Genomic DNA, 53882 nt, shown 5'->3' on the forward strand with positions numbered 1-53882 from the left:
AGCGAATGGATCCGACTCACGGTCGTTGATATTGAAACGCCTGATGGTCAGAGATTCGATCACCACGTTGTACATATGAAGCCAATCGCTATCGCCGTACTGGTCGACGGATCGGGCTCGGTCCTGATGCTTCGACGGCATCGGTGGGTGGTTGACAAGACTGGCTATGAGCTGCTCGGGGGCCTTGTCGAACCGGGCGAGGAACCAAGTGTGGCTGCGGCACGTGAAGCGGTCGAGGAGAGCGGTTGGAAGCCCGAGGGCGATCCGCAGCATCTCGCGAGCTTCCAACCCATACCGGGCATGGTTCTGTCTCAAACGGACATCTACCTGTGGCGCAAGTTCGCGCAGGTCGGAGAGCCCACCGACGCCGAGGAAGCCGGCGAGCTTGTCTGGGTCCCTCGGGATGAACTCCCCCGACTCATCGCCACAGGCCAAGCCCTCGGCGCTGGAACGCTCATCGCCCTGCTGCAATTGTTGGCGCTAGATAGTGGTGTCGACGCTACGCCAATCGTCGACTGACCGTCTCAATCCGTCGTAGCTGACGGATCGAACCAGTCTGGCGTGCCAGCGTTCGCGCTTTCGTGACATGTCGCATCGAGAGTACGTTTTCGCCCCTGGCGGCGTAGGACTGGGCAATGTCGCAGTGCAATGACGAAGCCGCTCGAACAAATGCCGCTGGGGTGGACTCGACAGCCGTCAGCAAGGATTCAAGTGCGGCGCTGTCACCCAACTTCGACAATACGTTTCCGCGCCATCGATCGAGATGCCACCGGTTCAGCGAGATGTATGGGGTTTCCTCAACGTCGGGGTCGTCGGGTAACACGGACTCGGCGAGTTCCAATTGCTTCCGGCATGCGTGATCGTCGCCTACGTTGGCGTAGGCCTCCGCCTCAACAGCGTGCAGCCAGGCGCGAAGGACAGGGCTCACCTTCGTTCCACCCTCAGCACGTGCCGCCTGTGCAAGCGTAAGGGCGTCCGCAGTCCGATCGATGTCGATCAAGTCGTAGACCTGCTCGCCGATCGCGTGGGTCAGTAGGTTGATCTCGCCAGACTCCATACCGGCAGTGCGTGCAAGGGCGTGGAGACGCCACGCTTTCTGGGGCTCACCGCCGTTGAGTAGCTGCCACGCGTTCAACGCTGCGGCATCTGACAGCACGGCCGCCAATGCTGAACGGGTCCGTCCGTCGATCACATGGACCATCAGGTCGTTGATAGTCGTGACCAGCTGGGACGTTGGATCGACGACGGTAGGGGAGCCCAACTGCCTGTCGAGCAGGCGGAAGGCGTCGACCTGTTGCTGGAAGGCAGCGACGGACGTGAGATCCACCGATGTCGCCCGACCGATGAGGGTGTCCAGCTCAGGCAACGGCTCTGCTGACGTCGTTGGCGCCGGGTCCTCGATCCCGAGCTCTGCTGCCGTCTTGCCGTACAGGTCGCACAGCCACGGCCGGTAGTGCCCCGGCTTGCGCTTGCCGCGCTCCATGTCCGAGATCATCTGTCGAAGGCTGGCCTGTGTGGCGCTAAGTCGAGTCCCCCGAGTCGCGGCCAACTTCAGCAGCTTCCCCGCAGCTTGATCCAACGTCCAGCCCCGGTTGTTCCGAGCGTCCTGCAGAGCTGAGGCCATCTTCCCGGTCCCCCTGCCGTGGTGCGGTCGTGGTTCCAGTGTGCATGAACCTGGTCGTAAACACAGCCATAAACACCAAAACGTTTGCAAGTGTGAATGGACCGTCCGTGCCGCACCGCGGGACCTTGTAGGGGCACAACCAACCGGTTGAGCACAACCTGCAAGTTGATCCACCAGGGAGCACACGCAGTCATGGATCTCATCATCGACACTTCTGGTACCGAGTTTCAGATTGGCGGCCCGTTCGAGCCGCGTCTGGACAAGGACCGCGTTCACCGCCGGGACAAGCAGGGTGGCACGAACCTGCCGCTGTATGCCGTCAAGCTCGTCGCCTGGACCGAGGACGACACGGAAACGATTCTGGTCACCGTCGCGATCGCTGATCCACCCAAGGTGACCCGGGGTCAGTCCGTTCGAGTCGATCGGCTTCAGGCGATGCCATGGGTTCAGAACGGCAACGTCCGAGTGGCCTTCCGCGCCAACTCTGTAGTCCCTGTGGCCGCCGGCAAGCCCGCGCCGACGCCCAACTGACCAACCCTCAACCCATCGTCGATTCACCGTCAAGGAGAAATTGACACATGTCCACCGACACCAACGCCACCAATGGATCTGCCGCACGCATTCCGCAGCAGACCACCAAGACAACCAAGACCACGAAGTCGAGCACTGAGGACTACACCCCGTACCGGCCAGACGCCAGCACGGACAAGGTTCGCACGACAGTCGAGCGCTCGATGGGCGACATCGTTTATGAGTCCATCACGCAGGCGGGGCACTTCATGTACCTCGCTCGGCACGCAGACCGCGACGCCGCAAACAGCGTTCGCTACGGGCACCTGGTCGACGCGACCGAGTGCATCGAGATCGCCAGCATGCACCTGGAGATGTTGAAGGCCGCCGTGAACTACCGCATGGCGCTGCCAACGGTCGACGCCGACCCGCGGTATTGGCCGACCGATCAGTACTGATCAGCACGTGATCTGACCTGATCTGCACGAGCAGGGGTGGACACGGGACCGGCTTGGTTTGCCGACCGTTTATGCGGTCCCGCGTCCGCCTCTGTCTGCCGCAACCACTGTCAGAGAGTGGAAGGACTCCTCCATCATGGCACGTTCGTCTGGAACTCGTAGCGCACGATCGGCCCGCAGCTCGGGCCGCAACGGTCGTCAACCGCACAGCATGTTCGCTGGGTTGGACCTGTTCGCTGCACCACACCAGCACTGGTTCTTCCGAACCCTGGGGGTGCTCGTCCGCCTCCGCGCGGAACTGTTCGTGGCCGCCGTCCTCATCGGCACCTACCTGGCCTTGCAGCGCCTGGCCACCTCGTGGGGAACACCCCGACCGGCCGACCCGGCCACCGGGCTCACACCCGTGGATCCCGCGTGGGGTTCCGACACCACCCTGATCATCATGATCGTCGCCGGGGGTGTGCTCGCGATCGTCCCGGCCTCGCGCGGGTACCTGCTGGATCGCATGTGGTGCGGCATCAGCCGACACCGTATCCGCGCCGCCCTGACGGGCTCTCGACTGCGGACCATGACCCGCAACGGACGCTTGCCGCTGCTGCTGTGGTCACGACCGTCCCCCGTGGGGGAACGGGTCCGAGTGTGGCTTCCTGCCGGCATGTCCGTCAACGACCTCGACCGCATGACCGACGAGTTCGCCACCGCCTGCTGGGCCCGCGAGGTCCGCATCATCCCATCGAGGGCACAAGCCGCGATGGCCGTGATCGAGGTCGTCCGCCGCGACCCGCTGGCCGCATCCCGCCCACTCACACCAGTCCTGATCAGCGACCTCTCCGTAGGACCCGTGCCCGGCCCGACGATCGAGCGCGAGACCAGCCCCGACACCAGCACTGACAGGGGAGATCGCACCATCCGGCCGCTGCCCGACCGCGGCACCATCATCATCCCGAAGGTCGCCCCACCCGTGGTGGAACCGACCGGGACGACCTCACCGCGGCCGTCTATCTCTGGTCCAACTGCCGGCCAGAAGGACACCAGCACGCCGGACAAGCCCACCGAACCGCCGATCAGCGGCTTCGGAGGCATGGACGTCACCGACTACATCTGATCCACCGGCACGACCCTCGTCGGCCCGTCCACCAGCACCACCCAGCGACGGATCAGCGCGAGCACCCACGGCACCGACAACCGGTGATCCCGCCCGCGCTGCTCCTTCGTCATCCAGCACGGCCCAACACCAGCACGGAGCACACCACGACACACACGACACCGAGGAACGCTGATGAACCGCGCACAGCGACGGCGCTACCGCCGTCAGAACCGACCGGGGGTGCTTGCGCCCCGCTCCATCTACGACCCGATCGAGTTCGGCATCGACGAGAACGGCCTGCCGGTCGAGGTCACCCTGATGTACCGCAACCTGCTCACCGGGGGAGAGCCTGGCTCGGGCAAGTCCAGCCTGCTCAACACCATCATTGCCCACGCTGCCTTGTGCCATGACACGAAGCTGTGGCTGTTCGACGGCAAGATCGTCGAAATGGGCCTGTGGCGCCCGGTCGCTGACGTGTTCGTCGGCAACGACATCTGCGAAGCCCTGCAGCGCCTGCGCGAGCTCCAGGCGGAGATGCAGATCCGCTACCTCCAACTCGACGCTGTCAAGCGACGCAAGATCGTCGCCACCGACGGCCTGGACTCCATCCTGTGCGTCATCGACGAACTGGCCTGGTACTCGGTCACCACCGGCACCAAGGACCAGCAAGAGGAATTCCGCACCCTTGTCCGCGACCTGGTCGCCCGGGGACGTGCGGCCGGCATCATCGTCATTGCTGCCACTCAGCGCCCGTCCGCTGACATCGTCCCGACCAGCCTGCGGGACCTGTTCGGGTTCCGTGCCGCGTTCCGCTGCACCACCGATTCCTCCTCGGACATCATCCTGTCCCAGGGGTGGGCCGGTGAAGGGTTCTCCGCCAAGGACATCCGCCCCGAAGACATCGGCGTCGGATTCCTGCTCGCCGAAGGCGGCATGCCCCGCCGGTTCAAGGCCGCCTATCTGACCGACGACCACATTCAACTGGTCATCGCGGCCGCTATGGCTTTGCGGAACACCCCGCCCGCCGCATAGCCGGCACTCGCGTTTCACCAATTCGCAAGAAATTCCTGCAATTCCAACCATGGGAGAGGTATGCCATGAACATCCGCGCCACCGGACTCGCCGTTGCCGCTCTACTCGCCCTCGGGGTCTGCCATTGGATGGCCCAAACCAGCGAGGAGTTCAAATTCTGGGGAACCTTGGCCGGTTTCGCCGCCCTCGGGCTCATCGCCTTCCTGGCCGGCATCGCCGCATTGATCGCCCCGTCTGTGGATCGACACCCCCACATCCCACCCGGGGACACCGCCGTCCAGGACGACGCTGAGGACGTCCAGGAGACCCCGGAGGCCACGCTCCGGACCGCGCACACCGGGGCCGAGTCGTGAGCGCCCCGACCGTCAACCGCGCCTTGACACCGAAACGCCGCTACCGACCACGGGTGGAGAACGACGACTACGCCGCCTTCACCCGCCGCATCGTGGCCGCTCAGGGCCGCCGCATCGCCCACGGCGACATCGAAGGACTCGCCGCCCTGGCCCAACTCGCCGACGACGTCGACCACGCCCTCAACCACGCCGTCACCGGCCTGCGTGCCGCCGGCTACTCCTGGGCAGAGATCGCCGACCGGCTCGGCATCACCCGCCAAGCAGCACACCAACGCTGGGGCACTCGCGATCGGGAGCAGTCATGACCATCCCGACGCCCCGACCCGCCCATCCCGATGAGCACCTGGCCCACAACCTGCACCTCGTCACCACCGGACGGAAATCACGCGCCGCCGGTATCCGTCGCTGCACCGATTGCGACACCGCATTCATCAAGGACGACTCCGGGCTCCCGTACTGCCCAACCTGTCGCACCAACCACCGCCGAACGTGCGAAGGCTGCCGCCAAACCATGCCCATCACTGAGAGCGGTGACCGTTTCTGCGACTGCTGCCAAAACCAGAACGCCCTCTTCGAAGTGGAGACACCGCAATGATCGTCGACATCGATGAACGGCCTCGTGATGGTTTTGACTGCCCGGACTGCCTCTACGGCCACGAAGAGGGAGAACTGATCTGCCCGGAATGCCACGAATCCGCCCATGTGCGGCCGCCATCGGCATGGGTTCCGGCATGGGGACCACCGCCCCCTCACTCCCACCGGGACGGACTACCGCTCTGCCCGGTCATGACGGCCACCGGCTACCGCCCCGCCGACCCGATCACCTACCAGCGGAACGACCAGCAGGAGACGCCATGAGCATCGAATCCCACCGCTGCTACGTCCTGACCTGCGACACCTGCAACTACGTCTGCGACACCGACGGCGACGCCGGCTACATCGTCCACTTCGACACCCCGGACGAAGCCCTCGACCACGTTGCCGCCGACGGCTGGACCGTCACTGAAGACGGGCTCATCCACTGCCCGCGCTGCACCGCGATCCGCGAATGCGGCACCCACGGGCACCAGCTGTCGGACTGGCATCCCTGCTACTGCCAGGGACGAATCCCCGACCACGCGCTGTTCGGGTGCGGCCTGTTCCGGTTCTGCCACCGGCCCGGCTGCGACCACCTCGACACCGCCGACCTCCATTCCTTGCCCGTCGCTGACGAGCCCACCCGTCCCGGACCCGCAACCCCTGGTTGTTGACCGTGACCCTCACCCCCGGCCGGAACACAGCTTCCGGGGGTGCTGGGTGACCGCCAACCACCAACCACTGCAAGGAGACAGATCACCATGACCGCCACCCTCGACCACCCGGCCACCGGCACCACGAGCACCGGCAGCACGGTCCACCTCGAGCCCGGCACCACGATCGGCGTCAACGTCAACGCCCGCGGCGAATCCGTGTTTCTCAAGGCCGCCGGCTACGAGCTAACCGCCCGCCAGATCGTGTTCGTCCTCGCCGGCCACCTCACCCGCTTCGGTGACACCCTCGACATCCGCCAGGTCGACCCGTTCACCGCGATCGACGCGTTCATGCGCTTCGACACCGGAGCCCGCGGAGACCTCACCTCCTGGACCACCGGACGCACCCCGGCCGACGTCGCCACCGTGCTCGCCCGAGCAGAGGCCATCGCCCGCGCCTACTTCGGCACCTGGTTCCCGCCCATCCCCTGGTAGCCGGCTCTTCATCCGATGCCCGAACCCCGAGCTTCGAGAGGAGGAAATTCCTGATGCCTGCCGCACCACCCGCCGCGCACCGCGCCACGTTCAACCCGCTCATCGACCACCGCGCCCGGGTGGTGCACAAGGCCTCACACCCTGATCACCACCGGTGGATCTCCCACACCGCGAACACCCGCGGGTGCGTCCGACCCGTCCGACTCACCGGGTCCCTGCACACCGTGGACACGACGACGGGCGAGATCCTCGGAACCCGCCACACGGCCACCGACATGCCCGATGGCGTCCTCTACGTCCCCTGCGGCGACCGACGTGCCTCCGTCTGCCCACCCTGTGCCGAGACCTACCGCGCCGATACCTACCAACTCATCCGCTCCGGCCTGGTCGGCGGCAAAGGCGTCCCGGAATCCGTCGCCGGCCACCCGGCCGTCTTCGCCACCTTCACTGCACCCAGCTTCGGACCGGTGCACACCCGCGTGGTCAACACCAAGACCGGCAAGGTTCGCCCCTGCCGCATCCGCCGCGACGCTCGACCCTGCCCGCACGGGAAGCTGCTGACCTGCACCCAACGCCACACCGACAACGCATCGTGCCTCGGTCGGCCGATCTGCCTGGACTGCTACGACCACGCCGCACATGTCGTCTGGAACGCCTGGGCCGGGGAACTGTGGCGCCGCACCATGATCCGACTCGGCCGCGACCTCCGCCCCTACGAGCACGCCCACGGCATCCGCCTGCGGGTCTCCTACGGCAAGGTCGCCGAGTATCAACGCCGCGGCGTCGTCCACTTCCACGCGCTCATCCGCCTCGACACCCGACCGAACACCGACCCGAAGCGCGGACCCTTGCAGGACCCGGATGCGATACTCCCGCCACCCGAGGACATCACCCCTGTGGATCTCGCCGAGCTCGTCGCCGGCGCCGCCTCCACCACCGCGTTCCGCACCCCCGACTACCTCGACACTGGCCACTCCTGGCCGATTACCTGGGGACCCCAGATCGATATCCGCCCCGTAGCCGGCCTCGCCGACGGAGAGATCACCTCCGAGGCTGTCGCGGCCTACCTGGCCAAGTACGCCACCAAGGCCACCGAACCCACCGGGCTCCCCACTACCGGGCGGATGACCGCAGAGGCTGCCGAGCACTACAGCGACGCCCGCACCCACCTCGGCCGGCTGGTCGCCTACGCCTTTCAACTCGGCACCCCACCCGAGGACCTTGTCCCGCTCGGCGCCACCGATGACGAACGCGACCAGCTACGCCGGGACTGGCACGACACCTGGGGCCGGCTCCGCCGCTGGACACACATGCTCGGCTTCGGCGGCCACTTCGCCACCAAGAGCCGCCGCTACTCCACGACCCACCGGGAACTCCGGGCCGCCCGCCGGATTTGGCGGCGCACCACCCAGCAGCAGTGGCAGCGCGACCAGGGCCACGACGTCGACGACACGACCTTGGTTGTCGCCGACCTCACCCTGGCCGGGATCGGTTGGAACTCCACCGCTGACGCCCAACTCGCCGCCTCGGCCGCCGCCAGGGCCCGCGAGTACCGCGCCCTCGTCAAGCAGGAACGCACGACCACATCAGCCTGAACCCCACGAAGGAGAGACCAATGGCCACGATCTTGCACACCGTCGAGGAGGCTGCCGACCTGCTTCGGATCAGCCGCTGGAAAGTCTTCGATCTGATCAGGAGGAAGGAGCTGCAGTCGGTGAAGATCGGCGGGCTTCGTCGCGTCCCGCGCTCCGCCATTGATGCGTACGTTGCGCGCTTGCTGGACGTGGCCTGATGAACGAGCGCCGAGCGAAAGGGCCGCGACGTCGCGCCAACGGCGAAGGGTCGATCTACCAGCGATCCTCGGACGGTCTATGGGTCGGCAGCGCCTACGTCTACACGACGATCGGCACCACGAAGCGCCGCCCGGTGTACGGACGCAGCTTCGACGAAGTCCGACAGAAGTTGGACAAGTTGAAGGGCGACGCCGCCAACGGCGTGGTCATCCCCGATCGCGCCATCACCGTCGGCGACTACATCGGACAGTGGCTCACGCGGGTCAAAGAGACGAAGCGCCTGACGACGTGGCGCGGCTACGAGAGCGCAGCACGTCTGCACATCATCCCGCTGCTGGGAGCCAAGAAGCTCGACAAGCTGACCGGCGCCGACGTCCGACAGTTCATCGCGGCAACACGCAAGAAGTGCCTCTGCTGCATGAACGGCTACGACCGGCATCGACCCGTGGACGAGCAGTGCTGCTCGGCAGGCCGCTGCTGCGGCAAGCATCCGTCGATGCGACAGATCCAGTTCATCCACGCCGTGTTGCGGAACGCGCTGAGTAACGCCATGCGCGACGAGCTGGTGATGCGCAACGTGGCGAAGCTCGTCCAGATCCCGACCCCGCGCTACAAGGTGGGGAAGGGGCTGCAAGTACCAGAGGTCAAGAAGCTCCTTACCGAGAGCAAGTCCACCAGACTGCACGCCCTCTACGTAGTGGCGGCAACGCTCGGGCTCCGTCGCGGTGAGTTGCTGGGACTGCGCTGGTCCGACATCGACTTCGACGCCGCCACCCTTCAGATCAGGCAGACCGTGCAGCGGGTCGATGGCCGGCTACTGATCGGGGAGACCAAGTCGGAGGCCTCCGACGCGCTGATTCCGTTGCCGAAGGTCACCAAGGAAGCTCTCCTGGCGCACCGCGACCGCCAAGATGTCGAACGCGCCGAAGCGGGGGAGATCTGGCAACCGCACGATCTCGTCTTCACCACGACCGTGGGAACCCCGTTGGAACCTCGCGCCGTGAACCGCCAGTTCGACGGCATCCGCACCCGCGCCGGTCTTCCCAACGTCCGACTCCACGACTTTCGGCACACCGTCGTCAGCCTGCTGTTGTCCCTGGGTACACCGCCGCACGTCGTGCAGGCAATCGCCCGACACGCCGACCTCGACGTCACGATGGGCATCTACGCCCACACCAACCTCGACGCGATGCGCGAAGCGCTCGACAAGATCGAGTGGGACCTGTGATGGGCTCGTTGCTACACAACTGCTACATCCGGTCTGGTCGAGGCCTCTGCAGATCGTCGATCATGGCCCTGACCTGGTCGGGGTGGCGGGATTTGAACCCACGGCCCCTCGCTCCCAAAGCGAGTGCGCTACCAAGCTGCGCCACACCCCGTCCCCGGCAGTCTAGCGTGGCCCCACACCCCGATCGCCGTGGTCAGGCGTAACCGCGTCGAGGCGGGGGAGCCGCGTCGGCTAGGCTGGGGAAGTCCCGCTCCGGTGGGGCGCGCGGGCGTAGCTCAATGGTAGAGCCCCAGTCTTCCAAACTGGCTACGCGGGTTCGATTCCCGTCGCCCGCTCCAACGCCTGACCAGGAGTTTTTCGCTCCCCGCCATCGCAGGGCGACCGCGTGCGGGATGATCACGGGTCAAGGCTCCGTCGAGTCCTTGCCGAGTGGCTGAGGACGAGGCCGAAGCGATACGGGTGCGATTCGTGGCCGAGATCGCCCGACATCGAGCTCCCCGGACGAGCGCGACGGTCGACGAGCTGCTGGCGACGTACCTCGACCAGTTCGCCGGTGCACCAAATACTCGACAATTACCGCGCCTACGAATCTTCACCTGGCCACGGTCGTCGACTGCTGTTCGAGGTGGCGCGGCGGCGACGCGCTCGTGGTGAGCGGGCGGGTGGAACGGGCGCAGCACCGCACCCGACGTCGCCGGCCATGATCGTCGCCCGGTCACGCGGCGGGCAGAATCGCGCCGATGACGTCCGCCAGTTCGTCGCGCGTTGGACCTGGTGCGTACGCCAGCCGTCCTGGTGGACCGCCCGTGCCCGCGGCTCGGCCTGTGCCTGGTGCAGCGCGGTCGACGCGGGTCCTTGTCAAGTACGCGGGATCGGCAACAGCGGCGGGCCCTCGACCGGCAGCACGCCATAACGCGCGGAGAGCGCGCGCAGCGCCGCGATGTCGGGCTCCCCGGTCAGGGCGGCGAAATAGGCCTCCTGCTCGGCGAACATGCCCTCCAACCCGGAGGGGGTGATCACGCCGAACGTGCGAACCGGCTCATCGGAGAGGTTGGCGAACACGTGAGGCACCTGCCGGGGCATCCACACCAGCGTGCGCGGGCCGGCATCGAAGCGGCGGTCACCGACGCAGAAGCTGAGCACCCCGGAGATCACGTAGACGGCCTCGTCCTCGTGGGTGTGCACGTGCCGGCCCGGCCCGGGGCCGTGAGGCGGCACGTCGGCGGCTCCGAACGCGACCGCGCCGCCGGTGCGGTCGCCCCCAGCGAGGATCCGCCACGGCCGGTCCTGCAGTGCAGGGGCTTCGATCGCGAACGGCTCGGTTGTGGTCATGTCGGCTCCTCGCCGCTCCGCGACTAGTGGCTCTCGCTAGAGGTAATCACTAGTGAGAGCCACTAGTAGAATTCAGCGGGTGAAGGCTGTCAAGAGGGATGCGCGGCGGGAGAAGAGCGCGCAGACGCGGACGCGGATTCTCGACGCGGCGTACGCGCTGTGGTGTGAGCACGGCTACCGGGCGACGACGATGCAGGACATCGCCGACCGGGCCGGCGTCGCGGTCCAGACCACCTACTTCAGTTTCCGCACCAAGGACAGCCTGCTCCAGGCGGTGCACGACCGCACGGTGTTGGGCGAGGACGGTCAGCCGCCCGAGCACCAGCCCTGGTACACCGCAGCGATCGCCGCGCCGGCCATCGACGATGCCGTCGCGACCTTGGTGACGGGTGCGGCGGGGATCCTCGCCCGGGTGGCGCCGATGTTGCCGGTGTTCGAGTCCGTCTCGGCCGACCCCGCCGGTGCGGTCTTCCGCCGCGGGGAGCAGCTCCGTCGCGACAGCTTCGGGAAGCTGGTCACACTACTGGAGCGCACCGCCCCGCTGCGGCCGGGACTGAGCTACGCCCACGCCGTCGACCTGCTGTTCGTCCTGCTCGGTCCGCCGCTCTACCGGTCCCTGGTGATCGAGAGTGGCTGGGCCGAGCACGAGTGGGCGGCATGGGTGACCGCGACGCTGCTTCGGGACCTCTTCGGCCGTGCGGTGCCCCCGTCCTGAAGCGCCCGCAGCAGCCCGGGTTCGGCGGGGACGAGCGCCGCGCTGAAGGCGCGAGCAGCGCAGACGGCTCGGGGTCGGTCCCGCGCAGATGGGGTCGGGCAGCTGCACCCGCGTGGTCTGGTCGGTCCAGACGGGGCCGCATGCCGTGGTGCTCGAGCGGGAGGCGGCGCAACGCCACGACGTTCCCGGTGCCCGAAGTCGGGGCGGCTGTCCGCTCCGCCTGATCTCGTACTACGTGGCGGTCCCTGTCACGGCCCCAGCGGCTGACCGCTGCGCACTGCCGCGACCACCTCCAGGACGGCTGCCACGCTCAGCCGGGCATCCTCCTCGTCGAGGACGAGTGAGACGTGACTGGCTCCGGCGACGACGCGATGAACGCGGTTCGACGACAAGGCCGCCATGTCGTTCTGCCAACCCGTCCACAGTCGCTCCAGGTCTGGCGCGGTCTCGTGATCGGTGGCGGTTACCACGGACAACGGCACACCGGACGGCAGTGCGGCGTCGCGCACCTGCGCGTACGTCGCCGGCGCGGCACGGAGCTCGGCGGCTCGGGTGTCCAGATCCTTGGTGGCGGAGGCGGCGGCACGCATGTCGGAGTTCTCCGGCTCCGGTAGGCCGGTAGCAGCTTGAAGGCTTCCCAGCACCCGCATGACACCGATCCTCGCCAATGCCGGCATGACGGCGAACAGGCCTGAGGTCGAGTCGCACTGCGCGGCAGCCGACGGCGTGCTGGTGCACTGTTCCGTAGACGAGCTGTCGAGCAGGACCACACCGGCGACGTCCGCGGGGAACTCGTCGGCGTACTCCCGGACGTACAGACCGCCGATCGACCAGCCTACGAGGACGTAGGGACCGGCGACGTCGGCCTGGTGGAGGAGGGCGTGCAAGGCCCCGGCGATGTGGTGGGCATCGGGTGGATCGGTGCCGGGATCGCTCCATCCTGTTCCCGCGCGGTCGTAGGCGCAGACCCGCGCGGTTCGGGCGATCCCGGCCTGCACCCACGCCCAGGCCGGCACGGTGGCGCCGAGTCCTCCTTCCAGGACGACGGTGGGATTGCCCGTGTCCGTCGGGCCGGTGCAGTACAGGTGCAGTCGATGTCCGCCGACGTCGACCAGCCGACCTCGGGCCGGATGGTCCTGTTGATCGACTGCCGTGGCCGCCACCTGGTAGATCGCTCCTGACCCGATCAGCACGACGAGCGCACCCAGCACGACGAGCACGATCCGCCGAACACGCCGGAGGGGCACACGTCCACGGTTTCGGGAGGGCGGGATGCCTGCGGTCCGGGTGGAGCTGGGCGATGACATGACGTCTCCCTGCGGTAGGAGCCGCCAAGTCCCGGTGACGCGTCGGCGGTGCTACCGAGTGTCGGCGCCCGTCACCCCGGCCGACCACGGGGCGACCCCTACCGCGAACCGGGGCCAACCCTTCCCTCGCGTTCGGCAGAGGTGAGCAACCGTCGCCGGAAGCGCCCGAGCGGCAGGCCGGGCCGACGTCCTCGACAGGGGTGACGGGCGGCGCCGGGTGTTTGCGGCGCGATGTGGAGGCCACCGGCGTACCGGCGGGGACGTTCTGCAGGTCGGCGGCCCGGGCGGGGTCGCACCGACCTACAGCCTTGGCTGTGCCTGCCGGCGATGACGCTCTGGGCGGCCCGTGGGATCACAGGTGGGGCAAACTCGGGCGTGTCCCGGACGGCATAGACGGCCGAGTACGTCACGATCAGCTGTCGATGCTGGTAGAAGGCCCGGATCGCGTCGAGGCCCATCCCTTCCGGACTGGCTACGCGGGTTCGATTCCCGTCGCCCGCTCCACGCTCGAGTCTCCGCTGCCCGGGGTCATCGTGTTCCGGGCAGCCAGCCGGTGCCGATCCGAGGCCGACGTCGCCGTCGCAGGGCGCGCTTCGCGGTCTTCGCCATGTGCTCGGTGGCGGCGCGCGCCTCTTTCAGGCGCAGGCCCTTCCGCACCCCGCGTCGGACGTCGGCCGCGCGGGGCAGCAGGAGCTTCGTGGCGAGCTTGAACAGCCGCGCCGCCGCGTAGCCGACAAGCAGGCCGACCGGGAGCAGCACGAGGGTCAGGGACAGCACCACGGCGAGCACGGCCAGCACCGTCGCGAGGACGAGCAGCAATACGGCGGCCGCGCCCCGTACTGCCCGCATCGTCGCTACCCCGCGAGGCGCCGTCGGGCGCGCAGCGCGTCCCCGCGTGCGCGGAGGGACCGCTCCACTCCGGAGCCGCCGGGCACCATGAGCTGGGCGGCCTTCGCGTAGAGCGACAGGGCGAACGCGCCCAGCGGGATGCCGAGCGGCAGCAGCAGCACCGTGACGCACAGGACCCCGGCGACGACCAGGAGGACCGTGCCCAGCAGCGCGAACACCAGCGCGAGCACACCGCGCAGGAGCGCCAGCGGTATCCCGATCACCGCGTGCAGCAGACCGGACACCACTGCGGAAAGACCGCCGACCACACCCATCCCGCACCTCCCATCGACGTGCCGCGCCGTCGCGGCAGCAGATCGGCATCCAGCGCCGGGTCAGCGGCGCGGATCCCGGGCCGACAGCAGGGGCTGCTCGCGCGCGTCGACCGACCGGGTCCACCCCATCACCGCGAGCTTGACGGAGAGCCCGATCGCGCCGACCACGGTGAGGATCAATCCGATGCTGGAACCGATCTGCATTCCCCGTGCTTACCCCGCAATGGGTGGCACTACACCTCGTTCTTGATTCGATCACCGACGAGGAATGAATCTTGAGCTGATCCCGTAACCGCCGTCGAACTCAATGGTCCGTATGCCGCGTCGCTTGCCGCTGAATGGCTCAGCGCGTTGATTTCGCTCGGTCCGGGTACCCCCTCCGGGGGATCCGTCGCGAATGCACTGGAGGACCGATGACCGTCTCCGACGTGGGCACAGCCATCACCATCGGGGTCGTGGTCGGCGAGGTCGGCCGGGCCGTGACGCGGTACGAACGACCTGGTGCCGGCCTCCTGGTGGCACTGGCCTCGACCGCTGCGGTAGCCACCACCGCGGTCCTGGTGCGCCGCCGCATCGGCGGGAACCGGGGCGGTCGGCGAAAGGTCGTCGATCATTTCCCGACCGCGCCGTGGAATTTCGGAAGGATCGTGCGGCTGCTGCTCGTGGCGTGACGCGAATCCTCGTGCACGGGTTGTCGGACGAGCTCTGTAGTCAGGCGAGTTCCAGCAAATGGCGGCCGATGATCACACCCGTGATCGCGCCGAAGAGTGCCGTGCGCAGTGACGCGTCCGGCAGGTCCATCGACGGAGCCGGCTGGGCCTGCTGCTCGGCGATGGCCTCCCGGCCGCCTCCGGGCGCGTGAGCATCTCCAGGGTCGAGGCGGGCTCGGAGTCCAGTGCGCGGCGGACGGCCACCAGACCGTGCGGGACGGCAGCGCCGACGACCACCGCTGCGACGGCACGAGGCCGTACCGCCTCTACTGACGTACGACCGGGTGCGCCGGGTCAGATGACCCGCGGCGCGAGCCGGTCGGTGACGCGGAGGAACAGCGCGATCGGGCGGGTCAGGGCCAGCACGGCCAGTCCGGTCGCGCGGCCGCGCCGGCGAGTGGCCACGCGCGGTGGGAGGGCGGAGAACAGGGCGGCGAGGCTCGGCAGCGGACGGGCGTAGACCATGCATTCGGCGATCCGGCCGTCGTCGTCGACGCGTACCCGGTTCATGGCTTCCAGCTCCAGCCCGCGCACGCGGCCGCGGAACGAGAAGACTGCTTCGTCGTCGCGCACGAACGGTTCGGCGGTGCGGAGGCCGTCGAGGACGCTGAAGATGTCGCCGTGCAGTGCCGCGACCTCGTCCCGGCCGGTGAACCGCAGCCGCGCGGAGAGCGGCGAGTGGAACAGCACGTCCGGCGCGAGGAGGTCGGCGACGGCGGCGGCGTCGCCGCGTTCTGCCGCAGCGCGGAGTGCCGCGACGGCCCGCGCGACGGGTGACGTGGAGGTTGCAGCGGGGGTGGCCATGCGGTCCCTTCCGAGATCATGTTCACGGGCCACTTGATAAAGTCACGCAAGCTTGAGATTGTCAAGTTATGACCCGAAGCTACGGCCACTACTGCGGCCTGGCTCGAGCCCTGGACGTCATCGGCGACCGGTGGAACCTCTTGATCGTGCGCGAGCTCCTGGTGGCGCCCGCTCGCTACCGCGAGCTGCTCGATGGGCTCCCCGGGGTGGCGACCAACCTGCTCGCGGCCCGGCTGCGCGACCTCGAGGCCGCGGGTGTCGTCGAGCGCAGGCTGGCGGACGAGGGCAACTCCGTCCGCTACGCGCTGACCCCGTGGGGCGCGGCGCTGCGCGAGCCGGTCGAGGGACTCATCCGCTGGTCCGCGCCGTTGATGGTGCGCGGGCCGGAGGGAGATGCCTTCGACCCGGACTGGCTCGTCCTCGCCCTCCCCGCCCTGTTCGCCGGACGGACGGTGGCCCGCTCGGCCGCTGTGGGCGTCTCGGTCGACGGCGCTGCCGTGATCCAGATCAAGGCGACGTCCGCCGGTGTCACTGCCGGTCGGCACGACGGCAGTGCGCTCGACGCCGTCGTCCACGCCGACCCCGCAACGGTCCTCGGCCTGGCCGCCGGTGTGCTCCCCGTCGACGACGCACTCCGCGTCGACGGGGACCGAGCGGCGGTGCAGGCGCTCTTCTCGGCGTGATCGGCTACGGAACGCGCGCCGGCAGCTGTCCGGCCTGGACCGTCCACATCTGGCCGGTGCGGCAGTCGGCCAGCACGGTTTCGACCGCGACGGCCACCTCGTCGGGATGCGCCAAGGGCACGCCGTGCTGCTGCAGCACGGCCTTGTGCGGGGCCAGGGCCGGCGTGTCCACGAGGCCGGGGCACAGCGCGTTGATGCGGACGCCGCTGTCGGCGAGCGCCGGGCCGGCCGAGCGCACCAGCCCGACCAGCGCGTGCTTGCTCGCCGCGTAGAACACGTCCGGCGACCCGGTCAGGCCGGCGATGCTGGCCATGACCACGACCGCGGCCCCTGCCGGGGCACCGCGCAGGTGCGGCAGGCACGCCGCCAGCCCGTACACCACGCCGTCGAGGTTGACGCGCATGGTCGCGCGGTACCCGTCGACGGTGAAGTCGGTGAGCCGGCGCCGGCCGGCGATGCCGGCGTTGAGCACGGCCACGTCGATGCGGCCGAACGCGTTCACCGCCGCGTCGACCGCGCGCAGGTTGTCCTCGGGTTCGGCGACGTCGGTGGGCACGAACAGGGCGTCGAGCTCGGCGGCAAGCGCTGCGCCGCGGTCGAGGTCGTTGTCGAGGAGCACGACCTTCATCCCGCACGTGCGCAGCCGGCGCGCGGTGGCCGCGCCGATCCCGCCCGCCGCGCCGGTGACCAGCGCGACCGCACTGCTCACCGCGCCACCGGCACGAGCTCGACGCCGTGCAGGCGCAGGCCGTGCCGGCGCAGGAACGCACGTCCGACGACGCGCTGGATCACGACCAGCAGGGCCAGGGTGACCACCAGCAGGGCGAGGTCGACAGCCGGGACGACGTCGACGGGCAGCGCCAGCGCCGCCACCGCCCGCAGGGCCGCGTCGAGCAGGCAGGCCGCCGCCCACATGCCGCTGACCATCCGGAGGACGCTGCGGAACGGTGGATGCGCGTCCCAGTTGTGGCTCCACGTGCGCTGCTTGTCCTCGTCGAGGACGGTCATCGCCGCCGTGTAGAGGAAGGGCCGCCGTGCCCACAGGCTGAGCAGCAGGAACACGCCCAGCGCCGCCATCATCACCGCGCTGCGCAGCAACAGCGCCCGCGGGCTGCCGCTGATCAGGGAGCTCGCCAGGGTCGTGGCCATCACCCCCAGCACGAACCACTGCACCCCGCCGATGGGCCGGCGCGCCGCCAGGTCGCGCAGGCCGGTCACGACCGGGATGGCCGCGCCGGCCAGGAGCGCCAGCACCTGGTCGACGCCCACCGCCCGCAGGCCGTAGAAGATCGCCAGCGGCGCCAGCACGTCGACCAGCACCGAACCGAGTCGCTTCACCGCGCCACCGCCCGCGTGAACGTGGCGACGGCCTCGCGGGTGTAGGCGTCGAAGTCGAAGTCCGGCTCGTCGCGCAGCCGGCGGGCGGCCCCGTCGACGGCGCCGCGGATGAGCACCGCCATCGAGCGGACGTCGAAGTCGCGGAACTCGCCGCTGACGTGCCCGTCGGCGAGCAGCTTCTCCAGGCTCTGGACGCTGACCTCCTGCGCCCCGACCGACGGGTACCGCTGCCCGGCCGCGTCGCGCAGGTGCGGGCCGATCTCGGTGAGCGCCGCGATGTCGCGCGGGTGCTCGCGCAGGAACTGCAGGTTGGCCTCCAGGTAGGCCTGCAGCCTGCCGATGGCGCCGTCCGCGGCCGACACCCGCTCGTTGATGAACGCCGCGCCGGCACCGAAGACGTGCAGCACGATCTCGTGGATGAGGTCGTCCTTGCTCTCGAAGTGGTACGAGATCATCCGCGGGCTGCTCAGCCCGGCCCGCTCGGTGATCCGGGCGAAGGACGCCTTCGCGTAGCCGACCTCGGCGATCGTGTCGATCGCCGCTCTCATGATCTGCGCGCGCCGCGCCTCGTTCGTGAACGTCCGAGCCATGACTTCCCCCCGTAGTGTTATCTGTTCAGATAAAAACTACCACGGGTGACGAAATTGGCTACCGCAGGCGCTCCAGCAGCACGTGCATCGGGCCGATGATGTTGTCGACGAGCTGGTCAGCGGCACTGGCGACGTCGCCCGACGCGATCGCGGCGACGATCGCGTCGTGCTGCCGGACGGATCGCCGGTGGTCGTCCGGGTGGGTCATGTAGAAGCGCTCGTACCGGTGCAGGGCCTGCCAGTGCCGGTCGAGCAGGGCGATCAACCGGCCGTTGCCGCACCGTGAGGCCAGCGTGCGGTGGAACCGCGCGTCGAGGTCGTGCGACCGTGCCGGGTCCGTCGACGCGCCGAACTCGCCGTTGATCTCGGACAGGACGGGCGCGAGGCCGCGCAGCGCCGGACCGGTGCTGGTCAGGGCGAGCTGCTCGAGCTGCGCAACGATCGGGTAGGTCTCGCGGATCTCGTCCGTGCTGAGTGGGGTCACCACGAACCCGCGGCCGTGGTCGAAGAGGACCCAGCCCTGCCCCTCCAGACGCAGCAGCGCCTCCCGGACCGGCGTCCGGCTGACCACCAGCTCCTCCGCGAGCCGGCTCTCGTTCACCCGCTGCCCCGGCCTGAGCTCGGTGGACAGGATCCGGCGCTGGATCACGTCCTCGACCAGCCGGCGCCGCTCGTCGCCGGCCACCGGGTTGGCTGGGCTCACTGCGGCCACAGCCAGCCCGCCGCGCGATCACTCGGCAGGTTCGACCCGGTCAGGACGGTGGCGATGCGGCGACCGGCGAAGCGGCGCGGGTCCGCGAGCATCGCCGCGATCCCGAGCGCGCCGGCCGGCTCGGTGAGCAGTCCCGTCGTCGCCATCAGCGCGCGCATCGCGCGCAGGATGGTCGCGTCGTCGACGAGCACGACGTCGTCGACGACGTCGGCCATGTCGTCCAGGGCCTCCGGGATCGGGATGCGGACCGCGGTTCCCTCGGCGATGGTGTCGACCGTCGGGGTGGCCGCGACCTCCCCGGTGTGCCACGACCGGTGCATGGCGGGAGCCCCGGCCGCGCTGACCGCGATCACCTCGGTGTCGACGTCGTGCGCCTTGATCCAGCGCCCGACGCCGGCGGCGAGCGCCCCGTTGCCGAGCGGCAGGATCACCGCGTCGAACGGGGCGGAGCGCATCAGCTCGAGCCCGATGGTGCCGGCGCCCTCCGAGATCACGGGGTCGCGGCCGTCCTCGAGGAACTCCCACCCGGCGTCCGCCGCGAACGCGATGCCGGCGAGCTTCGCGGCGTCGAAGTCGCCCTCGACGAGCCGGACGTCGGCGCCGAGCAGCCGCATGCTCGCGAGCTTGCTGTCGGTCACCGCGTCCGAGGCGAACACGATCGCCGCAGCGCCGCGCTTGCGGGCGCAGTAGGCGACGCCCTGACCGAAGTTGCCTGCGCTGGCGCAGACGACGACGTCGCCCGGGCCGGCCCCGGCGAGCCGCAGGTCCGCGCCACGGCCCTTGAAGGACCGGATGGGGTTCGCCGTCTCCACCTTGAGGATGATCTCGGCACCGACCAGTGGTTCCAGTGCCTCGGCGCGGAACTGGGGCGTGCGGAGGAACACCTCGTCGATCTGCTCGAACGCTCGCGCGATCCCGTCGACCGTCACCCGTGATTGCATGCGATCGAGGATAATCGCATGCAATCCGCTGTACTACTCCAGCACGGCGAGGAGGTGGGAGAGGACACGCTCGCCGTCCACCCGGAGCGCGTCGTGCTGGTGGTCGGTGCTGTGCCAGACCTGCAGGCCGGGGATCGTCGCGGCGGTCGCCAGCGACAGGTCGCGGGGCACGTACATGTCGGTGTCGTAGACGGCGGCGACGGCCGGCACCGTGTTCGCGCGCAGCTGGTCGAGGTCGTAGAGCGCCGGCCAACGCGGTCGCTCCGCGAGCTGGTCCGCGACCCGGCGCAGCGGCCGCATCAACGGGTCGTCGTCGAACATCCAGGGAAAGATCATCTCACCGGTGAAGCAGACCGGGTCCGCGCCGGCGAACTCGCCGAACTCCGCGCGGACGCGCTGCGCCGCCCAGCCGGTCGGCCCCGTCGCGTGGGCGTAGGTCGCCTCGTGCAGCAGGTAGTAGAGCGGGTTGGCCGCCGTCGCCCAGGAGAGCGCGTCGGAGACGGCGAACAGGAACGCGTCGCCGAGCGCGCCGCCGACGAACGGTGCCTCCAGCAGCCGGTGCAGCCGGGCGCTGCCGTCGTGCTGGCCGAGCACGTTGCCGATCGACTGGAACGCCTCGACGGTCAGCCGCCGGCCGGTGGGGAGCGTGACGACGGTCGAGCGGAGGTGCTCGGCGACCTGCCGGGCGGTGTCCGCGTCGTCCGGGTGGTGCGCGTAGTGGTCCCGGTTCTTCTGCAGGACGACGGGGTAGAGCGCGCGGTATGGCTCGTCGGCGGCGACGCCGACCCCGGGCAGCCCGCCGGTGATCATCGCCGCGCGCAGGCCCTCCGGCGCGAACGACAGGTACGACAGTGTGCAGAACCCGCCGAAGCTCTGGCCGAGCACCGTCCATGGCCGGCCACCCGCCACCGCGTGCCGGACGAGCTCGGCGTCGCGCACGATCGCGTCGGCGCGGAACCGCGCGACGTACTCCGGCCCGCGCGCCAGCGCCACCGACCGCGTGACGGGCGTCGACCGGCCGGTGCCGCGCTGGTCGAGCAGCAGGACGCGGTAGTCGCGCAGCGCGCGGACGAGCCAGCCCTCGGTACCGAGGGGGCGGGGCGCGGCGAACCCCGGTCCGCCGCCGAGGAACAGCAGCCACGGCAGCCCTGGATCGGTGCTGATCTCCCGGGCGTAGACCGCGATCCGCTCGCCGTCGGGGCGGTCGTGGTCCAGCGGTACCGGGACGACGTGGTCGATCTCGACGTACCTGGTCATGGCGTGATCGTCCACGATCTCGCCCCTCAGCCGGTGACGATTCCCGTGACCAGGTTGATCGTCGTGGCCAGCACGACGGTGCCGAAGACGTACGACAGCAGGCAGTGCCGCAGCACGATCGCGCGCACGAGCGCGCTCGAGACGCTCGTGTCGGACACCTGGTAGGTCATGCCGAGGTTGTAGCTGAAGTAGAGGAAGTCCCGGAACGCCGGCTCGGCGGAGCTGTTGAAGTCGATCCCGCCGTCCGCGGGGCCGTAGTAGAGGTGCGCGTACCGCGTCGCGTACATCAGGTGCAGCGCGCCCCACACCGTGAACGCGCCGACCGGGGCGATCGCGGCCGCCCGCTGGTCGCCGGACCCGCCGAGCAGGAGCACGACGATGCCGACCAGTCCGGCGAGCGCGGCGGCGACCACCATGATCTCGGCCGCGACGGGCCGGAAGTCCTCGCGCTGCACGTTGGCACGGGTGGCGGCGGCGTCGAGCGGCCACAGCACGGCCCACCCGGTCGCGACGAAGATCGCGCCCGCCGCGGCGATGCCGGCGAGGACCCCGACCAGCACCCCGCCGAGCGCGCCGGCGCCGGCACCGATCAGCGCGCCGCCGAGCAGGGCGGCGACGAGCCGGGTCCGTGCCGTGGTGGGCAACACGTGATCATTGTGCCGGCGGGCCGGCGCGCCCGGCCTCGCGGGCGGCCTCGGCCACCTCCCGCAGGGAGCGGCCCAGCGCCACCGCTGCGGCCGCGACGTCGTCGTGCTCCGGCTTGGCGCCCCACGGCCCGTGCTTGAGGCGGATCGGGTGGCCGTCGACGACGACCGTGGTCGTGCGGCGGGGGAGCACCACCCGTTCGACGGTGCGGCGGCGTGCACCGAGGCTGCCGGTCTCGCGCACCAGCAGCGTCTCCAGCTCGGCGGCGCGCTCGGGCGCCACCAGCACGTGCACGACGTGCCCGGGTCGCGACTTCTTCATCGTGGCCGGGGTGACCCACGCGTCCGCAGCGCCGGCGGCCAGCGCGCGGCCGAGCAGGTGCCCCAGCACCTCGCCGGGTACGTCGTCGACGGTGGTCTCCAGCTCCACGACCGTCTCGGTGGTGCCCACGGGGACGACGGGCTCGCCGAGGAGCGCCTGCAACACGTTCGGGCGGTCGGGGTCGTCGCGCCCGCCCGCGCCGTACCCGACCACGCGGACGGTCATGTCCGGGACCGGCCCGAACACCGCGCCGGCGGCGTGCAGGAGCGCGATGCCGGTCGGCGTGACGGTCTCCCCGCGCGCCGCGACGCCGCTCACCCGGGCGCCGGAACGGGCCAGCAGCGCGGCCGTCGCGGGGGCCGGGAGCGGCAGGGTGCCGTGCGCGCTCTCCACCGTGCCGGTGCCGACGGGCAGCGGCCCGCAGTACACGGCGGTCACGTCGAGCAGGTGCAGCGCCGCTGCGACGCCGACGGTGTCGACGACCGTGTCCACGCCGCCGATCTCGTGCAGGTGCACGTCGGCGGGGTCGCTGCCGTGCAGCGCGCCCTCCACCTCGGCCAACGCGGTGACGGCACGGGCGGCCAGCTCGGCGACGGGCGCGGGGCGGGCCCGGCCGATGATCTCCAGGAGCTCGGCGGCGTGCCGGTGCGGCGGCTGCGGCTCCACCTCGACGACGGCGCGCGTGGCCTGCAGCGCGCCCCGCGCCACCGGCTCGACGCTGAGGTCCCAGCCGGTCAGGCCGGTCGAGGCGACGGCGGCGCGCACTTCGTCGAGCGGCGCGCCGAGGCCCAGCAGCGCGCCGAGCAGCATGTCACCGGAGACGCCGCCGAGCGGGTTGCACCAGAGGATCACGAGCGGGTGCGGGCGATGCGGTGCGCGGCCATGGCCGCCCCGAACCCGGAGTCGATGTTGACGACGGTGATGCCCGCCGCGCACGACGACAGCATCGCGAGCAGCGCCGTGACGCCCTCGAACGTGGCGCCGTAGCCGACGGACGTCGGCACCGCGATCACCGGGCTGCCGACCAGCCCCGCGACCACGCTCGGCATCGCACCCTCCATGCCGGCGATGCAGATGACGGCGTCGGCGGCGGCGATGCGCTCGCGCACCGCCAGCAGCCGGTGGATGCCGGCCACCCCGACGTCGTGGATCGCATCGACGACCAGCCCGATCGCGCCGGCGACCGCTGCCGCCTCGGCGGCCACCGGCCCGTCGGAGGTGCCGGCGGCGACCACGGCGACGGTGAACGTGCCGGGCGGGGCGGCCCGCCAGTGCAGCAGCCGCGCTCGCGGATCGTGGACGCCCCCGGGCACGGCGGCCAGCACGGCCTCGGCGACCTCCGGCTCCACCCGGGTGACGAGCACCGGCCCGGTGTTGGCGTCCAGCAGGCTGATGACCACGCCGGCGATCTGCGCGGGCTCCTTGCCCGGCCCGTAGACCACCTCGGGCAGGCCGAGCCGGGCCTCGCGGTCGGTGTCGGGGCGGGCCCAGTCCAGGTCGCGGAATCCCGTCACCGTTGCACGGCCGGCATGCCGAGGAGCACGTTCATGCGGCCGCTCGCGAAGCCGTCGAGGTCCAGCGCGCAGAAGGTGAAGCCGGCTGCGTGGACGGCCGCGGCGATGTCCGCGCGGCGCTCGTGGGCGGCGTCGAACGCGTCGGTCGGCAGCTCGATCCGGGCCACCGCGCCGCCCCCGTGCACCCGTACGCGGCAGACCCCGAAGCCCAGGTCGTGCAGGGCGTCCTCGGCGGCCTCGATGCGGGCCAGCAGCTCGGGTGTGACGGGTTCGCCGTACGCGACGCGCGAGGCGAGGCACGCCGCCGCCGGCTTGTCGGCGGTCTCCAGGCCCAGCTCGGCGCTGATGGCGCGCACGTCGGCCTTGGAGAGTCCGGCATCGACGAACGGGGCGATCGCGCCGCGCGCGGCCGCGGCCTGCTGACCGGGGCGGTGGTCGCCCAGGTCGTCGAGGTTGGTGCCCAGCGCGACCGCGCCGCCGGAGAGCGCAGCCAGCGGGGCCAGCGCGTCCAGCAGCGCCGACTTGCAGTGCGCGCACCGGTCGGCGCCGTTGGCCACGTACTCCGGTCGCTCGGCCTCGTCGGTGCGCACCTCGACGTGCGGCACGCCGTGGCGACGCGCGAACGCCGCCGCGGCCCGCCGCTCCCGGTCGGGGAGGCTCGGCGACACCGCGGTGACGGCGAGCGCCCGCTCGCCGAGCACCCGGTGTGCCGCGACGGCGAGCAACGCCGAGTCGGCGCCCCCGGAGAAGGCCACGACCAGCGCACGTTCCTGTGCCAGCCGTGCCTCGAGCCGGTCGAGCGCGTGCATGGGCCCTAGCCCTTCTCCCCACCGGCCGCGAGTCCGCCGACGAGCTGTCGCTGGAAGATCATGTACAGGATGACGACGGGTGCCGAGGAGATCAGCGACGCCACCATCAGTTGACCGTACAACGGAAGCCCGCCGAGCTCGGTGCTCGCGGCGAACACCTGCAGCTTCACCGCCACCGTCTGCGTCTCCGGGACCGTGAGCACGGCCGCGAACAGCACGTCGTTCCAGCCCACGAGCAGGGAGAACACCATGCTGATGATCATGCCCGGCAAGGACAGCGGGAAGATGATCTTCCGCAGGGCGCCGAACCGCGAGAGGCCGTCCAGCATCGCGGCCTCCTCGAAGGAGATCGGGATCTGGCGCAGGTAGGTCACCATCAGCCACGTCGCGAACGGGATGGCGAACGTCAGGTACGTGATGATCAGCGCCGGCCGGGTGCCGACCAGCTGGATGCCCAGCGCGTTGCCCAGCGACGAGAACATCACGAACAGCGGCAGGATGATCATCACGCCGGGCACGCTCTGCAGCCCGACCAGCGAGTTGAGGTACAGCCGCCGGCCGAAGAACGTGAACCGCGTCAGGCAGAACGCGGCGCCCAGCCCGAAGATCGTCGCGATGGCCCCGGCGACGATCGACGCGATCAGGCTGTTCAGCAGGCCGCCCGCCAGGTCGACCGTGCGCCACACGTCGACCCAGTTGTCCAGCACGAAGTGCGACGGCCACAGCTCGCCGGCCGCCGCCTCGATGTCCGGGCTGAGCGAGATGATCAGCATGTACAGCACCGGCAGCAGCCAGAGCAGCAGCAGCGTGATCGTGAGCCACTGCAGCCACTTCGGCACGATCCGGAACGGGTCGCGGCGCACGGGCGCGTTCTCGACGACGGCCACCGTCACTCCTCTCCGACGTTCGCGGTGAGCCGCGACGCCCGCAGGTAGATCACGGCCGGGATCAGCATCAGTACGAGCGAGATCACCGCCATCGCGCCGCCGAGCCCGAACCGGAACACCTGGAACGAGGTCTGGAAGACGTTCACCGGCAGCGTCAGCGCCGCATCGGGGGCCGGCGTGCCGAGCAGCACGAACGGCAGCGTGAAGTTGTTGAAGTGGGCCAGCGTCGAGAGCAGCAGGCCCAGCAGCAGCTGCCCGCGCAGCTGCGGCAGCACCACGAAGCGGATCTTCTGGCGCCACGTGGCGCCGTCGATGTCGGCGGCCTCGTACAGCTCGCTGGGGATGTTCTGCAGGCCGGCCATCGCCATCATGTACAGGAACGGCCACGACGCCCAGACGTCGACGAGCACCAGCGCCCAGAAGGCGTTGCCGCCGATCAGCCACTGCGTGTGCTCGATGCCGAACCAGCCGAGGACCTGGTTGCCGGCCCCGCTCGGCTGCAGGATGAACCGCCACAGCGTCGCGGTGACGAACGACGGCAGCACGTACGGGATGAGGAACGCCGAGCGGATCAGCGCGCGGCCGCGGAAGCGCGTGTTGAGCGCCATCGCGGCGAGGATCCCCAGCGGGGCGGCGAACAGCGTGGTCAGCAGCGAGAACGCCACGCTGATCCACACCGAGTGCAGCAGGTTGGCCGTGGCCAGCGCCTCGAGGTAGTTGTCGAGGGCGACGAACGGTGCGCTGAAGAACCGCCGCAGCGTGTACTGGTCGAGGTCGATGAAGCTGATGTAGACCGCGATCAGGAACGGGATCGCGATGACGACGATCAGCAGGAGCAGGTTGGGCCACATCAACCACAGCGGCCGAGCGCCGGAGGTCGCCCGGCGGCTGCGGGGAGAGGCGGCCGGCGGAGCCGGCGGCGGGGTCGCCGCCGCCGACTCGACCAGTGCCTGGTCGGTCACTTCGCCCGGGCCAGCGCCGACTGCGCCGTAGCGTTGGCCTTGCTCAGCAGGTCACGCACGGCGGCCGGGTCGTACTGGCCCTTCGCGAGCGCCGGCAGCGACTGCACGACCACGTTCTGCACGCCGTTCTGGATCTCCGCCCAGGCCCCGGTGAACGCGGTCGGCGTGGACTGGGCCTCGATCTCCAGGAACGGGGCGAGCAGCTTGTTCTGGGCACCCAGCTGCTTCATCGCCTCGGCGTTGGTGGGCAGGTTCCCGAACGCCTTGAAGTTGGCCAGCTGCTGGTCGGTGCTGGTGAGCAGGTCGACGAACGCCAGCGCGAGGTCCTTGTTCTTCGTGTAGGACGCGATGGCGATGTTGTCGCCGGACACGATCGACGCGGCCGGCTGCCCGTTCGCGGGGCGCTGGGTCTGGCCGGGCGCGACGGTGGGCAGCGCGGCGAACGCGTACTTGCCCTTGACGGAGGACTTGTCCAGCGCGGGGATCACCGTCGCGGTGCCCATCGGCAGCATCGCGGCCTTGCCCTGGCCGAACGCCGCGATGGCGTCGCCGTTCTTCCAGCCGACGCTCGCCGGGTCGGCGATCTTCTGCTTGGTGAGCAGGTCGAAGTAGCTCGTCACGGCCTTCTCGACCTCGGGCGAGGTCAGCTGTGCCGTCTTCTTGTCAGCGCTGACGAACGAGCCGCCCTGCTGCGCCGTCATCGCCCACACGAACTTCCACGGGTCGAACCCGTCGCCGTAGGTCAGCGTCGTGCCGTACACCCCGGCCTTGGGGTCGGTCAGCTTCTGCGCGTCCGCGACGTACTCGTCCCACGTCGTGGGCGGGGCGGTGATCCCGGCCTTGGCGAACATCTCGGTGTTGTAGACGACCGAGAACGGGCGCATCGCGACCGGGACGCCGATCTGCTTCGACTTGTCCGGCCCGGACATCCCGAGCGTCTCGGGGATGTAGCGCTCGCGACCGCCGATCTTCGCCCAGTCGGCGTCGGACAGTTCGAGGAACCCGCCGGTGCCGTACGCGACCGGGGTGAAGGTGGTGCCCAGGCTGTAGACGTCGGGCCCCGTGCCGCTGACGATGGAGGACTGGATCTTCGTCGTCTCCTCGGCGGAGCTCGAGTAGGTTTCGATCACCAGATCGGCACCGGTCTTCGCCTTGAACGCGGCGGTGAGATCCTTCGTCCAGGTCGCCCACTCGTTCGGGTAATTGGGCTGGGAACCCAAGAAGACCGTCAGGGAGCCGGGCCCGGACGCGGCGCCGCCACCGCATGCTGCCAGCACACTTGCCGTGGTGACGGCGGCGAGAATGGCACCCGCCTTACGCAGCCAATGCATTCTGCTGTCCTTCCATCGGCCGCCCACATTGGCGGCGCGTTGCGGGATCGTATGGGTGTCCCGCGAGGGGTTGGAACGGATTGCCACTTGTTGCCTGAGGCCCTACGGAGGTGGTGCGGGGCGCAGGCCCAGGCGCGTGACGACCTCGGTGGCCATGGCGGCCGGGGTGCCGGCCGCGTCCACCGTGACGACGTTCTCGTCGGGTCCCGGCTCCTCCAGCGTGGCGAGCTGGGAGTCGAGCAGTGCGGCCGGCATGTAGTGCCCGGTCCTGGCCCGCAGCCGGTCCGCGAGCAGCTCGCGGCTGCCCGCGACGTGCACGAACACGACGTCCGGGTCCGGGGGGTCGCCGCGCAGCCGGTCGCGGTAGATCCGCCGCAGCGCCGAGCACGTGATCACCCCGGGTCGGCCCGTGGACGTGCGCGCGCGGATCCACGCCGCCACGTCGTCGAGCCACGGCCACCGGTCCTCGTCGGTCAGCGGATGGCCGGCGTGCATCTTCGCCACGTTCGCGGGCGGGTGCAGGTCGTCGCCCTCCTGCAGGTCCCACCCCAGCCGCCCGGCGAGCAGCGCGGCAAGGGTCGACTTCCCGCTGCCGGACACCCCCATCACCACAAGGACGGTCATCGGGTGATCCCCGGGCTCTGCTCGTAGACGGCGTCGATGATGCGCAGCGTCTCCAGCCCCACGGCCGCGTCGAGCCAGAACGGCTTGCGCGCGCGGACGTGCTGGTGGAAGTCGGTGATCAGCGCGGTGTGCGACACGCCCCAATAGTCGCGCTGACCCGTCCCCGTCGCCTCCGGGCGCGTCACCTCCACCCGGCCGTCGTCGTGCCGGACGACGAGGTCGGTGTCGAGCCGGATGCTGGCGCTGTCGGTGACGATCTCGACGACGATCGGCGCGTTCTCCACGTCGCAGTTGGTGGCGTGGAAGACGGAACTGATCTCGGCGCTGATCTCGGCGTCCCCGTCGGCGCGGTGGTGCAGCTGGATCGCCGCCGTGTCCTCCACCTCGATGACGTCGCTGAGCCCGAGGGTCGCCGCGATCCCCTTCACGTCGGTGACCGGGCCGAGGTACCACTGCAGCAGGTCCAGCGTGTGGATCGCCTGGTTCATCAGCACCCCGCCGCCCGCCGTCGCCCAGCGGCCGCGCCAGTCGCGGTCGGCGTAGTAGGCGGCGTCGCGGTGCCAGCTCACCGACGCGCGCCCGCCCACCGGGGTGCCGACGGCGCCGGTGTCGAGCAGCTCGCGCAGCTTCCGCGAGGTGTCGTTGTAGCGGTTCTGGAAGCACACCCCGAGCACCGCTTCGCTGTCCTCTGCGGCCATGGCCAGCCGCTCGCCCGCCGTGAGGCTGTGCGCGAGCGGCTTCTCCACCAGCACCGACACGTCCCTGGTCAGGCACTCGACGGCGTGGTCCGCGTGCAGGTGGTGGGGCGTGCACAGGTGCACGACGTCCGGTTCGACGGCGTCGAGCAGCTCGGTGAGGGACGCGAAGCCCGGGGCACCGGTCCGCGCCTCTGCCGCCGCCCGCCGGCCCTCGTGGGGCTCGCAGACGCCGACGACGGTCGAGTCCGGCACAGCGGCGACGGCGTCGATGTGCACCGCGGAGATGTCCCCGCAGCCGACGACGGCCACGCGCAGCTCGCTCATGACCGCTCCAGCGGCAGGTTCGCCAGCGCCCAGTCCCGGGCCACCTGGTGGCACTCGCGGTTGGGCAGCGACGGCACGTCGACCTCGATCATGTAGTCGCCGGTGAAGTCGGCCGGGAACGCGGCGACGCACGCGGCGAGGTCGATCTGCCCGCGGCCCGGTTCGGCCCAGATCGAGCCGGGCCGGGTCGCCTCCTGGTAGGTCAGCCCGTCCGCCTTCGCGATCATGATGCCGTCCGCGAAGGTGTCCTTCAGGTGCGCACCACCGGCGATCCGGTCTGAGTAGTCGCGCAGCACCGCAGGAACGTCCATGCCGGCCCACGCCATGTGCCCGGTGTCGGGGCCGAACCCGAGCAGGTCCGGGTCGACGCCGTCGAGCACGGCGCGGACCTCCTGCTCGGTCTCGATCCACCCGCCGACGTGCGGGTGCAGGACCGCCGTGACGCCCTCGGCCTGCATCGCCGTCGCGACGGCGGCCACCCCGTCGACGACGACCGCCAGCCGGTCGGCGTCGAAGTCGGTGCCGACGGCCGGCCGGAGCTGGCGGGGCTGGTCGCGCGGCACGGTCGTGGAGACCATGCAGTGCGTCTGGCCGAAGCCGGCCTGCCGCGCGGCGAACACGCGCGCGGCCTCGGCCTGCTCGGCGTGCCGGCTCGCGTCGTCGAACGTGCCGGGGAACAGCGACAGCGCCGGCGCCATGCCGAACGACTCCAGCCACGACAGGTAGTCGGCCGGGTCGAGGTCGTCGGGCACGTCCGCCTTCACCGCGGTGTAGCCCAGCTCGGCCAGCTCGGTGAGCGCCGGCCCCAGGACGCGGGTGGTGCGCTCGGCCCTGCCGTCGATCAGCCAGTACGCGATCGGGTTGACGGCGAGCCGCGGGCCGGCGCTCATCACTGCGGGCCGATCTGCACGGGGCGCCCGGTCGACGCCGACTCGTACAGCGCGAGGATCACCGACAGCGCCGTGCGCGCCTGGGTGGTGCCGACGCGCGGCGCCCGGCCGGTGGTGACCGCGTCGACGAAGTCCGCGAGCTGCGCGCGGTGCGCGAGCCCGAGGCCGTGCACGACGACGTCGTGGTCCTCGGCCGTGACCTGGTTGGCCGCCGCGCCCTCCGGCATCCCGATCTCCGCGGCCTCGCCGACGGTCTCGTGCACGAACACGAGCTCGTCGTCGGAGATCACGGCCGAGCCCTTCGAGCCGTACACGCGCAGGCTGGCGTCCAGGCCGGGGTACGCGGCGGTGGTGCCGTGGATCATGCCGAGCGCGCCGGACGCGAACTTCACGACGGCCACCGCGGTGTCCTCGACCTCGATGCGCTCGTGCGCGAGGCAGGCGGTGTAGGCGAACACCTCGACCGGCGTGCCCATGGTCGCGCAGAGCAGGTCGATGGTGTGCACGGTCTGGTTCATGATCGCGCCGCCGCCGTCGAGCGCCCAGGTGCCGCGCCAGTCCCCGGAGTCGTAGTAGGTCTGGCCGCGCCACCACGCGTGCGACGCGACCGCCGAGGTCAGCGTGCCCAGCCGGCCGGCGGCGACGGCGGCGAGCACCTTCTCGGTGGAGTGGTCGAACCGGTGCTGCGAGATCACCGCGACGGTCTTCCCGGTCCGCTTCTCCGCGTCGATCACGCGGTCGGCGGCGGCCAGGGTCACGTCGAGCGGCTTCTCCACGACGACGTGCTTGCCGGCCTCGAGCGCGGACACCGCGCCGTCGGCGTGCAGCCCGCTGGGGGTGCAGATCGTGACGGCATCCACCTGGTCGTCGGCGAGCACCGCGTCGAGGTCGTCGGAGGCGCGCGCCCCGTACTGCTCGGCCAGCGCCTGCGCCTTCGCCAGGTCGGTGTCGACCACGACGGCGAGCCGGGCGACGTCGGCCAGCTCCGCGAGCGCCTTGGCGTGCACCTTGCCGATGACCCCGGCGCCGAGCACGGCGAACCTGATCATGAGTAAGCCTCTTTCATGAATACGCAAGCCCTTCGCTGTCGAGCAGGCCGGTGAAGGCCCGGGTGGCCCGGGTGAAGTTCTCCGGGCCGGAGAGTGCCCCGAACGCGGTGTACGAGCCCAGGTGCGGCTCCATGGAGAAGAACCCGTCGAAGCCGTCGGCGGCCAGCGCGCGCACGGTCTCGCGCAGCTCGCCGTCACCCTCGCCGGCCGGCACGACCTCGCCGGTCGCCAGCAGGGCGTCCTTGATCTGCACGTAGACGGTGTACGGCCGCAGCGCCGCGTAGCCCTGCGTGAACGGGCGCACCCCGACCTGCACGTAGTTGGCGGGGTCCCAGGCCAGCCGCAGGGTCGGCGAGCCCACCGACTCGACGATGTCGAGCACCCGCTCGGGCACGTCGCCGTAGATGTCCTTCTCGTTCTCGTGCAGCAGGACCACGCCGGTCGGCTCGGCCCGGGCGGTCAGCGCTGCCATCCGCCGCAGCACCTCGTCGCGGTGCGCCTCCGGCGGCTGGTCGGGCCGCAGGAAGAACGAGAAGATCCGGATGAACGGGGCCTCCAGCCGCGCGGCCACCTCGAGCGCCCGGTCGGCGCGCACCAGGTGCGCGTCGAAGTCGTCGGCGATGTTGACCTTCCCGAGCGGCGAGCCGATGGAGGAGACGCGGATGTCGTGCTTCGCCAGGGTCTGCGCGACCTGGTCGATCTGCTCGTCGGACAGGTCGAGCACGTTCGTGCCCCACGCGCTGCGGAACTCGATGTGGGTGATGCCGAGCTCGTTCAGCGTCTCGCACTGCAGGGTCAGGTCGGGGTCGATCTCGTCGGCGAAGCCGGACAGGGTCCACATGTCCTATCCCTCCAACTCGGTGGCGAGCCGGGCGACGGCGGCGTGCACGCGCTCGTCCGGCATGTCGATGCGGGTCAGGACGCGTCGCACCGCGTCGTGGAGGTCGCCGCCGGCGAGTGATCTCAGCTCGTCGGCGGCGACGTCTGTGACGGGCGCGCCGCGCCCGCGGAGGTGGAGCACCCAGGCGGCGAGGATGCGGGTGGCCCCGTCCGGAATGTGGCCCGATCGCACCTCTTCGCTCAGGACGGGCCACACGCGCACGGGCACCTTCTGCGACCCGTCCGCCGCGATCTGGCGCAGCAGGTGCCGGATGCGCGGGTTCGCGTAGCGCTCCAGCAGGGCCGCGCGGTAGTCGGCGATCTCCGTCGCGGGCAGCGGGAGGTGCCGCGCCGCGACGTCCCACCACTGCTCCACCCAGCCGCGCACCACGGGGTCGGCGATGGCCTCGGCCACCGTCTCGTGCCCGCGGATGCTGCCCGCGTACGCCATGAGCGAGTGGGAGCCGTTGAGCAGCCAGAGCTTCCGGTGCTCCCACGGCTCCACGTCGGTGACGAACCGCGCGCCGGCGTTCTCCCAGGCCGGCCGGCCGGCCGGGAACTCGCCCGCCAGCACCCACTCCGTGTACGGCTCGGTGACGACGGCACTGATGGGGACGTCCGACGTCGGCCGCGGGGTGATCCGGTCGACCATCGTCGTGACGAAGGCGCACGAGCCGTCGATCCAGGAGGCGAGCTGCGGATCGACCGTCACCGCCAGCTCGCCCACCACGGCCGCGGCCACCGCGCCGTTGCCGGGCAGGTTGTCGCAGGGCACCACGGCCACGCCGGGCAGCCCGGCGGCGCGGCGAACCGCGAGCCCCAGCACGAGCTTCGCCGGCGCGGTGGTCACCTCGGCGGACGTCCCGTGCGCCTGCAGAGCGGCGATGTCCGCTGCGACTGCGGGATCGTCCCGGTCGAGGTGCCCGCCGCGCACGCGGTAGCCGGCCTCGGTGACGGTCGTGGTGACCACCGCGAGCCCGTCCAGCCCGAAGGTCTTGCGCCAGGTGTCGAGGTCCCCGCTCACCGACGCCACCGAGTCGATGATCTCCATGCGGTCGCCGTCTGCAGCGCGCACGAACAGCAGGTAGCGGCCCTGCGCGGGATCGTCGACGACGTCCCTGCTGCGTCCGGTGAACGCCGCGATGCCCCAGCCGTCGCCCGCGTGCTCGGTGTACCAGGCCTGGTGCGCGCGGAAGAAGTTGCCGGCTCCCAGGTGCGCGATCCGCACCGGGGGAGGCGGACCCTTGCGCAGCAGTCGCGTCACAGCTTGAACGCCACCCTCGGGTTCACCGTCACCAGGTCGTGCGCGGTCTCCGCGGCCTCGTCCTCGTCGAGCCGATGGGTGGCGACGAGCTCGGCCAGGTAGGCGCTGTCCAGCCGCCGCGACATGTCGTGGCGGGCCGGGATCGAGCAGAACGCGCGCGTGTCGTCGATGAACCCGGACGTGCGGGAGAACCCGGCCGTCTCCGTGACGGCCCCGCGGAACCGGCGGATCGCCTCCGGCGCGTCCAGGAACCACCACGGCACGCCTGCGAAGACGCTCGGGTAGAAGCCGGCCAGCGGCGCGATCTCGCGGGAGTACACCGTCTCGTCCACCGTGAACAGCACGAGGTGGAAGCCGTCCGCGGTGCCGTAGCGCGCCAGCAGCGGCTGCAGCGCGCGGGTGAACTCGACGGTGGTCGGGATGTCGCAGCCGACGTCGGCGCCGAAGCGCTCGAAGGTCGGGGTGTGGTGGTTGCGGTAGATCCCAGGGTGCAGGGTCATCACCAGCCCGTCCTCGACGGACATGCGCGCCATCTCCAGCAGCAGGTGCCGGCGCAGCGCCGTGGCCTCCGCGGCGGACGCCCGGCCGGCGCGGGCGGCGGTGAAGATCCGCTCGGCGTCGGCGAGGTCCAGGGGCGTCGTGTCGATGTCGGGGTGGGAGTGGTCGGCCGACACCGCGCCGTGGTCGACGAAGTAGCGGCGGCGGGCCTCCAGCGCGGCGATGAAGCCCTTGAAGTCGCCGGTGTCGGTGTCCGCGGCGCCGCCGAGCGCCTCGACGAGCTGCGGCCAGTCCGCGCGGGCGGGCTCGAGGTAGCGGTCCGGCCGGAACGTGGGCAGCACCCGCGTCGCGACGGACGCGTCGTCGCGGATCGCGGCGTGGGCGGCCAGGTCGTCGCAGGGATCGTCGGTGGTGGCCAGGACCTCGATGCCGAAGCGGGCCAGCAGCTCGCGCGGCCGGAAGTCCGGCCGCTGCAGCGTCTCCGCGATCCGGTCGTAGATCGCGTCGGCGCTCGCCGCGGACGGGCGCTCGGTGACGCCGAAGATCTCGCTGAGCTCGCTCTCCAACCAGAACCGGCTCGGGGTGCCGCGGAACGCCGACCAGTGCGTGCACAGCGCCCGCCAGGCCGCGCGGGCGCCGTCCGGCGTCAGTTCGGCCGAGCCCGCGCCCAGGTCGCTCAGCGGCACCCCGGCCGCGTGCAGCAGGCGGACGACGTAGTGGTCGGGCGAGATCAGCAGGGACGTCGGGTCGCCGAACGGCGTGTTCTCGGCGATCCACTGCGGCGGGACGTGCCCGTGCGGCGAGATGATCGGGAGGTCCCGGATCCCCTCGTAGAGCCTGCGCGCGATGGCGCGGATCGACGGGTCGGCCGGTAGCAGCCGATCCGGGTGAGGCCGTTGCGCCGATCTCTCGGCCGCCCCCTGAGCATCACCGGTCATGCCGCGGATCGTCGTGCGGGGCGTCGCGTCCTATCCAGAAGTTGCCGGAAGTTGTCTGGCCGGTTGTGACTTCGTGAAGCGGGAAGCAGGCTGGAGCGCATGACGGTCGTGCGTGACCTCCCGGCCGGGCTGGCGGCGTCGGCCGCGCGCCTCGGCGACGCGTCCGGCGTGCTCGACGACGACCAGGTCAGCGCGTTCATCCACGAGCAGCTGTCGGCGCACCCGTTCGACGGGCGCAGCGTCTGCGTGCTGGTGCCCGACGCCACCCGCACCTGCCCGTTGCCGCTGCTGATGCAGGCGGTGCACGGCGCGCTGCACGGCCGGGCCAGCCGGATCACCGTGCTCGTCGCGCTGGGCACGCACGCGGCCATGGGGGAGGAGGCGCTGGCCCGCCACCTCGGCTACGCGCCCGGCGAGCTGGAGGCGACCTATCCCGGCGTGACGGTCGTCAACCACGAGTGGTGGCGGCCCGACGCGTTCGCCGATCTCGGCACGGTGCCCGCGGCGCGGATCCGGGAGCTGTCCGAGGGCCGCATGGAGCTCGACGTGCCGGTGCTGCTCAACCGGGCCGTCGTCGAGCACGACGTGGCGCTGGTGGTGGGTCCCGTGCTGCCGCACGAGGTGGTCGGCATCTCCGGCGGCAACAAGTACTTCTTCCCCGGCGTCGGCGGCCAGCGGATCATCGACGTCTCGCACTGGCTGGGCGCGCTGATCACCTCCGCGGAGATCATCGGCACCACCGGCACCACGCCCGTTCGCGCGCTGATCGACGACGGAGCGGCGCTGATCCCGGCGGAGAAGCTCGCGGTCTCCGTCGTGACGAGCGAGGGGCCGGAACTGCACTCGGTGTCGTTCGGCGAGGTCAGGGCGTCGTGGGCGTCGGCGGCGGAGGTCTGCGCCGCCACCCACGTCACCTACCTCGACGCGCCGGTCGGCCGGGTGCTCTCGCTCGTCCCCGAGATGTACGGCGAGATCTGGACCGCGGCGAAGGGCTTCTACAAGGTCGAACCGGTGGTCCGGGACGGGGGCGAGGTGATCCTCTACGCCCCGCACGTCACCGAGATCGCGTCCAGCCACCCGGAGATCCACGAGGTCGGTTACCACTGCCGGGACTGGTTCGTGCACCAGTGGGACCGCTTCTCGCACATCCACTGGGGCGTGCTCGCGCACTCCACGCACCTGCGCGGCGCCGGCACGTACGACCCGGCGACCGGCGAGGAGCGGCTGCGGGTGCGGGTCACCCTCGCCACCGGTATCCCCGAGGACGTCTGCCGGTCGGTGAACCTCGGCTACCTCGACCCGGCGTCCGTGGACCCCGCGGCCTTCGCCGCCGAGCCGGACACGCTGGTGGTGCCGCGGGCCGGGGAGATGCTGTACCGCCTGCGCTGATCGACGGGCAGGCAGGCACCGGTCGAGCCGCGCACCACGAGGCGGATCGGCAGCACCAGCGTCTCGCCGCTGGTGTGGGCGCCCGCCGCCAGCGCGAGGACGTTGCCCACACCGGCCTCGCCCATCTTGCGGCGCGGCGCGGTCACGGTGGTCAGCGGCGGGTCCACGACCTCGCCGAGCAGCACGTTGTCGAACCCGACCACGCTGACCTCCTGCGGCACCCGGACCCCGAGATGGGTGAGTCCCTTGATCACGCCCACGGCGAGCGCGTCGTTGTAGGCGAGCACCGCCGTCGCGCCCTCCTCGACGACGCGGGCGGCCGTCGCGAAGCCCGTGTAGATGGTCGGTGCGGCGTCGGGATCGATCCGCCGGATGCGCAGCTCCAGCTCCATCCCGGCTTCGCGCAGCGCCCGCCAGCGCATGCCCTCCGGCCAGCTCGCGGCCGGCCCGGCCACGTAGGTGATGGTGTCGTGGCCCAGCTCGCCGAGGTGCTCGGCGGCGCGCCGGATGCCGCGTGCCTGGTCGGCGACGATGCAGGAGATGTCGGGCATCTGCCGGTTGAGCAGAACCAGCGGTTTCTGCTTCGCGATCGTGCGGATCGCCGAGTCGCTCATCCGGGAGCTGGCCAGCACCACGCCCTCGACGAGGTCGAGCGTGCGCTCGATGACGTCGCGCTCCACCGACCCCTGCTCCGACGAGTCGGAGAGCAGCAGCGCGTACCCGGCAAGCCGCGCCGCTTCCTCGGCGCCCTTGATGATCTCTCCGTAGAACGGGTTGGTGATGTCGGAGACCATCAGCGCCACCGCGCCGGTCTGCTTCGCGGTGCCCGCACCGAGCGTGCCGGTGATCCTGGTGGCCCGGTACCCGATGCGCTCGGCCGCCTCGAAGATCGCGCGCGCCGTGTCGGAGTTGACCCGACCCGGGCGGGCGTACGCGCGGGACACGGTGGAGGCCGCCACACCTGCCTCGCGTGCGACGTCGTAGATCGTCGGGCGGCCACCCACCCCGGCACACTATGGGGCGCCCGGGAGGGGTGCAACGACGGACGGCTCAGGCAGCCGCGCCGCGGAAGAACCGCGCCAGGTCCTGCGCGGCGGTCGGGCCGAGGATCATGTCGTGGATCCGCGTGCCCTCCGCGGCGATCGCTGCGGTGCGCGGGAACATCTCCTCCTCGTAGACGCGCAGGGCCGACGCGACGTCGGGCTGCTCGACCAGCGCCCGGGAGAGCAGCAGGGCGTCCAGCATGGCCTGGTTGGCCCCCTCGCCGGCCGACGGCATGAGATGGGCCGCGTCACCGATCAAGGTGACGTCGGGCCGCGGCGCCCAGCGCAGCCCCACCGGCAGCACCTCCCGAGGCCGCACCGCGATCGGACCGCTCGTCGCCATGACGAGCGCGGCGTGCTCGGGCGCCCAGCCGTCGAGGAACCGGTCGACGAGCATCGGGCGGGCGGTGTCGGGGTCGTCGAACGGGATGCCGCACGTGTCGGCCCAGTCCTGCGGCAGTGCGTCGCTCAGGTAGACGCGGATGGTGCCGTCGCCGTTGCGCTGGGCGGCGAGGCAGCGGCACTCGCCCAGCGCCCAGTACGAGCCGCGGCCGACCGCGGCGGCGACGGCCGGTGCCGTGCGGTCCGCGTCGGGGATGCTCATCTCGATCATCGTCACGCCGGAGTAGCGCGGCTCGACGTCGGTCAGCAGCGGCCGGACCCGCGAGTTCGCGCCGTCGGCGCCGACGAGGAGATCGGTCTCGACCGCGGCGCCGGTCAGATTCAACCGGTGCCCGCCGCCGGGCCGCGGCTGCGCCGCGAGGCACCGGCGCCCCCACTGCACGACGTCGTCGGGCAGCGCGCCGAGCAGCAGGTCGCGCAGGGCGCTGCGGTCGATCTCGGGCCGGGCCAGCGGGGCGTCGTCGGGGGTCACCGCGCGGACCAGCACGGTGCCGGCGCTGTCGAGCAGGACCATGTCCTGGCCCTCTCCGCGGGCCACCGCCCGGAACCGTGCCTCCAGCCCGGCCTCGCGCAGCGCCAGCTGGCCGGACGGTACGTGGAGGTCGAGCGTGCCGCCCTGGTCGCGGGCGGCCGGGCCGGCGTCGCGCTCGTACACGGTGACGGGGACGCCGGCGCGGTGCAGGAGGACGGCGAGCACGAGGCCGCCGGGTCCGGCGCCGACGACGGTGACGTGAGGGGTCGACATGAGGTCTCCGATTCTCGATACGATGTATCGTACGATACACTGTATCGAACATGCTACTGTTCGCGGGTGACCGCAGGACGACCCGCGCCCGCCGGCCCCGTCTGGGACCGCCCGGAACCGCCGTCCCGCGCCGCGCTGAGCCCGCTCTCGCGCGAGCGGATCGTCGCCGCCGCGATCGCGCTCGCCGACGCCGACGGGCTCGGCGCCGTCTCGCTGCGGAAGGTGGGTGCTGCGCTCGACGCCGGACCCATGCGGCTCTACGGCTACCTGTCCACCAAGGACGAGCTGCTCGACCTCATGGCCGACGCCGTGCACGGCGAGATCGAGCTCCCGCTCGACGCGGGCTGGCGGGAGACGCTGCGGGCACTGGCCACCGGCATCCGCGCTGCCGCCCTGCGCCACCCCTGGTTCACGGAGCTGGCCGGTGGGCGGCCGAACATCGGGCCGCACGCGCTCGGCGTCATGGAGGCGGCGCTGGCCGCGCTGGACCGCTCGGGCCGGTTTGCCGACATCGACGAGATGATGTCCGCGCGGGGCACCGTCACCGCCTACGTGATCGGCGCCGTGCGGAGCGAGATCGCCGAGCAGCAGGTGGAGCGCGCGAGCGGCGTGTCGGAGGCCGAGTGGCGGACCGCGACCGGCCCGTACCTGAAGCGCATGCTCGCCACGGGCCGCTACCCCACGCTCGCCCGGTTCGTCCGCGAAGGGGCGGACCGCAGCGCCGAGGAGTGGTTCACCGCCGGCCTGGAGACCGTGCTCGACGGCCTCGGCCAGTAGGACAGCGGCTGGGGACGGTCGAGGGGCCACGCCGGTTCGTGAGGGGTCCTGCGCCACCGGCGCGGAGCGGGGTCACTACAAGGAGTCGAACGGCGGGGCGTAGTGGAACGTGCCGGGCGGGACCGGCGCGGCACCGAACGTGCGCGCCTGGAACGCGCCACCCCAGCTGGCGTCGGGGGACGCGATGCCCGCCTCCACGGCCGGCCGGAACCCGAAGCGGCGGTAGTAGCGCGGCGCGCCCAGCAGGCACACGATCCTCTCGTCGACGGCCTCCGCCGCGCCCAGCAGCGCGTGCATGAGGGCGCTGCCGACGCCCCGCCCGTGCCAGGCGGGCAGCACCCCGAGCGGGCCGACGCCCAGTGCGGGCGTGCCGGCCGGGTCGATCGTCCCGCGGGTCGCGATCACGTGCCCGACGACGCCGGAGCCGTGGCCGTCGTCGACCGCCTCGGCGACGAGCGAGAAGGTCGGCACGAACCACGGCCCGGACCGCAGCTGCTCGGTCAGTCCGACCTCGACGGGCGTCCCGCCGTCGTCGCGGGCGAACGCCGCCAGATGCACTCCGCGCACGTCGATGTGGTCGGCGCGGACCTCCTGGCGGACGAGCACGCGCGGATGGTCGCGCGCGGCGACTACCGGTGCAAATCGGTTGCCCCGGACGGGGGACGAGAGATGCTGGCCTGTATGGAGCGACCGGTCGCACTCGTCACGGGGGTCAGCAGGCGCATCGGGATCGGGGCCACCGTCGCCCGGCACCTCGGTCGCGCGGGCCTCGACCTCGTCCTGCACGGCTGGTCGCCGGCCGACGCCGAGCAGCCGTGGGGTGCCGATCCCGACGGGGGTTCGGCGTTGCCCGGCGAGATCGCCGCCGAGAGCGGTGCGCGGGTCGAGCTGGTCTCCGCCGACCTGGCCGATCCGGCGGCGCCGGCTGCGGTGTTCGACGCCGCCGTGGCCGCCTTCGGGCACGTCGACGTGCTCGTGGCCAACCACGCGCGCAGCAGCAACCAGGACCTCGAGCACCTCACGGCCACGGAGATCGACCTGACCTACGCGATCAACACCCGGGCGACGCTGCTGCTGGTGCAGGAGTTCGCCCGCCGCCACGACGACGCGCGCCGCGGCCGCGTCGTCCTGACGACCTCGGGCCAGCACCGCGGCCCGATGCCCGGCGAACTGCCCTACATCGCGTCGAAGGGTGCGCTGCACCAGCTCACGGCGAGCCTGGCCGCGCACCTCGCGCCGCGCCGGATCACCGTCAACACCGTCGATCCCGGCGCCACCGACACCGGTTACGCCGACGCGGCCGCCCGCGCCTGGGTGCTCGAGCGGGAGCCGATGGGGCGCTGGGGCGAACCCGCCGACGCTGCCCGCCTGATCACGTGGCTGACCGGGCCGGACGCCGGGTGGGTCACCGGCCAGGTGATCGTCTCCAACGGCGGCGGGCCGTGAGGGTCGGCACGGCCTAGCCGCGGGGCCCGCCGCGCCGCCGGGCCACGCGCACGGCCCGGCGCAGGATGTTGAGCGTCGGAGCCGGGTCCCGCAGCGACACCACCGCGTGCGTGGTGTGCCGGTGCGGCACCAGCCCGCGCAGCGCGGCGCCGGCGTGCCCGTCCAGCAGGGTGCCCCAGAGCGCCATGGCGTCCTCCTCTGACCGGAACCGCACGCCGGTGCGGTAACCCGCGAACGTCGGCCGGTGGCCGAGCAGCAGCGAGGTCCAGATCGCCGGCAGGTTCGCGCCGGCGGCGACCGCCAGGGCGAGCGAGTGGTAGATGCGCGGGTTCAGGTCGATGACGTGGTGCGCCCCGCCGGCGCTGATCATCTGCAGGTTGAACAGACCGCTCCAGCCGAGGTCGGCCATCAGCGCCCGCGCCGCGCGGTCGACCTCCGGCTCGACCGGCACGGTGCGCGCGGAGCAGACGACCCCGCAGTCCAGCGGCCACGTGCGGTCGGCCAGCTTGTGCACGGCGGCCACCACCTCGCCGCGCCACGCCACCCCGTTGACGGTGCGGATCGGGCCGACGACGTAGGGCTGCACCAGCCCGGCCTGATCGGGCAGGCCGGTCAGCGCGGCGGTCAGCGCGGCCTCGTCGCGCGCCTGCACGACCTCGAAGCGCTGCAGCACGTCGCCGTCCCAGAGCTCGGAGCGCACCGGCTTCACGACCACCGGGTAGCGGGGCGCGACCCGTCCGGCACGCAGGTCGTCGAGGGTGACCAGGTGCGTCGGCGGCACGGCGAACCCGGCCGCCGACGCCCGCGCGGCGAGGCTCTGCTTGTCGGTGGCTGCGATCGTCAGCTCGGGGGGCGGAGCGCCGACGGCCACCTCGGCCGGGAAGAGCCCGCGGTGCTCGCCGAGCGCGAGCAGGGCGGGCTCGGTGCCGGGCAGCACGACCCCGGCGCCGAGGCGGCTGGCCGCCTTGGCCAGCTCGCCGGCGAACGACAGCGGGTCGGCCCGCGGATCGGTGACGCGGACGGACCCGGCGGCTGCGCGGGACAGCGCACCGTACGTTCCGTCGACCGGGTCAGCGACCCAGGGCTCGTAGCCGGCGGCGCGGAGGGCCCGAACGGCGGCGAGCCCTCCGGTGTACTCGCCACCGCTCACGAGCACACGGGTGCCTCGATCGCCGAACTCCACCGGAGCACCGTAGGGGGTCGGCCATGGTCGGCGCGCGCCCCCTCTCGGCAATTTACGCCACAGTGACCCCGTTGTGGTGGCGAGCGGCTGTGGATTCGCTGTGGACGGTCGGACCGGCAATGCCGCGAATTGTCCGATTTGCGCGCGAAATGATCACTCATGGTTTCCCGGACCAGCCGGTCATGCGTGAGCGAGAGCACTGCTCTTGACGGGATCACCTGAAGAGTGTTCACTGTTCACAACAGAGAGCACTGATCTCCCTCGGAGGACCCGATGACCAGCCGCACCTTCCCGCTCACCCGCGCCGACCGCATGGTCGGCGTCGCCGTCACCGGCCTCGCCAAGGTCGGCCTCAGCCTGCTGGGCAGCCGGGTGCTGGCCGTCCGCGGCCGCAAGAGCGGTGAGCTGCGCACCGTCCCGGTCAACCTGCTCACCGTCGACGGGCAGCGCTACCTCGTGGCCCCGCGCGGCCAGGTGCAGTGGGTGCGCAACCTGCGCGTCGCGGGGGAGGGCGAGCTGCGGATCGGCCGGCGCACGGAGCGGTTCGTCGCGGAGGAGCTCGCCGATTCGGCGAAGGTGCCGGTGCTGCGCGAGTACCTGCGCAAGTGGGCGTGGGAGGTCGGGCGGTTCTTCGACGGTCTCGACGCCTCGTCCGATGATGCGGCGCTGCTCGCCGCTGCCCCCGACTTCCCGGCATTCCGGGTGCTCGCGCCCTAGGAGGGCGGGAGAAGCTTTTCAACCGGGTACCGGCGGAGGCTCCCCAGCCCACCGGCCCCGGTCATGAACTGCAACGCCCCGGGTGGCCGAGAGGTTCGCCCGATCCACGCCCTCCGCCGAACGGGCTGACACGGTCGGTGATCGGTCGATCGGTGCTGGGCAGGTCGGCGGTAGCCGTTGAACGACGAGTGGTCGCAGGTCGTCGCCACATGGGCGAGTCGCCGGTCAGCCCAGTGAGGCCGCGAACGCCAGCAGCGCGGAGTTCACCTCATCGGGTCGTTCCTGCTGGGTCCAGTGGCCGCAGCCCGGCAGGAGAGTCACCCCGCGCAGGTCGGCCACCGTGTGCGCCATCGTCTCCGCGAGCTGGTCCGCCGTCCGGCCGCCGACCACGAGGTCGAACTCGCCCGCCAGGTACCGCGCCGGCGGCGTCACGAGCGCGCCCCGCCAGGCGGCGGTGAGCGCCCAGTTGCGGTCCAGGTTCCGGTACCAGTTGAGCCCGCCGGTGAAGCCGTGCTCCGCGAACGCCGCCGTGTAGACGTCGAGGTCGTGCTCGGTGAGCCAGTCCGGGAGGCTGGCCGGCTCAGGCATGCCGGCGACGAACCCACCCTCGGCCGTCGGCGCGCTCGGTGTGCCCGAACCCGAGGTGGCGGTGAGCATGCGGCGCAGGAACCCGCGCGGGTCGGCGGCCAGCTCCGCGTCCGCCAGTCCCGGCTCCTGGAAGTGGAGCATGTAGTGGTGCGGTCCGAAGCGGTGCGCGATCGCCTCGGTCGGCGGGCGCTGCGACCGACGATCCAGTGGGACGGAGAGGGCCAACACGCCGCGGACCCGGTCCGGCCGCAGCAGCGCGGTGTGCCAGGCGACCGGGGCGCCCCAGTCGTGACCGACCACGACGGCCCGCGCCGCGCCGACGGCGTCGAGCACGCCGATCGCGTCGCCGACCAGGTGCAGCACCGTGTACGCGTCGATCGGGGTGGGCGCGTCGCTGCTGCCGTAGCCGCGCTGGTCGGGGGCCACCGCGTGGTAGCCGGCCGCGGCCAGGGCGTCCAACTGGTGACGCCACGAGTACCAGCACTCGGGGAAGCCGTGCAGCAGCAGGACCACCGGCCCGTCGGCGGGGCCGGACTCGGCGAGGTGCAGCGAGATCCCGCCGACGTCGACCGTGCGATGCGTGATCTCCGGCATGGCGCGACAGTAGTGTCCCGCGCCGGACATTCACCGCACCTGCGTTGCCGTCCTTGCAAGGAGGCCGGTCCGAGCTGCGGCGCGCCTTCCGAGGAACGACCTGGATCCACCGACTCGCGCCCCGAATTCCCGGGCGGGACACTGACGGCCGTGGCGGGGAACGAGTCCGGTGGCGAGTCCACCCTGACGGTGCTGGTGGCGCTCGCCGCGAACGCGGCGATCGGCGTGCTCAAGCTCGTGGCCGGGCTCATGACGGGCTCGGCGGCGATGCTCGCGGAGGCAGCGCACTCCGCGGCCGACACCGCCACCGAGGGCCTGCTGCTCACGGCCCTGCGCCGGTCGGAGCGCGAGGCGGACCGGAGGCACCCGTTCGGCTACGGCAAGGAGCGGTTCTTCTGGGCGCTCATCGCCGCGGTGTCGATCTTCGTCTCGGGCGGGGTGTTCGCGATCTACGAGGGCGTGCGCACGCTCGCCGGCGAGGAGGGCGAGCAGACGCTGGCCTGGCTCGCGTACGCGGTGCTGGGCGCGTCGTTCGTGCTGGAGGGCATCTCGTGGGCGCAGGCCGTGCGGCAGGTGCGCAGCGAGGCGCGGGCGCACGAGCAGACCGTCCGGCAGTTCCTGCGCGCGACCGACGACCCCACCGTCAAGACGGTGTTCTTCGAGGACAGTGCGGCGCTGGTCGGCCTCCTGCTCGCCTTCGCAGGGGTGGGGTTGCACCAGCTCACCGGCTCAGCGGTCTGGGACGGGGTCGCGTCGCTGCTGATCGGCTTGCTGCTCACCGGCGTCGCGTACGTGCTCGGCCGCGCCAACAAGGGCCTGCTCATCGGGCGGCAGGCCGACCCGCGGCTCGTCTACGCGGTGCGCGACCGGCTGGCGGCGCGCCCGGAGGTGGAGAAGGTCGTGGACCTGCTCACCATGCAGCTGGGCACCGACCGCGTGCTCGTGTGCGCCCGCCTCGACTTCGACGACGCGCTCGGCGCCGCCGACCTCGAACGCGCCTGCGTCACCATCGACGCCGACCTGCGCGAGGAGTTCGCCGACCTCGACGAGATCTTCCTCGAGCCCGTCCCGCGCAGCGATCCCGTCGTGCGCGAGCGGGTGCTGCGCCGCTACGGGCCGGACGTCGGATCGGTGGGGCCGAGCATCCCGTCGTAGACCAGTCCGAGGACGCGTTCGAGGGTGGCCTGCCGGCCTCGAGCGTGTGCGGTGCGGCGAAGGCGTCGCCGGCGGAACGCGCGAGGCAGGCCCACCGCTGTCGGCGAAGTACTGCGCACCGTACGCCGGCACCGGGTCCAGTTACCGCACGTTGATCATGGGCAGAACGTGGTCCTGGATCGATCCCGCAACGACGTTTTGCCCATGATCACCGCAACCGCCGAGCCGCACGCCTGCCCCGGGCCGCCAGGCCTGCTCCTCTTCTCGCCGAGGGAGGGCCGAGACCGCCACTTGACAAGACCCCCAGTATCTCTAATGATTAGATATCAAACGTTAGAGGTCGACCGATGGAGGCCGTCATGAGCATCCCCGCCAAGCCGTTCCGGTTCGGGGTGGTCGCCACCCCGCAGGGCGCCGGGCCCGACCAGTGGATCGCGACCGCGCGCCGCGTCGAGGAGCTCGGCTACGAGTCGCTCCTGATGCCCGACGGGATCCAGCTGCTGTCGCCGTTCCCGTCGCTGACGCTGGCCGCGCACGTCACCGAACGGCTGCGAGTGGGCACGTTCGTGCTGGCCGGCCCCCTGCGCACGCCCTACCAGGCCGCGTGGGACGCGCACACCACCACGGTGCTGACCGGTGGCCGGTTCGACCTCGGCATCGGCACCGGCCGCCCGGTGGTCAAGGAGGCCGCCGCCACCGTCGGCCTGCCCTACGGCAGCGCGGCCGAGCGACTGGCGCAGGTGGAGCGGACCGTGGAGATCCTGCGCGAGCTCGACGGCGACGTCCGCACGCCGGTGCTGATGGCCGCGGGTGGGCCGAAGTCGCGCGCCGTGGCGGCCCGGCTCGCCGACACCGTCACGCTCGCCGCCGACGCCCTCGCGCCCCGCTCCGAGCTGGAGGCGATGGCCGCGTCCGTGCGCGCGGAGGCGGGGGACCGGGCCGACGACATCGAGCTGGCCATGAACATCTTCGTGGTCGGCGAGGAGCTGCCGCCGTGGACCGAGAAGTTCATCGGCGCCGATGTGCAGAGCCTCATCGCTGCCGACTCGATGACGATGCTGCGCGGCACCACCGACGAGATCGTCGACGAGCTGCAGCGCCGCCGGGAGACCATCGGCGTCTCGTCGATCTCGGTGAACCAGGCGTTCTTCGAGCAGCTCGCGCCCGTGGTGGAGCGGCTCGCCGGGAAGTGAGTCACCAGGTGACGGGCAACGCGGACACACTGCCGACCAGCCGGTCCGGCACCAGCCGCAGCTCGTCGACGGGCACCGCGAGCCGCAGGCCCGGCACCCGGCCGGCCAGCGCCGTCAGCACCTCGGCGAGCTCGGCGCGGGCCAGCGCGACGCCCTGGCAGAACCGCGGTCCGTACCCGAACGTCAGGTGCGGGTTGGGGGAGCGGGTGATGTCGAACCGCTCGGGCTCCGGGAACGTGGCGGCGTCGTGGTTGGCCGCGTCCAACCCGAGCAGCACCAGGTCGCCCTCGGCGACGGTCACCTCGCCCAGGTCCAGCTCGGCCGCGGCGTAGCGGGGCAGGCCGCCGTCGGTGCGGGTGCGCATCCCCGCCGGCCAGCCCGACCGCAGCGTCTCCTCGACGGCTGCCGGCACCAGCTCGTGGTCGGCGCAGAGCGCGCGCCACTGCTCGGGGTGCGTGGTGAGCAGCAGGACGGCCCGGTCGATCGCCGTCACCGTCGTCTCGAACCCGGCGAAGAGCAGGCCGGCGCCCAGTGCTGCGACGTCCGTGATCGGGTCCGGCCCGTCCGCTGCCGCGACGAGGTCGGACAGCACGTCGTCGGCCGGATCGGCGAGCTTCCGTTCGGCCAGCCCGTGGATGTACGCCCACAGCGCGCCGACGCCGCGCACGGAGCGCTGCTCGTCGACGGTGTCGGCGGCCTCGTCGGCCCAGCGGCGGAACGACTCGCGGTCGGCGTAGGGCACCCCGAGCAGCTCGCAGATCACCAGGCAGGGCAGCGGGAACGCCACCGCCTCGTGCAGATCGGCGGGCGGACCTCCGGCCAGCATGGCGTCGACGAGGCCGGTGGCGAGCTGCCGGATGCGGGGCCGCATCAGCTGCACCCGGCGCGCGGAGAACGCCGGGGCGAGCTGCCGGCGGCGCTCGGCGGCGCGGGCAGGCTCGCCGTCCGGGTCGTTGCCGTGCGGGCCGCCGAACAGCGCCGAACGGGACGTGCGGGACGCCCGTTCCGGGTGCCGGTGCGCGCGGCCGAGCAGGCGTTCCTGCAGGAGCGCGCGCACTTCGTCGTAGCTCTCGACGAGCCAGGCCGGGTCGCCGGTCGCCGTCTGCACCTGCCGCGCGGTGGTCATGCCCGTTCCAATCTGTCGTATACGACGCGTCGTATCGAACGTATCGCAGGCGGGTAGGGTTCCGCCATGCCCGATCCCGACGCGGCTGCGCTGGCCGAGGACGTCATGGAGCACGTCCGGGCACTGCGCAAGCTGCTGCTCGGAGGCGGGCCGGAACCGCACGACGCGGGCGCGGCCGGCCTGACCGGCCCGCAGGTGGCGGCCATGGCCGCACTGGTCAAGGACGGTCCGGCCACCGTCACCCAGCTCGCCGACCGGCTGCACCTGAGCCACAGCACCACCTCGGGCATCGTCGACCGGCTGCAGGCCCGCGACCTCGTCACCCGCACCCGCGACGAGAACGACCGCCGGATCAGCCGCATCGCCGTCACCCCTCAGGTGCAGGACTACGTGCGCCGCATCCGCAGCAGCCCGTACGGCGGGCTGGTGGCGGCGCTGGAGCGCGCCACCCCCGCCCAGCGCGCCGCCGTCGTCGACGGCCTGACGACGCTGCGGGAACTGCTCGATCCGGCCGCGGAGCGCGCGGCGGGGTAGGGATCACCCCACCCCCGCCGGGCCGGTTGCACCACTGTGCGCTGGGGCGGTCGCGACGAGAGTCGAGCCGTGGATCTCTCCCTGGTGCTGCACAGCCCGCTGCTGCTGCCCACGCTGGCCGTGCTGGTGCTGCTCGACGCCCCGTTCCCGATGGTGCCGAGCGAGGCCGCGCTGATGTCCGCGTTCGGGCTCGCCGTCGGAGCGCACGAGTGGTGGCTGATCCCGTGCCTGGTCCTGACGGCGTTCGCCGGCGCGATCAGCGGCGACGTGCTGATGTGGCGGCTCGGCCGCACCACCCGCAAGCTGCCGGACGTCGCGCCGACCGCCTGGATCTCCGGCACCGTGCGCGAGCGGCCGGGTGCGGTGCTCGTCGGAGCGCGGTTCGTGCCGGCGGGCCGGCTGGTGTCCACCCTCGCCGCCGGCCGGGCCGGCGTGCCGTTCGGCAGGTACCTGCCGTGGGCGTCGCTCACCTCCGCGGCGTGGGCGGTCTACATGCTCCTGGCCGGCCTGGTCATCGCCCCGCTCGTCGGCGGCGACCCCGTCCGCGCCTTCGTGGCCGGGCTCGTCATGGCCGCGGTGCTCGGCGGTGCGGTGGCGGTGGTCCGGTGGGTGAAGCAGCGGTGGCAGCGGCGGCCGGTCCACCCCGACGTCACACACGGAGTCGGGTCCTCACACACGTTGCAGCATGTGTGAGGACCGCACTCGGTGTGTGACGTCGACCTACCGCCCGCCGCGCAGCCGGTGCAGGTGCAGCGCCAGCTGCACCTCCAGCGCGCGGTCCGGCCGTGTCCAGTCCGCCCCGAGCAGCGCGGCGACCCGGTCCAGCCGTTGCGCCACCGTGTTGACGTGCACGTGCAGCGCACCGGACGCGTGGCGCGGGCTGCCGCCGGCAGCGAACCACGCCTCCAGCGTGCCGACCAGGTCGGTGCCGCGGGCCGCGTCGTGGTCGAGGACCGGGCCGAGCACCCTGCGGACGTAGTCCCCGACGGCCCGGTCGTCGGCGGGGCCGCCGACGAGCCCCGCGAACCCCAGCTCCCGCGCCGAGCCGCTGCGCAGGCCCAGCGCGACCAGCGCGGTGGCGGTGCGCCGGGCCTCGGCCAGCGCGTCGCGCAGCCCGGCGCCGGGCACGACCGGTCCGGCCGCGGCCACGGTCACCGCCGGGTCGGCTGATCCCACGGCCGCCGCCACCGCGGACGGGTCGGTGCCCGGCACGGCCGCGACCAGCTCGTCGTCCCGCGTGCTGACCAGCCCGCGTCCGCTCCCGGCGTCCGTCGCCGCCAGCACGACCGCCCGGGACGGGCCGCGCGCCACGACGAGCACGTGCGGGCGCTGCAACCGCAGCCCGAGCAGGCGCCCGCGCTCCACGAGCCCGGCGTCCAGCTCCCCGGCGGGACGGGCCAGCAGATCGGCCAGCAGGTCGGTGCGCACGCGCTGGTCGGACTCGGCCGCCCGCAGCCGGAACAGCAGCACCAGTGCCGTCACCATCGCTGCGCGCTCCACGGTGCGGGCGCGACCCGCGTCGAGGTCACCTGCACCCAGCACCAGCGCGCCCAGCTCCTGCCCGGCCGCTCGCACGACGACCGCGCCCACACCGGCGTCGACCGCGAGCCGGCCGGTCTCCGCCGACCGGTGCACCGCGGCCACGCCGGCGAGGCCGCGGTCCGGGGCGTTGCCGTGCGCGGCGACGCGCTGCCCGTCGGCGTCGAGCACCACGACCCAGCAGCCCAGCAGCTCGCCCAGCGCGGCGGCGATGTCGTCGACGCCGCCGCCGGAGAGCACGACGTGGGTGAACCGGTCGTGGGCCTGTGCGGCCTCCTGGATGCCCGCGTGCGCGGCGGACAGCTCGGCCAGTGCCGCCGCGGTCTCCGCCACCCGCCGCGCCTGCACGAGCGAGACGGCGGCCAGCGCGGCGAGCGAGCCCAGCAGCGCCACCTCGGTGTGGGCGAACGGGCGCCGCGCCCGGTTCGCGGCGAACAGCACGCCCACGAACTCGCCGTCCACCAGCAGCGGGGTGCCGCAGATCGCGACGAGACCCTCCTCGTCGACCGCGCTGTCGATCTCCGAGGTGTGGGCGTAGCGCTCGTCACCGGGGTAGTCGGCCGTCCAGTACGGGCGGCGGGTCTGCGCGACCAGCCCGCCCAGCCCGGCGCCGGCGGGCAGGCGCAGCGCCTGGAAGCGCGCCGACACCGAGCCGGCCGTCGCCCGCATGTAGGTGTCGCCGCGTTCGGTGTCGGCCAGGGTCAGGTACGCGACGTCGGTGCCGAGCAGGCTGCGCGCCCGGCGCACGATGGCGTCGAGCACGCCGCCGGGGTCGGCGGCGGAGGCGAGGTCGCGCGCGGTGTCGACGAGCGCGGTCAGCTCGGCCCCGCGGCGGCGGTGCGCGTCGACGGCGGCTCGCACCTGCAGCGCGAGCCCGCGCACCTCGGCCGGCGCGTCGAGCTGCCGCGCGCGCTCGTCCAGGTGGTCCGCGGAGACGTCCTGGGCGAGCAGGCGCAGCAGCTCGACGGCCGGGTCGGTCACCCGATCATCGTGTCAGTCCGGTCCACGTCCGCGGCCAGGTCACGGTGGCGGGTCTCGGCGTAGGTGGCCACCGCCGCGATGGTCAGCAGCGCCGCCACCAGCACGTACGCGGCGATCGCGTAGCCGCTGCCAGTCGCGTTCACCAGCGCGACGGCGATGATCGGCGCCAGCCCGCCGGCCAGGATCGAGGCGAGCTGGTAGCCGATCGAGACGCCGGAGTAGCGCACCCGGGTACCGAACAGCTCGGACAGGAACGCCGCCTGCGGCCCGTACATCGCCCCGTGGAAGAGCAGCCCGCCGACCACCGCGAGCACGGCAGCGCCGAAGCTGCGCGTGTTCAGCAGCGCCACGAACGCGAACGCCCACACCCCGACGCCTGCGGCGCCCACCAGGTAGACGGGTCGGCGGCCGAACCGGTCCGACAGCGCCCCCCACACCGGGATCGTCACGAAGTGCACCGCCGCTCCGATGAGCACCGCACCCAGCACGAACGAGCTGGACAGCCCCAGCTGCTTCGTCGCGTACGTCGTGACGACGATCGTGAAGATGTAGTAGGACACGTTCTCGGCGAACCGCGCGCCCATCGCGGTCAGCACCTCGCGCGGGTACTGGCGCAGCACCGTCACGATCGGCAGCCGCGGCTCGACCTCGTGGTGGGCGGCCGCCTGCGCCGCCCGGAACACCGGCGACTCCTCGACCGACAGCCGCACCCACAGCCCGATCAGCACCAGCACCGCCGAGAGCAGGAACGGGATCCGCCAGCCCCACGCCAGGAAGTCGGCTTCCGGCTGGATCGCCGCGAGCAGCGCCAGCAGTCCGTTGGCCAGGAGCTGACCGGCCGGGGCGCCGGCCTGCGGCCAGCTCGCCCAGAACCCGCGGCGCGCCGGGTCGCCGTGCTCGGACACGATCAGCACCGCGCCGCCCCACTCGCCGCCGAGCGCGAAGCCCTGCACCAGCCGCAGCACCGTCAGCAGCAGCGGCGCGGCGAGCCCGATCGTCGCGTAGCCGGGCAGCAGCCCGATCGCGAACGTCGAGATCCCCATCATCAGCAGCGAGACGACGAGCAGCTGCTTGCGCCCGACCTTGTCGCCGAAGTGCCCGAACACCAGCCCACCGATCGGCCGGGCGATGAACCCGATCGCGAACGTGCCCAGCGCGAGCAGCGTGCCCGCCGCCGGGTCCGAGCCGGGGAAGAAGACCTTGCCGAACACCAGCGCCGCGGCGACGCCGTAGAGGAAGAAGTCGTACCACTCGACGGTGGTGCCGGCCATGCTGGCGGCGACCACGCGCACGATGTTCGTGCGCTCTCGGGACTCGGCCATTGAGAACCCTCCTAACGGGCGGACCAGCCGCCGTCCATCGACAAGGACACCCCGGTGATCGACGCCGAGGCCGGCCCCCACAGCACGGCGGCCAGCTCCGCGACCTCGTCCGGCTCGACGAGGCGCTTCACGGCGGCAGGCGCGAGCATGATCCGCTCGACCACCTCGGACTCCGCGATGCCGTGCGCGCGGGCCTGCTCGGCCACCTGCCCCTCCACCAGCGGTGTGCGCACGTATCCCGGGTTGATGCAGCTGCTGGTGACGCCGTGCTCGGCGCCCTCCAGCGCGATCACCTTCGACAGCCCCTCCAGCCCGTGCTTGGCGCTGACGTACGCCGCCTTGAACGGGCTGGCGCGCAGCCCGTGCACGCTGGAGACGTTCACGACCCGCCCCCAACCGTGCGCGTACATGTGCGGGAGGGTGCGCCGCGCCAGCCGGAACGGCGCCTCCAGGAGCACGCGCAGGACCAGGGAGAACCGGTCCGGGTCGAACTCGTGCACCGGCGCCACGTGCTGCAGCCCGGCGTTGTTGACCAGCACGTCCACCGTCGCGGGCAACGCGTCGACGGCGGCGAGGTCGGACAGGTCGCACTCGATCGCCTCGACGGGCAGGGAGTCGGCCAGCGCCTTCAACCCCACCGCGTCCCGGTCCACGGCCAGCACGTGCGCGCCGTCCGTGACCAGCCGCCGGGCCAGCGCCGCCCCGATCCCGGACGCCGCGCCCGTCACCAGTGCCGTCTTGCCGTCCAGCAGCGCCATGGACGGGAACGGTAGGCGCGGAAACCGCCGCCGATGGTGTGGTCCGACCACACAATCCAGGACGGAATGGTGTGCGCTGAAGGGAGGGGTCGCGGCGGCTCGGCCGGCACGTTGCGGTGATCAAGGGGAGAAGGTCGTCGACCAAGATCGCCGAGCGACCTTTTGCCCTTGATCAGATCCTGTTGGTCACACACGGGTCTCGGCTCGCGTGTTGATCATGGGCAAAACGTCGTAGTTCGATCTTGGGAAGCGACGTTTTGCCATGATCAACGACGTCTCAGCCGGCACCGCCGAATCTGCTCCGGCCGGCGGTGCCCCTGAGCGCCTCGACGACGTCTTTGTCGAGGGCCGGCCTGGATCAGCTCCCTGCCACCGCGAACTGCCGCCGGTAGACCGTGGGCGTGATCCCCAGCGTCCGCACGAAGTGGTGGCGCAACAGCGGGGCAGAACCGAAGCCGGTCTCGGCAGCGACGTTCTCGACGGTGAGCCGGGTCTCCTCCAGCAGCTCCTGCGCCCGGGCGACGCGCTGGCGGGTGACCCACCCGTGCGGCGAGTCGCCGATCTCGGCGCTGAACCGGCGGGTCAGTGTGCGGGTCGACATGCCGGCGCGGGCGGCCATGTCCTCCACGGTGAGCGGCTGCTGCAGGTTGTCGGTGATCCAGTCGAGGAGGGGCTGGAGCGTCGGGTCGGCGTGCCGCAGCGCCGGCCGCTCGATGAACTGCTTCTGGCCGCCCTGGCGGTGCGGCGCCACGACCATGCGCCGGGCGATGCGGTTGGCGATGGCCGTGCCGTGCTCGCTGCGGACCAGGTGCAGGCACGCGTCGATGCCAGCGGCCGTGCCGGCGCTGGAGACGACGACGCCGTCCTGCGCGTAGAGGATCGACGGCTCGACGTGCACGCGGGGGTAGCGGCGGGCGAGGTCGTGGGCGTAGCGCCAGTGGGTGGCCACCGTACGGCCGTCGAGCACGCCGGCGGCGGCCAGCGCGTACGCGCCGGTGCAGACCGACAGCACGTACGCGCCGCGCTGCTCGGCGCGCCTGATGACGTCGAGCACCGCAGCACTCGGCGGTTCGGTGACCGGCGACGACGGGAGCGCGATCAGATCTGCGGTGTCGGCGGCCGACAGCGGGTCGGCGGCGGTGATCGCGGCACCGTGGCCGACGGTCAGCGGGGTGCCGGGGTGCTCGGCGCAGACACGGAAGTCGAACCGGGGCACGCCGTCGTCGGAGCGGTCGATGCCGAAGACCTCAACCAGGGTCCCGAACTCGAACGCCGCCACCGGCGGCTGCAGCACGACGGCGATCCTGCGCAGCATCGTCCGAGTATGGCCGGATCTTGTGCATGAGTATCTCGTGCGCCACTGTTCGGCGATGTCGACCACCGCAACCATGTCGGC

At 71.7% G+C, this 53882-nt stretch carries 63 protein-coding genes and 2 tRNA genes; 26 read left to right on the forward strand and 39 right to left on the reverse strand.

Annotated features, from left to right (window positions below; all coding sequences use genetic code 11):
• Positions 1–519, forward strand: a 519-nt coding sequence (locus tag ACQEVB_RS32725; RefSeq protein ID WP_432980788.1) for an NUDIX hydrolase, incomplete at its 5' end; no start/stop codon positions are given.
• On the opposite strand, the gene ACQEVB_RS32730 is transcribed toward ACQEVB_RS32725, so the two are convergent.
• On the reverse strand, positions 500–1495 hold the full coding sequence (locus ACQEVB_RS32730; protein WP_432980791.1) for a hypothetical protein: 996 nt from the start codon (positions 1493–1495) through the stop codon (positions 500–502). The genes ACQEVB_RS32725 and ACQEVB_RS32730 overlap by 20 nt on opposite strands.
• Positions 1496–1816: 321 nt before the next feature.
• Here ACQEVB_RS32730 and ACQEVB_RS32735 point away from each other — a divergent pair, with 321 nt between their 5' ends.
• The 3 genes from ACQEVB_RS32735 to ACQEVB_RS32745 all read left to right on the forward strand — a co-directional run bounded on the left by ACQEVB_RS32735 (position 1817) and on the right by ACQEVB_RS32745 (position 3697).
• A complete protein-coding gene (locus ACQEVB_RS32735) occupies positions 1817–2155 on the forward strand; it encodes a hypothetical protein (protein WP_432980794.1) in 339 nt (112 codons plus the stop codon).
• A gap of 47 nt (positions 2156–2202) precedes the next feature.
• A complete protein-coding gene (locus ACQEVB_RS32740; RefSeq protein WP_432980797.1) occupies positions 2203–2592 on the forward strand; it encodes a hypothetical protein in 390 nt (129 codons plus the stop codon).
• A 442-nt stretch (positions 2593–3034) separates the two neighbouring features.
• Positions 3035–3697, forward strand: a complete 663-nt coding sequence (locus tag ACQEVB_RS32745) for a hypothetical protein (protein ID WP_432980800.1) — start codon at positions 3035–3037, stop codon at positions 3695–3697.
• On the opposite strand, the gene ACQEVB_RS32750 is transcribed toward ACQEVB_RS32745, so the two are convergent.
• Positions 3688–3810, reverse strand: coding sequence for a hypothetical protein (locus ACQEVB_RS32750; RefSeq protein WP_432980802.1), 123 nt, complete (start codon positions 3808–3810; stop codon positions 3688–3690). The two genes, ACQEVB_RS32745 and ACQEVB_RS32750, sit on opposite strands and share 10 nt — an antisense overlap.
• A 61-nt stretch (positions 3811–3871) precedes the next feature.
• On the opposite strand from ACQEVB_RS32750, the gene ACQEVB_RS32755 reads away from it, so the two are divergent.
• The 10 genes from ACQEVB_RS32755 to ACQEVB_RS32800 all read left to right on the forward strand — a co-directional run bounded on the left by ACQEVB_RS32755 (position 3872) and on the right by ACQEVB_RS32800 (position 9809).
• Positions 3872–4711 carry an FtsK/SpoIIIE domain-containing protein gene (locus tag ACQEVB_RS32755; protein ID WP_432980805.1) on the forward strand — a complete coding sequence of 280 codons (840 nt, stop codon included), beginning with the start codon at positions 3872–3874 and terminating at the stop codon, positions 4709–4711.
• Between the two features lie 65 nt (positions 4712–4776).
• Positions 4777–5064, forward strand: a complete 288-nt coding sequence (locus ACQEVB_RS32760; protein ID WP_432980808.1) for a hypothetical protein — start codon at positions 4777–4779, stop codon at positions 5062–5064.
• Between the two features lie 53 nt (positions 5065–5117).
• Positions 5118–5369, forward strand: coding sequence for a hypothetical protein (locus ACQEVB_RS32765; RefSeq protein ID WP_432980811.1), 252 nt, complete (start codon positions 5118–5120; stop codon positions 5367–5369).
• Positions 5366–5659: a hypothetical protein gene (locus ACQEVB_RS32770; RefSeq protein WP_432980814.1), complete on the forward strand. Its 294-nt coding sequence runs from the start codon at positions 5366–5368 to the stop codon at positions 5657–5659. The genes ACQEVB_RS32765 and ACQEVB_RS32770 overlap by 4 nt, the downstream gene beginning before the upstream one ends.
• Positions 5656–5922 (forward strand): hypothetical protein, encoded by a 267-nt coding sequence (locus tag ACQEVB_RS32775; RefSeq protein ID WP_432980817.1) that lies wholly within the window; start codon positions 5656–5658, stop codon positions 5920–5922. The genes ACQEVB_RS32770 and ACQEVB_RS32775 overlap by 4 nt, the downstream gene beginning before the upstream one ends.
• Positions 5919–6314, forward strand: coding sequence for a hypothetical protein (locus tag ACQEVB_RS32780; protein WP_432980820.1), 396 nt, complete (start codon positions 5919–5921; stop codon positions 6312–6314). The genes ACQEVB_RS32775 and ACQEVB_RS32780 overlap by 4 nt, the downstream gene beginning before the upstream one ends.
• 87 nt (positions 6315–6401) lie before the next feature.
• Complete coding sequence (locus ACQEVB_RS32785; RefSeq protein ID WP_432980822.1) at positions 6402–6788, forward strand: hypothetical protein; 387 nt, start codon at positions 6402–6404, stop codon at positions 6786–6788.
• 122 nt (positions 6789–6910) lie between these two features.
• A complete protein-coding gene (locus ACQEVB_RS32790; protein WP_432985408.1) occupies positions 6911–8383 on the forward strand; it encodes a replication initiator in 1473 nt (490 codons plus the stop codon).
• Between the two features lie 20 nt (positions 8384–8403).
• Complete coding sequence (locus ACQEVB_RS32795; RefSeq protein WP_432980825.1) at positions 8404–8580, forward strand: helix-turn-helix domain-containing protein; 177 nt, start codon at positions 8404–8406, stop codon at positions 8578–8580.
• On the forward strand, positions 8580–9809 hold the full coding sequence (locus ACQEVB_RS32800; protein WP_432980828.1) for a tyrosine-type recombinase/integrase: 1230 nt from the start codon (positions 8580–8582) through the stop codon (positions 9807–9809). The genes ACQEVB_RS32795 and ACQEVB_RS32800 overlap by 1 nt, the downstream gene beginning before the upstream one ends.
• A 74-nt stretch (positions 9810–9883) precedes the next feature.
• Here the strand turns inward: ACQEVB_RS32800 and ACQEVB_RS32805 are convergent.
• Positions 9884–9960: transfer RNA gene (locus ACQEVB_RS32805), tRNA-Pro, on the reverse strand.
• 113 nt (positions 9961–10073) lie between these two features.
• Between ACQEVB_RS32805 and ACQEVB_RS32810 the strand changes: the two genes are divergently transcribed.
• Positions 10074–10147, forward strand: a tRNA-Gly gene (locus ACQEVB_RS32810).
• A 520-nt stretch (positions 10148–10667) separates the two neighbouring features.
• On the opposite strand, the gene ACQEVB_RS32815 is transcribed toward ACQEVB_RS32810, so the two are convergent.
• Complete coding sequence (locus tag ACQEVB_RS32815; RefSeq protein ID WP_432980831.1) at positions 10668–11141, reverse strand: cupin domain-containing protein; 474 nt, start codon at positions 11139–11141, stop codon at positions 10668–10670.
• A 79-nt stretch (positions 11142–11220) separates the two neighbouring features.
• Here ACQEVB_RS32815 and ACQEVB_RS32820 point away from each other — a divergent pair, with 79 nt between their 5' ends.
• Positions 11221–11856 carry a TetR/AcrR family transcriptional regulator gene (locus ACQEVB_RS32820; RefSeq protein ID WP_432980834.1) on the forward strand — a complete coding sequence of 212 codons (636 nt, stop codon included), beginning with the start codon at positions 11221–11223 and terminating at the stop codon, positions 11854–11856.
• Positions 11857–12104: 248 nt separating this feature from the next.
• Here the strand turns inward: ACQEVB_RS32820 and ACQEVB_RS32825 are convergent, their stop codons facing one another.
• From ACQEVB_RS32825 to ACQEVB_RS32840, 4 genes are all read right to left on the reverse strand, one after another.
• Positions 12105–13163, reverse strand: coding sequence for an alpha/beta fold hydrolase (locus ACQEVB_RS32825; RefSeq protein WP_432980837.1), 1059 nt, complete (start codon positions 13161–13163; stop codon positions 12105–12107).
• 528 nt (positions 13164–13691) lie between these two features.
• Positions 13692–14012, reverse strand: coding sequence for a hypothetical protein (locus ACQEVB_RS32830; RefSeq protein WP_432980840.1), 321 nt, complete (start codon positions 14010–14012; stop codon positions 13692–13694).
• Positions 14013–14017: 5 nt separating this feature from the next.
• Entirely contained in the window at positions 14018–14326 is a 309-nt protein-coding gene (locus tag ACQEVB_RS32835) for a hypothetical protein (RefSeq protein ID WP_432980843.1), read from the reverse strand.
• A 60-nt stretch (positions 14327–14386) separates the two neighbouring features.
• A complete protein-coding gene (locus ACQEVB_RS32840) occupies positions 14387–14530 on the reverse strand; it encodes a hypothetical protein (RefSeq protein ID WP_432980846.1) in 144 nt (47 codons plus the stop codon).
• 209 nt (positions 14531–14739) lie between these two features.
• Here ACQEVB_RS32840 and ACQEVB_RS32845 point away from each other — a divergent pair, with 209 nt between their 5' ends.
• Entirely contained in the window at positions 14740–14997 is a 258-nt protein-coding gene (locus tag ACQEVB_RS32845) for a hypothetical protein (protein ID WP_432980849.1), read from the forward strand.
• Between the two features lie 333 nt (positions 14998–15330).
• Here ACQEVB_RS32845 and ACQEVB_RS32850 read toward each other — a convergent pair whose 3' ends face one another.
• On the reverse strand, positions 15331–15840 hold the full coding sequence (locus tag ACQEVB_RS32850; protein WP_432980852.1) for a nuclear transport factor 2 family protein: 510 nt from the start codon (positions 15838–15840) through the stop codon (positions 15331–15333).
• 68 nt (positions 15841–15908) lie between these two features.
• Between ACQEVB_RS32850 and ACQEVB_RS32855 the strand changes: the two genes are divergently transcribed.
• Entirely contained in the window at positions 15909–16523 is a 615-nt protein-coding gene (locus tag ACQEVB_RS32855) for a winged helix-turn-helix transcriptional regulator (protein WP_432980855.1), read from the forward strand.
• A 4-nt stretch (positions 16524–16527) separates the two neighbouring features.
• Here the strand turns inward: ACQEVB_RS32855 and ACQEVB_RS32860 are convergent, their stop codons facing one another.
• The 20 genes from ACQEVB_RS32860 to uxaC all read right to left on the reverse strand — a co-directional run bounded on the left by ACQEVB_RS32860 (position 16528) and on the right by uxaC (position 34994).
• On the reverse strand, positions 16528–17232 hold the full coding sequence (locus tag ACQEVB_RS32860; protein ID WP_432980858.1) for an SDR family NAD(P)-dependent oxidoreductase: 705 nt from the start codon (positions 17230–17232) through the stop codon (positions 16528–16530).
• The gene (locus ACQEVB_RS32865) at positions 17229–17861 is read right to left on the reverse strand and encodes a VC0807 family protein (protein WP_432980861.1); all 633 of its coding nucleotides are present in this window, start codon (positions 17859–17861) and stop codon (positions 17229–17231) included. The genes ACQEVB_RS32860 and ACQEVB_RS32865 overlap by 4 nt, the downstream gene beginning before the upstream one ends.
• Positions 17858–18451, reverse strand: coding sequence for a TetR/AcrR family transcriptional regulator (locus ACQEVB_RS32870; RefSeq protein WP_432980864.1), 594 nt, complete (start codon positions 18449–18451; stop codon positions 17858–17860). Before ACQEVB_RS32870 ends, ACQEVB_RS32865 begins: the two co-directional genes overlap by 4 nt.
• 58 nt (positions 18452–18509) lie before the next feature.
• Positions 18510–19154, reverse strand: a complete 645-nt coding sequence (locus ACQEVB_RS32875) for a GntR family transcriptional regulator (RefSeq protein ID WP_432980867.1) — start codon at positions 19152–19154, stop codon at positions 18510–18512.
• Positions 19151–20104 (reverse strand): threonine ammonia-lyase, encoded by a 954-nt coding sequence (locus ACQEVB_RS32880; protein ID WP_432980870.1) that lies wholly within the window; start codon positions 20102–20104, stop codon positions 19151–19153. Before ACQEVB_RS32880 ends, ACQEVB_RS32875 begins: the two co-directional genes overlap by 4 nt.
• 33 nt (positions 20105–20137) lie before the next feature.
• Positions 20138–21361 carry an alpha/beta fold hydrolase gene (locus ACQEVB_RS32885; protein ID WP_432980873.1) on the reverse strand — a complete coding sequence of 408 codons (1224 nt, stop codon included), beginning with the start codon at positions 21359–21361 and terminating at the stop codon, positions 20138–20140.
• Positions 21362–21387: 26 nt separating this feature from the next.
• Entirely contained in the window at positions 21388–22008 is a 621-nt protein-coding gene (locus tag ACQEVB_RS32890; RefSeq protein ID WP_432980876.1) for a DUF1345 domain-containing protein, read from the reverse strand.
• Between the two features lie 4 nt (positions 22009–22012).
• A complete protein-coding gene (gene larC / locus ACQEVB_RS32895; protein ID WP_432980879.1) occupies positions 22013–23179 on the reverse strand; it encodes a nickel pincer cofactor biosynthesis protein LarC in 1167 nt (388 codons plus the stop codon).
• Complete coding sequence (gene larB / locus ACQEVB_RS32900) at positions 23176–23841, reverse strand: nickel pincer cofactor biosynthesis protein LarB (RefSeq protein WP_432980882.1); 666 nt, start codon at positions 23839–23841, stop codon at positions 23176–23178. The genes larC and larB overlap by 4 nt, the downstream gene beginning before the upstream one ends.
• Positions 23838–24650 (reverse strand): ATP-dependent sacrificial sulfur transferase LarE, encoded by an 813-nt coding sequence (gene larE / locus ACQEVB_RS32905; protein ID WP_432980885.1) that lies wholly within the window; start codon positions 24648–24650, stop codon positions 23838–23840. Before larE ends, larB begins: the two co-directional genes overlap by 4 nt.
• A gap of 5 nt (positions 24651–24655) precedes the next feature.
• On the reverse strand, positions 24656–25537 hold the full coding sequence (locus ACQEVB_RS32910) for a carbohydrate ABC transporter permease (protein ID WP_432980888.1): 882 nt from the start codon (positions 25535–25537) through the stop codon (positions 24656–24658).
• Positions 25538–25539: 2 nt separating this feature from the next.
• Positions 25540–26499, reverse strand: a complete 960-nt coding sequence (locus tag ACQEVB_RS32915) for a carbohydrate ABC transporter permease (protein ID WP_432980891.1) — start codon at positions 26497–26499, stop codon at positions 25540–25542.
• The gene (locus tag ACQEVB_RS32920; protein ID WP_432980894.1) at positions 26496–27830 is read right to left on the reverse strand and encodes an ABC transporter substrate-binding protein; all 1335 of its coding nucleotides are present in this window, start codon (positions 27828–27830) and stop codon (positions 26496–26498) included. The genes ACQEVB_RS32915 and ACQEVB_RS32920 overlap by 4 nt, the downstream gene beginning before the upstream one ends.
• Positions 27831–27932: 102 nt before the next feature.
• Positions 27933–28454 carry a gluconokinase gene (locus ACQEVB_RS32925; protein WP_432980897.1) on the reverse strand — a complete coding sequence of 174 codons (522 nt, stop codon included), beginning with the start codon at positions 28452–28454 and terminating at the stop codon, positions 27933–27935.
• A complete protein-coding gene (locus ACQEVB_RS32930; RefSeq protein ID WP_432980900.1) occupies positions 28451–29476 on the reverse strand; it encodes a Gfo/Idh/MocA family protein in 1026 nt (341 codons plus the stop codon). Before ACQEVB_RS32930 ends, ACQEVB_RS32925 begins: the two co-directional genes overlap by 4 nt.
• A complete protein-coding gene (locus ACQEVB_RS32935; RefSeq protein WP_432980903.1) occupies positions 29473–30366 on the reverse strand; it encodes a sugar phosphate isomerase/epimerase family protein in 894 nt (297 codons plus the stop codon). Before ACQEVB_RS32935 ends, ACQEVB_RS32930 begins: the two co-directional genes overlap by 4 nt.
• Positions 30366–31415 (reverse strand): Gfo/Idh/MocA family protein, encoded by a 1050-nt coding sequence (locus ACQEVB_RS32940; protein ID WP_432980906.1) that lies wholly within the window; start codon positions 31413–31415, stop codon positions 30366–30368. Before ACQEVB_RS32940 ends, ACQEVB_RS32935 begins: the two co-directional genes overlap by 1 nt.
• 13 nt (positions 31416–31428) lie before the next feature.
• Positions 31429–32256 (reverse strand): sugar phosphate isomerase/epimerase family protein, encoded by an 828-nt coding sequence (locus ACQEVB_RS32945; RefSeq protein ID WP_432980909.1) that lies wholly within the window; start codon positions 32254–32256, stop codon positions 31429–31431.
• A 3-nt stretch (positions 32257–32259) separates the two neighbouring features.
• Positions 32260–33558: a mannitol dehydrogenase family protein gene (locus ACQEVB_RS32950; RefSeq protein ID WP_432980912.1), complete on the reverse strand. Its 1299-nt coding sequence runs from the start codon at positions 33556–33558 to the stop codon at positions 32260–32262.
• Positions 33555–34994 (reverse strand): glucuronate isomerase, encoded by a 1440-nt coding sequence (gene uxaC / locus ACQEVB_RS32955; RefSeq protein WP_432980915.1) that lies wholly within the window; start codon positions 34992–34994, stop codon positions 33555–33557. The genes ACQEVB_RS32950 and uxaC overlap by 4 nt, the downstream gene beginning before the upstream one ends.
• Before the next feature lie 99 nt (positions 34995–35093).
• Here uxaC and ACQEVB_RS32960 point away from each other — a divergent pair, with 99 nt between their 5' ends.
• Positions 35094–36383, forward strand: coding sequence for a lactate racemase domain-containing protein (locus tag ACQEVB_RS32960; RefSeq protein ID WP_432980918.1), 1290 nt, complete (start codon positions 35094–35096; stop codon positions 36381–36383).
• Here ACQEVB_RS32960 and ACQEVB_RS32965 read toward each other — a convergent pair.
• Positions 36284–37387: a LacI family DNA-binding transcriptional regulator gene (locus tag ACQEVB_RS32965; protein ID WP_432980921.1), complete on the reverse strand. Its 1104-nt coding sequence runs from the start codon at positions 37385–37387 to the stop codon at positions 36284–36286. The two genes, ACQEVB_RS32960 and ACQEVB_RS32965, sit on opposite strands and share 100 nt — an antisense overlap.
• A gap of 46 nt (positions 37388–37433) precedes the next feature.
• Complete coding sequence (locus tag ACQEVB_RS32970) at positions 37434–38573, reverse strand: FAD-dependent oxidoreductase (RefSeq protein ID WP_432980924.1); 1140 nt, start codon at positions 38571–38573, stop codon at positions 37434–37436.
• Positions 38574–38639: 66 nt separating this feature from the next.
• Between ACQEVB_RS32970 and ACQEVB_RS32975 the strand changes: the two genes are divergently transcribed.
• Positions 38640–39350, forward strand: coding sequence for a TetR/AcrR family transcriptional regulator (locus ACQEVB_RS32975; protein WP_432980927.1), 711 nt, complete (start codon positions 38640–38642; stop codon positions 39348–39350).
• Between the two features lie 75 nt (positions 39351–39425).
• Here ACQEVB_RS32975 and ACQEVB_RS32980 read toward each other — a convergent pair whose 3' ends face one another.
• Positions 39426–39956 (reverse strand): GNAT family N-acetyltransferase, encoded by a 531-nt coding sequence (locus tag ACQEVB_RS32980; protein WP_432980930.1) that lies wholly within the window; start codon positions 39954–39956, stop codon positions 39426–39428.
• A 75-nt stretch (positions 39957–40031) separates the two neighbouring features.
• Here ACQEVB_RS32980 and ACQEVB_RS32985 point away from each other — a divergent pair, with 75 nt between their 5' ends.
• Positions 40032–40796 (forward strand): SDR family oxidoreductase, encoded by a 765-nt coding sequence (locus tag ACQEVB_RS32985; RefSeq protein ID WP_432980933.1) that lies wholly within the window; start codon positions 40032–40034, stop codon positions 40794–40796.
• A gap of 13 nt (positions 40797–40809) precedes the next feature.
• Here the strand turns inward: ACQEVB_RS32985 and ACQEVB_RS32990 are convergent, their stop codons facing one another.
• Positions 40810–41979, reverse strand: a complete 1170-nt coding sequence (locus tag ACQEVB_RS32990; RefSeq protein ID WP_432980936.1) for an ATP-grasp domain-containing protein — start codon at positions 41977–41979, stop codon at positions 40810–40812.
• A 273-nt stretch (positions 41980–42252) separates the two neighbouring features.
• Between ACQEVB_RS32990 and ACQEVB_RS32995 the strand changes: the two genes are divergently transcribed.
• The gene (locus ACQEVB_RS32995; protein ID WP_432980939.1) at positions 42253–42696 is read left to right on the forward strand and encodes a nitroreductase/quinone reductase family protein; all 444 of its coding nucleotides are present in this window, start codon (positions 42253–42255) and stop codon (positions 42694–42696) included.
• A gap of 225 nt (positions 42697–42921) precedes the next feature.
• On the opposite strand, the gene ACQEVB_RS33000 is transcribed toward ACQEVB_RS32995, so the two are convergent.
• The gene (locus tag ACQEVB_RS33000; protein ID WP_432980942.1) at positions 42922–43878 is read right to left on the reverse strand and encodes an alpha/beta fold hydrolase; all 957 of its coding nucleotides are present in this window, start codon (positions 43876–43878) and stop codon (positions 42922–42924) included.
• Positions 43879–44028: 150 nt separating this feature from the next.
• On the opposite strand from ACQEVB_RS33000, the gene ACQEVB_RS33005 reads away from it, so the two are divergent.
• Complete coding sequence (locus tag ACQEVB_RS33005) at positions 44029–45033, forward strand: cation diffusion facilitator family transporter (RefSeq protein ID WP_432980945.1); 1005 nt, start codon at positions 44029–44031, stop codon at positions 45031–45033.
• Positions 45034–45392: 359 nt separating this feature from the next.
• Positions 45393–46226 (forward strand): LLM class flavin-dependent oxidoreductase, encoded by an 834-nt coding sequence (locus ACQEVB_RS33010; RefSeq protein WP_432980948.1) that lies wholly within the window; start codon positions 45393–45395, stop codon positions 46224–46226.
• 1 nt (position 46227) lies between these two features.
• Here the strand turns inward: ACQEVB_RS33010 and ACQEVB_RS33015 are convergent, their stop codons facing one another.
• Positions 46228–47352: a cytochrome P450 gene (locus ACQEVB_RS33015; RefSeq protein ID WP_432980951.1), complete on the reverse strand. Its 1125-nt coding sequence runs from the start codon at positions 47350–47352 to the stop codon at positions 46228–46230.
• 66 nt (positions 47353–47418) lie between these two features.
• Here ACQEVB_RS33015 and ACQEVB_RS33020 point away from each other — a divergent pair, with 66 nt between their 5' ends.
• Complete coding sequence (locus tag ACQEVB_RS33020; protein WP_432980954.1) at positions 47419–47886, forward strand: MarR family winged helix-turn-helix transcriptional regulator; 468 nt, start codon at positions 47419–47421, stop codon at positions 47884–47886.
• A gap of 69 nt (positions 47887–47955) precedes the next feature.
• Complete coding sequence (locus tag ACQEVB_RS33025; protein ID WP_432980957.1) at positions 47956–48579, forward strand: DedA family protein; 624 nt, start codon at positions 47956–47958, stop codon at positions 48577–48579.
• Between the two features lie 27 nt (positions 48580–48606).
• Here the strand turns inward: ACQEVB_RS33025 and ACQEVB_RS33030 are convergent, their stop codons facing one another.
• The 4 genes from ACQEVB_RS33030 to ACQEVB_RS33045 all read right to left on the reverse strand — a co-directional run bounded on the left by ACQEVB_RS33030 (position 48607) and on the right by ACQEVB_RS33045 (position 53801).
• On the reverse strand, positions 48607–50406 hold the full coding sequence (locus ACQEVB_RS33030) for a helix-turn-helix domain-containing protein (RefSeq protein ID WP_432980960.1): 1800 nt from the start codon (positions 50404–50406) through the stop codon (positions 48607–48609).
• Entirely contained in the window at positions 50403–51728 is a 1326-nt protein-coding gene (locus ACQEVB_RS33035) for an MFS transporter (protein WP_432980963.1), read from the reverse strand. The genes ACQEVB_RS33030 and ACQEVB_RS33035 overlap by 4 nt, the downstream gene beginning before the upstream one ends.
• An 11-nt stretch (positions 51729–51739) precedes the next feature.
• Positions 51740–52486, reverse strand: coding sequence for a 3-hydroxybutyrate dehydrogenase (locus ACQEVB_RS33040; RefSeq protein ID WP_432980966.1), 747 nt, complete (start codon positions 52484–52486; stop codon positions 51740–51742).
• Between the two features lie 358 nt (positions 52487–52844).
• Positions 52845–53801, reverse strand: coding sequence for a GlxA family transcriptional regulator (locus tag ACQEVB_RS33045; protein WP_432980969.1), 957 nt, complete (start codon positions 53799–53801; stop codon positions 52845–52847).
• Positions 53802–53882: the final 81 nt, after the last annotated feature.

The sequence above is a fragment of the Pseudonocardia sp. CA-107938 genome (assembly GCF_050936315.1).
Lineage (GTDB): Bacteria > Actinomycetota > Actinomycetes > Mycobacteriales > Pseudonocardiaceae > Pseudonocardia.

Coding starts and splice junctions, on each gene's coding strand:
- ACQEVB_RS32730 (WP_432980791.1), bottom strand. CDS start 1,495: ATGATCTCGGACATGGAGCGCGGCAAGCGCAAGCCGGGGCACTACCGG.
- ACQEVB_RS32735 (WP_432980794.1), top strand. CDS start 1,817: ATGGATCTCATCATCGACACTTCTGGTACCGAGTTTCAGATTGGCGGC.
- ACQEVB_RS32740 (WP_432980797.1), top strand. CDS start 2,203: ATGTCCACCGACACCAACGCCACCAATGGATCTGCCGCACGCATTCCG.
- ACQEVB_RS32745 (WP_432980800.1), top strand. CDS start 3,035: ATGATCGTCGCCGGGGGTGTGCTCGCGATCGTCCCGGCCTCGCGCGGG.
- ACQEVB_RS32750 (WP_432980802.1), bottom strand. CDS start 3,810: ATGACGAAGGAGCAGCGCGGGCGGGATCACCGGTTGTCGGTGCCGTGG.
- ACQEVB_RS32755 (WP_432980805.1), top strand. CDS start 3,872: ATGAACCGCGCACAGCGACGGCGCTACCGCCGTCAGAACCGACCGGGG.
- ACQEVB_RS32760 (WP_432980808.1), top strand. CDS start 4,777: ATGAACATCCGCGCCACCGGACTCGCCGTTGCCGCTCTACTCGCCCTC.
- ACQEVB_RS32770 (WP_432980814.1), top strand. CDS start 5,366: ATGACCATCCCGACGCCCCGACCCGCCCATCCCGATGAGCACCTGGCC.
- ACQEVB_RS32775 (WP_432980817.1), top strand. CDS start 5,656: ATGATCGTCGACATCGATGAACGGCCTCGTGATGGTTTTGACTGCCCG.
- ACQEVB_RS32780 (WP_432980820.1), top strand. CDS start 5,919: ATGAGCATCGAATCCCACCGCTGCTACGTCCTGACCTGCGACACCTGC.
- ACQEVB_RS32785 (WP_432980822.1), top strand. CDS start 6,402: ATGACCGCCACCCTCGACCACCCGGCCACCGGCACCACGAGCACCGGC.
- ACQEVB_RS32795 (WP_432980825.1), top strand. CDS start 8,404: ATGGCCACGATCTTGCACACCGTCGAGGAGGCTGCCGACCTGCTTCGG.
- ACQEVB_RS32800 (WP_432980828.1), top strand. CDS start 8,580: ATGAACGAGCGCCGAGCGAAAGGGCCGCGACGTCGCGCCAACGGCGAA.
- ACQEVB_RS32815 (WP_432980831.1), bottom strand. CDS start 11,141: ATGACCACAACCGAGCCGTTCGCGATCGAAGCCCCTGCACTGCAGGAC.
- ACQEVB_RS32825 (WP_432980837.1), bottom strand. CDS start 13,163: ATGTCATCGCCCAGCTCCACCCGGACCGCAGGCATCCCGCCCTCCCGA.
- ACQEVB_RS32830 (WP_432980840.1), bottom strand. CDS start 14,012: ATGCGGGCAGTACGGGGCGCGGCCGCCGTATTGCTGCTCGTCCTCGCG.
- ACQEVB_RS32835 (WP_432980843.1), bottom strand. CDS start 14,326: ATGGGTGTGGTCGGCGGTCTTTCCGCAGTGGTGTCCGGTCTGCTGCAC.
- ACQEVB_RS32840 (WP_432980846.1), bottom strand. CDS start 14,530: ATGCAGATCGGTTCCAGCATCGGATTGATCCTCACCGTGGTCGGCGCG.
- ACQEVB_RS32845 (WP_432980849.1), top strand. CDS start 14,740: ATGACCGTCTCCGACGTGGGCACAGCCATCACCATCGGGGTCGTGGTC.
- ACQEVB_RS32850 (WP_432980852.1), bottom strand. CDS start 15,840: ATGGCCACCCCCGCTGCAACCTCCACGTCACCCGTCGCGCGGGCCGTC.
- ACQEVB_RS32855 (WP_432980855.1), top strand. CDS start 15,909: ATGACCCGAAGCTACGGCCACTACTGCGGCCTGGCTCGAGCCCTGGAC.
- ACQEVB_RS32870 (WP_432980864.1), bottom strand. CDS start 18,451: ATGGCTCGGACGTTCACGAACGAGGCGCGGCGCGCGCAGATCATGAGA.
- ACQEVB_RS32880 (WP_432980870.1), bottom strand. CDS start 20,104: ATGCAATCACGGGTGACGGTCGACGGGATCGCGCGAGCGTTCGAGCAG.
- ACQEVB_RS32885 (WP_432980873.1), bottom strand. CDS start 21,361: ATGACCAGGTACGTCGAGATCGACCACGTCGTCCCGGTACCGCTGGAC.
- larE (WP_432980885.1), bottom strand. CDS start 24,650: ATGCACGCGCTCGACCGGCTCGAGGCACGGCTGGCACAGGAACGTGCG.
- ACQEVB_RS32920 (WP_432980894.1), bottom strand. CDS start 27,830: ATGCATTGGCTGCGTAAGGCGGGTGCCATTCTCGCCGCCGTCACCACG.
- ACQEVB_RS32925 (WP_432980897.1), bottom strand. CDS start 28,454: ATGACCGTCCTTGTGGTGATGGGGGTGTCCGGCAGCGGGAAGTCGACC.
- ACQEVB_RS32930 (WP_432980900.1), bottom strand. CDS start 29,476: ATGAGCGAGCTGCGCGTGGCCGTCGTCGGCTGCGGGGACATCTCCGCG.
- ACQEVB_RS32935 (WP_432980903.1), bottom strand. CDS start 30,366: ATGAGCGCCGGCCCGCGGCTCGCCGTCAACCCGATCGCGTACTGGCTG.
- ACQEVB_RS32940 (WP_432980906.1), bottom strand. CDS start 31,415: ATGATCAGGTTCGCCGTGCTCGGCGCCGGGGTCATCGGCAAGGTGCAC.
- ACQEVB_RS32945 (WP_432980909.1), bottom strand. CDS start 32,256: ATGTGGACCCTGTCCGGCTTCGCCGACGAGATCGACCCCGACCTGACC.
- uxaC (WP_432980915.1), bottom strand. CDS start 34,994: ATGACCGGTGATGCTCAGGGGGCGGCCGAGAGATCGGCGCAACGGCCT.
- ACQEVB_RS32960 (WP_432980918.1), top strand. CDS start 35,094: ATGACGGTCGTGCGTGACCTCCCGGCCGGGCTGGCGGCGTCGGCCGCG.
- ACQEVB_RS32970 (WP_432980924.1), bottom strand. CDS start 38,573: ATGTCGACCCCTCACGTCACCGTCGTCGGCGCCGGACCCGGCGGCCTC.
- ACQEVB_RS32985 (WP_432980933.1), top strand. CDS start 40,032: ATGGAGCGACCGGTCGCACTCGTCACGGGGGTCAGCAGGCGCATCGGG.
- ACQEVB_RS32995 (WP_432980939.1), top strand. CDS start 42,253: ATGACCAGCCGCACCTTCCCGCTCACCCGCGCCGACCGCATGGTCGGC.
- ACQEVB_RS33000 (WP_432980942.1), bottom strand. CDS start 43,878: ATGCCGGAGATCACGCATCGCACGGTCGACGTCGGCGGGATCTCGCTG.
- ACQEVB_RS33010 (WP_432980948.1), top strand. CDS start 45,393: ATGAGCATCCCCGCCAAGCCGTTCCGGTTCGGGGTGGTCGCCACCCCG.
- ACQEVB_RS33015 (WP_432980951.1), bottom strand. CDS start 47,352: ATGACCACCGCGCGGCAGGTGCAGACGGCGACCGGCGACCCGGCCTGG.
- ACQEVB_RS33020 (WP_432980954.1), top strand. CDS start 47,419: ATGCCCGATCCCGACGCGGCTGCGCTGGCCGAGGACGTCATGGAGCAC.
- ACQEVB_RS33035 (WP_432980963.1), bottom strand. CDS start 51,728: ATGGCCGAGTCCCGAGAGCGCACGAACATCGTGCGCGTGGTCGCCGCC.
- ACQEVB_RS33040 (WP_432980966.1), bottom strand. CDS start 52,486: ATGGCGCTGCTGGACGGCAAGACGGCACTGGTGACGGGCGCGGCGTCC.
- ACQEVB_RS33045 (WP_432980969.1), bottom strand. CDS start 53,801: ATGCTGCGCAGGATCGCCGTCGTGCTGCAGCCGCCGGTGGCGGCGTTC.